Below are 57,671 nucleotides of genomic sequence, written 5' to 3' on the forward strand. Positions count from 1 at the left end.
CGTGCGTGGGTGCCGCCGTATGTCCTGACCTGCGGGCACAGGTGAGGAACAGGCGAAAAGAAAGTCCACCGGTTCGTGGTCGGACCGTGTCACCTGTGCCGTAGGCTTCCTCGGTCAGCCCAGGGGGCGCGAATTCTGTGAAGATCAAAGGAATGCCGTGATGGTGAAGCGGGACAACGCTGTGGACCTGGTAGGGCTGCTGTCGATCGAAGGCCAGGACCTGGCCGCGACGTGGGTGAGTGAGGTCCGGGGATCGCTGGGCGGCCGCGTCAGCGCGGCGGAGCTCGAGCGCGAACTGCGTGAGCTGTACGAAGCCCTGGTGGAGGCCTTGCGGCAGGGCGCCACCGGTGTCCACTCGGAGGAGATGTCCGAGGTCCGCGCCCTGCTGACGGAACTGTCGAGGAACAGGGCCCGTCAGGGGTTCTCACCGACCGAGACCGCGATCAGCGTGTTCGCCCTGAAGAGGGTCCTCGAGCCGGTGCTCCAGGACGGCTCCGCGGCGGACATCCGCGCCTATCTCCAGCTCGGCCGAATACTGGACGGGCTGGGCCTGTTCACCATCGAGGCCTTCACACAGACGCGTGAGGAGATCATCACCGCGCAGGCCGAGCAGCTCCTGGAGCTGTCCACGCCGGTGGTCCGGCTCTGGGACGGAGTCATCGCCGTACCGCTCGTCGGGACGCTGGACTCCGCGCGGACCCAGGTGGTGATGGAGAAGCTCCTCCAGGCCCTCGTCGACACGGGCTCGGAGCAGGCGATCATCGACATCACCGGCGTTCCGGCGGTGGACACCCAGGTCGCCCAGCACCTGCTCAAGACGATCGTCGCCGCCCGCCTGATGGGCGCCGAGTGCACCGTGTCCGGCATCAGCCCGCAGATCGCGCAGACCATCGTCGCCCTGGGCATCGAGTTCGGCGACATCGTGACCAAGGCCAGCCTGGCCGACGCCCTCAAGCTGGCCCTCAGCAGGTCCGGCGTGGACCTGGTCGCCCACCAGGGGGCGCAGCGATGAGCGATCGCCTGCCGGTCCTGCGCATCGGGGACATTCTGCTGGTGTCGGTCCAGTCCGATCTGGAGGACCAGACCGTCCTGTACCTCCAGGAGGATCTGGCCGAACACATCGTGGCCAAGCCGACCCACGGTGTGGTGATCGACATCAGTGCCCTGGAGATCGTCGACTCCTTCGTGGGGCGCATGCTGGCGACGGTTGCCTCCATCTCGCGCGTGCTCGACGCGCGCACCGTGGTCGTCGGGATGCGGCCCGCCGTGGCGATCACCCTGGTGGAGCTGGGTCTTTCGCTCGGCGGCGTCAGCACGGCCCTCGACCTGGAGAAGGGCATGGCCAAGTTGCGCCGGTCCGCCAGTTCGGCCATGAGGTGATCGCGCCCTGGGTGGCGGGTGACGAGCCCGAGGTCCGTTCCGTCGCGGTCAGCGCGGACGTGGTGCGGATCCGCCAGACCATCAGGGAACTGGCGCAGCAGTGTCGGCTGTCGTTGGTCGACCAGACGAAGATGATCACCGCGGCGAGCGAGCTGGCGCGCAACACGCTCATCTACGGCGGTGGCGGCACGGTCAGCGCCGCCGTCATCAGCAGAAGCGGCAAGCGCGGTGTGGCCGCCGTCTTCGAGGACCACGGTCCCGGCATCCCCGACGTGGAGCAGGCGATGACGGACGGCTGGACGTCGGGCGGGGGACTGGGACTGGGACTCAGCGGTGCCAAACGCCTCGTCGACGACTTCGACCTGCACACCGTGCCGGGCGAGGGCACGACCGTGAGCATCATCAAGTGGGTGCGGTGAACAGCGACAGCATCGTGCAGTGCGAGGACGTCGCGTGGTTCCGGGACGGAGCCTCGCTGGCGGCCTCCGCACGCGGAGCGGCCGCCACGCTGGCCCGACGCCTGGGCCTGAGCAGTCACCGGTCGGCCGAGGTGGCCCTCGCCGTCACCGAGGCGGCCACCAACGTGCAGCGGCACGCCGTGGACGGGGCGCTGCTGCTGCGGGCGGTGCGCTCCCGTGACACGGCGGGTGTGGAGTTCCTCACCGTCGACTCCGGTCCCGGCATGGCCGACGTGGCCGCGGCCCTCACCGACGGGACCTCCAGCGCCGGCACCCTGGGCATCGGCCTGGGTGCGGTCTCGCGCCTCGCCGACGACTTCGACCTGCATTCCATTCCCGGCCGCGGAACGGTGATGGCCGCCCGCTTCTGGCCCCGTGAGGCGGACGGTGACGCCGCTCTGTCGGTCAGGTCCCCGGCGGCCGGCGTGACCCGGCCCATCAGCGGTGAGACCGTGTGCGGGGACGCGTGGGCCGTGCGCACCGCCGCACCCGCCGACGGCGGATTCCGCCCCGCGCTCGTGCTCATGGTCTGCGACGGGCTGGGCCACGGCCCGCTCGCCGCCCGTGCGAGCCAGGCGGCGGTCAAGGCCTTCCACGCCGCGCGCGATCTCAGTCCGGAGGGCGTTCTGGAGGCCGTCCACCGTGCCTTGCAGGGCACGCGCGGCGGCGCTGTCGCCGTGGCACGGATCGAGCCCGGGACGAAGCGGCTGCTGTACTGCGGCATCGGCAACGTAAGCGGATTCCTCGTGTCGGACGACGGGCGCAAGGCCCTGCTGTCCGCCCCCGGGATCGTCGGCGCGCACATGCGGCGGCTGCGCACGTTCGACGAACCCCTCCCCGAGCACGGCGCCCTCGTCATGCACTCCGACGGGCTGACCGAACGCTGGGACCAGCGCACGCTGCCGGGTCTGCTGCACCACTCCTCCCTCGTCATGGCCGCACACCTGCTCCGCGAAGCGGGCGTGCGCCGGGACGACGCCGGAGTCGTCGTCCTCAAGGACGCATGGTGATCGACGATGAGCAGGGCGAACGTGTCGACCGGACCCTCTGAACCGGGCATGCCCGGCGGCGCGACACCGGCCGTCGACACGGTGGCGACCTTCTCCCTGACCTCGGCCCAGGACGTGTTCGGGCTGCGGCGCCATGCCCAGCAGGCCGCGGCGGCGGTGGCCCTGGACCGGCAGGACCAGGTCCGCCTCGCCACCGCCCTGAGCGAAGTCGGACGCGACCGGATCAGGAGCGAGGAGCTGAAAGTCTCCTTCGCCCTCAGCCCCGGGCAGCCGGCTTCCCTGCTGGTCACGTTCTCCTGGCGCGGCGGTCCGCCGCCCTCCCGGGAGACCCTCGACCTGGCCGCCAAACTCGTCTCCGTCGCCTGCGAGACAGGGCCGCACGCCGGCCGCATCGTCATCACCCAGCCGCTTCCCGCGCCGGGGCCGCAGCCGGCCGACCGGCACGCCCGCCTGGCGCACGTGCTCAAGGGCGACACCCCCTCCACCGAGGCGGACGACCTGCGCGCGCAGACCCGCGACCTGATCGCCGCGTTGGAGGAGACACGCGCCCAGCGGGAGGAACTGCGCCGACTCAACGAGGAGTTGGAAGAGACCAACCGGGGCGTCCTCGCCCTGTACTCCGAACTGACGCGGGAACTGGAGACGACCAACAGCGGCGTACTGGCCCTGCACTCGGAACTGGACGACAAGCGCCAGCAGTTGCAGGACGCGAGCGAGGCCAAGACCCGGTTCTGGACCAACATCAGCCACGAACTGCGCACCCCGGTGAACGCCGTGGTCGCGCTGTCGGCGCTGATGCTGGCACCCAGTTCCCCGCCCCTCACCGAAGAACAGCGAGAGCAGGCCGAACTCATCGCCTCCTCCGGCGGCACCCTGCTCGCGCTCGTCACGGACCTCCTCGACGTCGCCAAGGCCGAGGCAGGGCACCTCGACATCCACCCGGTCCCGGTGGACCTGCGGCTGCTCGTCGCCCATCTCAGCAGCCTCCTGCGCAGCGGATACGGCCGCAGCGAGGTCGCCCTCGTCACCCCCGACCTGGAGCAACCGCCGCTGCTGGTGACCGACGAGACGCTGCTCATACGCATTCTGCGCAACCTGCTCTCCAACGCCATGAAGTTCACCGAGCGCGGCGAAGTGCGCCTGGACGTCACCGCCGACCCCGAACCGTCCGCGCCCGCGGTCCTGTTCACCGTCACCGACACCGGCGTGGGCATCCCGCCCGACGAGATCGACCGCGTCTTCGAGGCGTTCTACCAGGTACGAGGCCCGCACCAGGCAGGCCGGTCCGGCACCGGCCTCGGGCTGCCGTACGCCCGTACCCTCGCCGAACTCCTCGGCGGCTCCCTCACCCTGACCAGCGTAGAAGGCGTCGGCACGCGGGTGCTGGTACGCATCCCGGACCTGGGCCACGCCCACCCGAAGGAAACGGAAGTCGAAGGGACCCACCGTGACCGATAGACCCCACGACGTCCCGCCCGCGACCGTCCTCGTCATCGACGACAACGACTCCAACCGCTACGTCCTGACCAGTTGGCTCCAACGCGCCGGGCACCTCGTCAGTGCCGCAGCCACCGGCGCACAGGGCCTCACGCTCGTGGACGTTCCCCCCGCCGCGCTGCCCGACATCGCCATCATCGACGTCTGTCTGCCCGACATGAGCGGCTTCGAGGTCAGCGAACGCCTCAAGGACGACCCGCGCACCGCCCACATCCCCGTCATCCAGATCTCCGCCGCGGCCGTCAGCCCGGACGATCACGCCGAAGGGCTGAGGCGCGGCGCGGACGCCTACCTCGACCAGCCCGTGGACCCCGGCGAGCTCCTCGCCACCGTCACCGCCACCCTGCGCTATGCCCGGGCCCGCCAGCGCGCCGAGAAGCTCGCCCGCCGCCTCTTCGCGCTGAACAAGGGGACCCTGGACGTCTACAGCGCGGGCGACTTCCACTCCTTCGCCGCGGCGGCCACCCGGGGCGCCGCCGACCTCCTGTCCTGCCCGGCGAGCGCGGTCTTCCTCTCGCCCGAGGCTCAAGCGGTCCACACCATGGCCGACGGCCCCCGGGCGTCCTCACGCATCCACTCCGCGGACCCGGGGCTGCTGGAGCGGCTGGCCGCCGCCCCCGGCCTGCATCACGGCACCGGTGTCGCCGTCTCCCGTATCGGGCACCGGCGGTGGCGGAGCCTGCTGCCGGACGACCACCTCGACGGCGACGTCGCGATCGCGGTCTCCCGCACCAAGCGCGACCGTCCCCCGATCTGTCTGGCCGTCCCCGCTACCGCCCTGCACAGCGCCGACGACGAGCAGCTCTTCCAGCAACTCGCCAACGCCAGCGCCCTCGCCCTCGAAGCCCTGCGCACCTACAACGAGGAACACGCCCTGGGCCTGGCACTGCAACGCTCCTTCCTGCCGAAGGAGTTGCCCACCGTCCCCGGCGTCGACCTGGCCTTCCGCTATCTGCCGGCCTCCGAACACGCCGAGATCGGCGGGGACTTCTACGAAGCGGTGCAGACCGTCAACGGCCTGCTGCTCGCCATCGGCGACGTCGTCGGCCACTCGGTGACCGCCGCCACGGTCATGGGCGAGGTCCGCCACGCCCTGCGCGCCTACGCCATCGAAGGCCACCCCCCGCACCACATCCTGCAACGCCTGGAAACACTGCTGGCCCAGTCCCAGCCCGGCATCACCGTCACCCTCTGCCTGGTCCTGGTCACCCCCGGCGAACGCCGTCTGCACATCGCCAATGCCGGCCACATCCCCCCGCTCGTCGTCGACCCGCGGGACGGGCCGAGGTTCCACACCCCGCACGGTCCGCTGCTGGGCCTGGGGCTGCCGCACCCGCCGCCCACGATCCTCGACGTCGCCCAAGGCACCCGCCTGCTCATGGTGACCGACGGCCTCATCGAAGTGCGGAACGCCTCCCTCGACGCCACCCTCGACGACCTGCGCGACACCGTCGCCGAGGGCCCGGACGACCTCGAGGACCTGTGCGACCTGCTCCTCGCCCGCTTCGGACAGAACAAGAACGACGACATCGCCGTGATCACGGCCCTGTTCACCTGAGACATCGAAGCCCGGCGCGCCGCTCGCACACGGGGGATCCGCAGTCTTGCAGGAGGAGTCGGGCGGGGCGGGTCAGAGGGTGAGGAGCACCTTGGTGGCGCGGCGCTCGTCCATCGCCTTGTAGCCCTCCGCGGCCTGCTCCAGCGGCAGGGTCAGATCGAAGACCTTGCCGGGGTCGATCTTGCGGTCCCAGATGAGCTGGATCAGTTCGGGAAGGAAGCGGCGTACGGGGGCGGGTCCGCCGAGGGTGTGGATGCCGGCGAAGAACAGCTCGATGCCGGGGATGGACACGTCGTGGTTCACGCCCACATAGCCCAGATGCCCGCCGCCGCGAGTGGCGCCGACGGCCTGCATGAACGACTCCTGCGTGCCGACGGCCTCCACGACCGAGTGCGCCCCGAGCCCGCCGGTGAGCTCCTTGATCTTCGCGACACCCTCGGCACCGCGCTCCTCGACGATGTCGGTCGCCCCGTAGTAGCGGGCCAGCTTCTGACGCTCAGGGTGGCGGGACATGGCGATGATCCGATCCGCGCCCAGCCGCGCGGCGGCGAGCACCGCCATCAGACCGACCGCCCCGTCGCCGACGACCGCGACGGTCTTGCCCGGCCCCGCCTCGGCGGCGACCGCGGCGTACCACCCGGTGCCGAGCACGTCGGAGGCGGCCAGCAGGGCGGGGACCAGCTCCGGGTCGGGCTGCCCCGGGGTGGCGACCAGAGTGCCGTCGGCCAGCGGGATCCGGGCCTTCTCCGCCTGGGTGCCGATCCCCGCGTGGACGAAATCGGCGTGCACGCACTTGGACTGGAAGCCGCCCGGCAGATCTCGCAGGCACCTGCGCAAGCGCGGCATCCGAGCGGTGATCCCCGTCCCGGCCGACCAACAGGGTCACCGACTCCGTCGCGGCAGCCGAGGCGGCAGACCACCGGCCTTCGATCGTGACGCCTGCAAGCAGCGCAGGACCGTCGAGGGGTGCATCGACCGCTTGAAGCAGTGGCGGGGTATCGCCACCCGCTACGAGAAGACCGCCACCATCTACCTCGCCGGACTCCACATCGCAGGCATCTTCCTCTGGTCCGCCCGGTGATCCGATGGGCACTACGATCTGGCGATCTCTTGCCGGAGCTGTTGGGTAAAGCGACGCAGGAGGTCCACCGTCTCTCGGAATTCGGCCCGGCGGTCGTCCCTGCCGTCGGTGGGCCTGGTGCTCCAGACCCGATGCGCGAGAGCATCGGCGAGATCGACCGTGTCGCTGGCACAGAGCAGGTAGAGAGCTGATCGTGCTTCCTGCATCTGGTTCGCCAACTCGTTGGCTCCGGGGCCATCGTCACTCAGCTGTGTTTCCTTCAGGCAGTCCAGTAGCTGAACTACGGCCGTGTTGAAGCCGACCCCGGCTTTGAGCTTCTGCTCGCGGAGCCACATGCGGTCCTGTCGGCGCGCGCTGAACCACGAACCGAACACCGCCCCTATGAGGCCGATAGCGGCCCCGATGGCCACGGACAGGATGTTCTCCACGGTCAGCTCCCCCCCCCCGACATACAGCGCCGCCAGGCTACAGAAGCCGCCCGAGGCGCCGCACTCGACGAGTGCCCTCACATGCCAAGGGTTCGGTGATCCGAACGAAACGGCCTAGGTCTCCCCACCGGTGGCACACCGCATCGCCTGACGCTGCCGGGTTGAGCGCGAGTACCCCCGCGCAGTTGAGTACGCGTACTCACGAAGCGGCGACCGCCTGCTCGCAGACTTGCGGCATGACAGCAACCCCCGCCCTGACCAGCACGGACACCCGCACCCCGCGCCGCCCGCGGCCGCAGTCCGTGCTCGCGATGACAGTCCTCGCCGCGCTGGCGCTCGCCGCCTGCGGCACCGAGGAGACGAGCGCCGGCGGGGCGCAGGGCAGCCCCGCCGACATGGCCGGGCTGCGGTCCGACGCGGCCTTCGTGAAGATGCTGGGTGACGTCGCGCGGGAGTGTCCCGCGAGTGCCGCGCCCGAGGGGCCGCCGAGCGGTCCGGCGCAGCCGTTGCCGCCCGGCGAGACGGCGCCGAGCGACGCGATGGAGCCGGTCGCTCCCACGGCGGGGCCGGAGGTGGAGCTGAACGCCCGTGACCGGTGTGCGAGCAACCTCCACGAAGAGCGCATAACCCAGGCGCTGCGGGACCTGGCCGATCCCACCCCCGCCGAGGTCAGGACGGTCCTGAACGGCCTCGGGTACATCGACGGGCGCATCCACGGCCTCGAACGGTCCGGTACGACCACGCGCTTCTTCCTCGACCTGCGGGACCGGGGCGGACGGCTCTGCCTGGACGGCTCGGCGGCCGGCGAGGACACCGTCGTCGACAAGTGCGTGGCTCCCGCGACCGGCCCGTTCGAGGCCCAGGGGCGCGAGGGGTGACGACCGGCGTGACCTCGCCGTACGCGACTTTGTCCTGAGAGTGGAAAAAGAGAGGACACTTAGCTCATAAGTTCTTCTCAGTTCAGCGAATCGCTGCTACGTTCCTTCCCAGAAGCCGGACGACCCCGCCGACGAAGGCGGGGGCCCGGATCCCCAGCGATGGGAGAGGGAGGGTTTCATGAGACGCATGACTGCTCGACCTGAGAACGCGCACCAGGCGCGGCTGCTCCGTCTGCTGCGTGCCAGCGGCGCCAACTCCCGGGCCCAGCTGGGCGATCTGGTGGACCTGTCGCGTTCGAAGCTGGCTGTCGAGGTGGACCGGCTCCTGGAGACGGGGCTGGTCGTCGCGGACGGACTCGCCCCCTCGCGGGGCGGCCGGCGCTCGCACAACATCCGGCTGTCGCCGACGCTGCGTTTCCTCGGTGTCGACATCGGCGCCACGTCGATCGACGTCGCCGTGACGAACGCGGAGCTCGAGGTGCTGGGGCAGCTGAACCAGCCGATGGACGTCCGCGAGGGACCGGTCGCGGTCTTCGAGCAGGTGCTGTCGCTGGCCGCCAAACTCAAGGCGTCCGGTGTCGCGGAGGGTTTCGACGGCGCCGGGATCGGCGTCCCGGGGCCGGTCCGCTTCCCCGAGGGCGTACCGGTCGCGCCGCCGATCATGCCGGGCTGGGACGGCTTCCCGGTACGGGAGGCGCTCAGTCAGGAACTGGGCTGTCCGGTCATGGTCGACAACGACGTGAACCTGATGGCCGTGGGGGAGCAGCACGCGGGGGTGGCGCGTTCCGTACGTGACTTCCTGTGCGTCAAGATCGGCACCGGCATCGGCTGCGGGATCGTGGTCGGCGGTGAGGTCTACCGAGGGACCACCGGCAGCGCCGGCGACATCGGTCACATCCCGGTCGAACCGGGCGGCCGCGCGTGCGCGTGCGGCAACCGGGGTTGTCTGGAAGCGCACTTCAGCGGTGCGGCGCTGGCCGCCGACGCGGAGGAGGCTGCGCGCTCGGGCCGGTCGGCCGAGCTGGCCGACCGGCTGGAGAAGGCCGGGCGTCTGACGGCCGAGGACGTGTCCGCGGCCGCGGCGGCGGGGGACAGGGTGGCTCTGGAACTGATCAGGGAAGGCGGTACACGTCTGGGGCAGGTCATCGCCGGACTCGTCAGCTTCTTCAATCCGGGACTGGTGGTGATCGGCGGTGGAGTGACCGGGCTCGGGCACACGCTGCTGGCCAGTGTCCGCACCCAGGTCTACCGGCAGTCCCTGCCGCTGGCCACCCGCAACCTGCCGATCGTGCTGGGGGAGTTGGGGCCGACCGCCGGCGTCATCGGCGCGGCACGCCTCATCAGCGACCACATCTTCTCACCGGCCTGACCCGTTCCCGATCCACATCGGACGCACACCACCCCGGATGCCCTCGCGACCCGACGGCATCGCGGCACTCCCTGGGCACGGCCGCGGCCAGCCCCGGGCGGATACCTCACGCCCCGAAGCGCCCTGAAGCGTGCCCCGACACCTCGTAACGCCGAGTAGCACGTCGATCGCCTTGACCGGCCCCGCACCGATCGTACGGCCGTCATACCGGCCCCGCGTCGCTCCCACGCCCCGGGGCGCACCTCGCAAGGGGCCTCCCAGAGCTGCCCCGTACCCGAACCACCCCGCACCCGAAGCACCCCGTCCACCCCTGCCCACTCACGGCCCGCATCCGCGGAGGGGATTCCTCATGGCACCACAACCACCCCTGCTCACCATGTCCGGCATCACCAAGTCGTTTCCCGGCGTGCGCGCCCTGGACGGTGTGGACCTCGACGTCCAGGCCGGCGAAGTCCACTGCCTGCTCGGCCAGAACGGCGCCGGCAAGTCCACCTTGATCAAAGTGCTCGCCGGAGCCCACCAGCCCGACGGCGGCGAGATCACCTGGCGGGGCGAGACCGTCACCCTCGGCTCACCGATCGCGGCCATGCGCCTCGGAATAGCCACCATCTACCAGGAACTCGACCTGATAGAGGGGCTGTCCGTCGCGGAGAACGTCTTCCTCGGACACGAACCCACGGCGGCCGGGTTCGTCGTACGCGGCTCCACCGCCCGGACGGCGACCGCGGAGTTGCTGAAGCGTCTCGGCCACCAGGAGATCGATCCCGCGCGGCTCGTCGGCGACCTGTCCGCGGCGCAGCAGCAGATCGTCTCGATGGCCCGCGCCCTGTCCCACGAGGTCCGGTTGATCGTGATGGACGAGCCGTCGGCGGCGCTCGACCCCGAGGAGGTGGACAACCTCTTCAGGACGGTGGGCGATCTGACGGCCGACGGTGTCGCCGTCATCTACATCTCCCACCGCCTCGAGGAGATCCGGCGCATCGGGGACCGGGTCACGGTCCTGAAGGAGGGCCGGTCGGTCGCCGGAGGTCTGCCCGCCAAGTCGACGCCCACCCATGAGGTCGTGTCCCTGATGACCGGGCGCAACGTGGAGTACGTCTTCCCCGAGCGCCCCGAGGCGGGGTTCACCGAGGGCCGGGAGCCCGTGCTCAAGGTGGAAGGGCTCAGCAGGCGAGGGGAGTTCGCGCCCGTCGACCTCGAACTGCGGCCCGGTGAGATCGTCGGCCTGGCCGGGCTCGTCGGGTCCGGGCGCAGCGAGATCCTGGAGACGATCTACGGGGCGCGCAAACCCGACGGCGGCCGTGTCCTCGTCGACGGCGCCCCCCTGCGTCCCGGGAGCGTCCGAGCCGCCGTCGCCGCCGGCATCGGTCTCGCGCCCGAGGAACGCAAGGCGCAGGGCCTGCTGATGCTGGAGTCCGTCAGCAGCAACGTCTCGGTCTCCACCCTCTCCCGGTTCGCCCGGCTGGGCTGGCTCGACCGGCGTGCGGAGCGGGCCGCGGCCCACCAGGCGGTCCGCGAGCTGTCCTTGCGGCCCGACAACCCCGACGCCGCCATCAGGACGCTGTCCGGCGGCAACCAGCAGAAGGCGGTCCTCGCCCGCTGGCTGCTGCGCGGCTGCAAGGTACTGCTGCTGGACGAGCCGACCAGGGGTGTCGACATCGGCGCCCGGGCGGAGCTCTACGCAGTCGTCCGCCGGCTGGCCGACGAAGGCCTGGCCGTACTCCTCGTGTCCAGTGAGGTGCCCGAGGTCCTGGGCCTCGCCGACCGGGTGCTGGTGCTCCGCGAAGGCGACGTCGTCCACACGGCGGACGCCCGGGAGCTCGACGAGCACCGCGTACTCGATCTCGTGATGGAAGGGAGCCCGACGCCATGACACAGCCGGCCACCGCGGCGCAGAACGAAGCGCCGACGCCCGCCGCCAAGTCCGCCGGGGAGCAGGAGAGTTCACGACGAGCCGGTCTGCGGTGGGACGTGCGCACGCTGTCCCTGCTCGCGGTCCTCGCCGTACTCGTCGCGGTCGGCGGCATCACCGCACCGAACGAGTTCCTGGCGACGAGCAACCTCCAGCTCATCCTCACCCAGGCGTCCGTGATCGGCGTCGTCACCGTCGGCATGACGTTCGTCATCACCAGCGGCGGGATCGACCTGTCGGTCGGCGCGATCGTGGCCCTGGCCTCGGTCTGGGCGACGACCGTGGCCACGCAGGAGTTCGGCTTCGCAGGCATCGCCTTCACCGCCGTGATCGTCGGCGTGGGCTGCGGTCTCGTGAACGGTCTGCTGATCGCCTACGGCAGGATGGTGCCGTTCATCGCGACGCTGGCCATGCTCGCCTCCGCCCGAGGGCTGGCCCTTCAGATCACCGACGGCAGCACCCAGATCGTGAGCGTCGCCTCCGTGCTCGACCTGGGCGCCAGGGACGCCTACATCCTCGGCATCCCGCCCCTCGTGCTGATCTTCGCCGCGGTCACCGTCGTCGGCTGGCTGGTGCTGAACCGCACCACCTTCGGCCGCCGTACCGTCGCGGTCGGCGGCAACGCGGAGGCGGCACGCCTGGCCGGCATCGACGTCCGCCGCCAGCGGCTGTACCTGTACCTGCTGTCCGGCCTGTGCTGCGGTATCGCCGCGTTCATGCTGATCGTGCTCGCCGGCTCGGGCCAGAACACCAACGGCAACCTCTACGAGTTGGACGCGATCGCCGCGGCGATCATCGGCGGCACCCTGCTCAGCGGCGGGCGCGGCACCATCGTCGGCTCCGTCCTCGGTGTCCTGGTCTTCACCACGATCACCAACATCTTCGCCCTGAACAACCTCGAGACCGCCGTCCAGCAGATCGCGAAGGGCGCCATCATCGTCGCCGCCGTCCTGGTCCAGCGCCGCTCACTGCACGGCGACGGCTGACGCAGTGCCGCACACCGCCGGACGGCGGCCCCTGACACCGCCGTCCGGCACCCCCACCACCTCCACCTCACGTACACCGCCCAGTCGAAGGGTCGATCCGCCATGGCAAGAACCCCCGCCACCAGCCGCAGAGCACTGCTGTTCGGCACCGCAGCCGTATCCGCGGGCGCGCTGCTGACGGCCTGTACCAGCAACGAGCCCAAGAACCAGGAACCGGCCGCGGACAGCGCCCCGGTCGCGGACGACAAGCCGGGCAAGGCCGTCACCATCGGCTTCGCAGGCCCGCAGGCCGACCACGGCTGGCTCAACGCCATCAACGACAACGCCAAGTCGCGGGCGAAGAAGTACTCCGACGTGACCCTGGAGATCACCGAGGGTTCGAACGACACGGCCCAGCAGATCGGCCAGATCCAGACGCTGATCAACAAGAAGGTCGACGTCCTCGTCATCCTGCCGGCCGACGGCAAGGCGCTCACGCAGGTCGGCCTTCAGGCCATGCGGGCCGGCATCCCCGTCGTCAACCTGGACCGCGTCTTCGCCTCCCCGCAGGCGTACCGCTGCTGGATCGGCGGCGACAACTACGGCATGGGCCTCAACGCCGGTCACTACATAGGCGAACAGCTCAAGGGCAAGAAGAACGCCAAGGTCGTCGAACTCGCCGGCCTCGACAACCTCGAACTGACCCAGCAGCGGACCAAGGGCTTCGACGACGCCCTGAAGAACTACCCGAACATCCGCAAGGTGGCCCGCCAGGCGGCCGACTTCACGGTCGAGTCCGGCCAGGCCAAGATGGCCCAGCTCCTTCAGGCCCAGTCGAGCTTCGACGCCCTGTGGAACCACGACGACGACCAGGGCGTGGGCGCGCTGCGCGCCATCGACCAGGCCGGACGCGACGACTTCCTGATGGTCGGCGGCGCGGGCGCCAAGTCCGCGATGGACGCCATCAAGGCCGGCAACAGCGTGCTCAAGGCGACCGTCCTGTACCCGCCGACGATGGCCGCCTCCGCCATCGACCTCGCCCGTGCGCTCGGTCAGGGCAAGGGCGTCGGCGGCCTCGCCGAGTTCGAGATCCCGTCGTCGCTGACGCTCTACTCGGCCGTGGTCACCAAGGACAACGTCGACCAGTACCTGCCGACCGGCTTCATCTGACCGGCCCGGGCCGCGTGCCCCGCGCACAACAGCGACGAGTCAGTTGACACTCCGACGAGGAGGAATCCGTATGGAACAGAGGGACAGCCGGACCGCACCGCCGGTGCTCGGCGTGGGAATGGTCGGCTATGCGTTCATGGGCGCCGCCCACTCACAGGGGTGGCGCACCGTAGGGCACGCGTTCGACCTGCCGATGCGGCCCGTCCTGGCCGCGATCGCCGGCCGCGACGCGCGCGGGGTACGGGCCGCGGCCGACAAGCACGGCTGGGCCGCGGCGGAGACCGACTGGCGCGCCCTCATCGCCCGCGACGACGTGCAGCTCGTCGACATCTGCACACCGGGCGACAGCCATGCGGAGATCGCCATCGCGGCGCTGGAGGCGGGCAAGCACGTGCTGTGCGAGAAGCCGCTGGCCAATTCGGTCGCCGAAGCCGAGGCCATGGTCTCCGCGGCCGAAGCGGCCCGCTCACGCGGGCAGTTGGCCATGGTCGGCTTCAACTACCGTCGCGTCCCGGCCCTCGCCTTCGCCCGTCGGCTCATCGCGGACGGAAGGCTCGGCACCCTGCGCCACATCCGGGTCACCTACCTCCAGGACTGGCTGGTCGACCCCGACTTTCCGCTGACATGGCGTCTCCAGCGGGAGCACGCGGGCTCGGGGGCGCTCGGTGACCTCGGCGCCCACATCGTCGACCTCGCCCAGTACCTGACGGGCGACCTGCTGGTCGGCGTCTCCGCCCAGATGGAGACCTTCGTCAGGGAACGACCCCGCCTCGACGGCGCCTCCTCCGGCCTGACCGCTGCCGGCGGCACCCGGCGCGGTCCGGTCACGGTCGACGACGCGGCCGTCTTCACCGGCCGGCTCGCCTCGGGGGCGCTCGCCTCGTTCGAGGCGACCCGGATGGCGTCGGGGCGCAAGAACTCCCTGCGGCTGGAGCTCAACGGCGAGGACGGTTCGCTCGCCTTCGACCTCGAGCGGCTCAACGAGCTGTCCTTCCACGACCACCGGGAGCCCGCTGCCACGGCTGGGTTCCGCAGGATCGTCGTCACCGAGCCCGAGCACCCGTACCTGGAGGGCTGGTGGCCGCCGGGCCACGCGCTCGGCTACGAGCACACCTTCGCCCACCAGGCCCGTGACCTGGTCGAGGCCATCGCCTCCGGGGCCGACCCGACGCCGTCGTTCGCCGACGGTCTCCAGGTGCAGCGGGTGCTCGCCGCGGTGGAGGAGAGCGCCCAGAAGAACTCCGTCTACACCCCCGTCCAGGCCGTCCAGGCCGAAGTCCGGTAGAGAGCCGGCAGGAATCCGCTCGGAGGCGCCATGCCACGCCCGTTCACCCTGTTCACCGGTCAGTGGGCCGATCTGCCGCTGGAGGAGGTCTGCCGGCTGGCGGCCGAGTTCGGCTTCGACGGTCTCGAACTCGCCTGCTGGGGTGACCACTTCGAGGTCGACAAGGCCCTGGCCGACCCGTCCTACCTGGCCGGCCGGCGGGCACTGCTGGAGAAGTACGGCCTGAAGTGCTGGGCGATCTCCAACCACCTCGTCGGCCAGGCCGTCTGCGACAACCCGATCGACGAACGGCACCAGGGCATCCTGCCCGCCCGGATCTGGGGCGACGGCGAGCCGGAGGGCGTCCGGCGGCGGGCCGCCGCCGAGATCGCCGACACGGCGCGCGCCGCGGCCGCCTTCGGCGTGGACACGGTCGTCGGCTTCACCGGATCGTCCATCTGGCACCTGGTGGCGATGTTCCCGCCCGTGCCGGAGCGGATGATCGAGCGCGGCTACGAGGACTTCGCCGAGCGCTGGAACCCGGTCCTGGACGTCTTCGACGCCGAAGGGGTCCGCTTCGCCCACGAGGTCCATCCGAGCGAGATCGCCTACGACTACTGGACCACCCGACGCGCGCTGGAAGCGCTGGACCACCGGCCGGCCTTCGGCCTCAACTTCGACCCCAGCCACTTCGTCTGGCAGGACCTGGACCCGGTGGGTTTCCTCTACGACTTCCGGGACCGGATCTACCACGTGGACTGCAAGGAGGCCCGCAAGCGGCTGGACGGCCGCAACGGGCGGCTCGGCTCCCATCTGCCGTGGGGCGACCCGCGGCGCGGCTGGGACTTCGTCGCCGCCGGACACGGCGACGTGCCCTGGGAGGACGTCTTCCGCATGCTGCGCTCCATCGACTACCGGGGCCCGGTCTCCGTGGAATGGGAGGACGCCGGAATGGACCGCCTCCAAGGCGCGCCCGAGGCACTCGCCCATCTGAAGCGCTTCGACTTCGACCCGCCCTCGGCGTCCTTCGACGCCGCCTTCGGAAGCGGCGACGACTAGGGCGTGTCCCCAGAGCCCCGACCCTCGAGGCCCGGCGGAGGCAAGGACCCGCCGGGCCGGTCCGGGCTGCGCCCACGCACCTTTGTCCTGACTCTGGAGAAAGTTCGACTTTCTTCTGCGCAAGGCCTTTCGGCCATGGACGAACCGGGCTACGGTCCCGTTCCATACACCAGCCGCACACGGTGGTCCGACAGTGGTGACGCACCCTCACCGGCCGCACGGCTCACCGCTCGTTCGACCCGGACGACATCCATGCACAGCAGACGGTCGACCGCCGCCCCACATTCCGCTCGCTCACCGACGGCTCTCTCACCGCAGATTCGTTCATGCACCGCCGGTTCGATGTCGTAGCCCTCGAACCCTCCCGTTGCGCGGCAGTCGTTGACGCCGCCCCACGAGCGTGACGAAGGTCCGCCCGTCCTGATCCCCACCCCCCGCGTCGCAGGTGGCCGCCGTGGAGCGGCCACCGAAGTGAAGTCCCCTCCCCTCAGGCTCGCCGATCCTCCCGAGGCGGCGGCCGACGGGCACCCGCAGCACCGTGACGACGAAAGAGAGATCCACTGTGACCGCGTTCAACGACGAAGCCGTCACCGGCGACGCCCTGCGCCGCGTCCTCGGCGTCAGCCGCCGCAGCTTCCTCAGCACCTGCACGGCCGCCACCGCGGCGGTGCTCGCGCCTCCGGTCTTCGGCGCCGCGCCCGCCCTCGCCCAGGGCTCGTCCGAGAAGGCCGGCTCCGGCAAGGGTCGTTCCGCCCTGGTCCCGCCGGACAAGCGCGGCATCATCCTCTACACCGTCCGCGACGCGGTCGCCCGCGACCCGCTGGCCTCCGACCTGCCCTCCGGTTTCCGCGAGGTGTTCCGCCAGCTCTCGCGCTTCGGCTACCGCCAGGTGGAGTTCGCCGGCTTCGGCCAGCACGCCAACGCGCCCGGCGGCGCCGACCTGGGCACCGTCCAGGGCGCGAAGCTGCTGCGCTCCTGGCTCGACGAGTACGGACTGCGGGCCCAGGGCAGTCACGGGTTCATCCCGGCGTCCTGGCCGTTGACCGCGTCCGACCTGGACACCTTCAAGCGCTACCTGGAGATCGCCAACATCCTCGGCATGAAGCACATGGGCACCGGCGCCGACCCCACCGGCACGCCCTACCGGGCCGACTGGGACGTCGCGGCCCAGAAGTGGAACACCCTGGGCGCCATAGCCCGCCGCGAGGGCATCAAGCTCTACACGCACAACCACGACAGCGCCTACGACTTCCTGCTCGACGGCGGCCCGCTCGACGCCCAGGGGCGGCCGACCCGCAGCTCCGGCATCCGCAAGCTGGAGTACTTCCTGAAGGTGACGGACCGCAAGAACGTCTATCTGGAGCTGGACGTCTTCTGGGCCCACGTGGCCCAGTACAAGTTCCACACGTACACCGCCCACGACGGCTCGCAGCGGGAGAAGGTCTTCGACCCGGCAGCGCTCGTGGTCCGCAACACCGACCGCTTCCCGCTCTTCCACGCGAAGGACGGCGTCGTCAACCTCCAGAGCGGCCTGGGCTACGACATGGTGCCGTTCGGCACGGGCGACATCGACTACCGCAGGTTCTTCACCCGGGTGGGAGCGAAGAACTACCACAACCCCATGGTCGAGCAGGACAACGCACCGAGCACGACCGTCGCGGGCCAGTCCCTGGACTTCGCCCGGATCGGCTACGACAACCTCGCCGCCCTGCGCGCCTGCGACTGACGGAACATCAACCACCGCGCCCGCCAGACGCCTCGGCGCCGGGCGGGGGCTCCCCGGCACACCCCGAAACGGCTACCAGGGCAAACTTTCCTCGAAACCTTCGAGACTTTGTCCTTGACGAGTCGAAAGTGGGCGTCCTAGCGTCCAACTCATGTGTTCCGCCTGACTTTTCACCCGCTGGCCAGACCAGAGGAGTTCTGAGTGCGCAACAGACGGATCGTCACCCTCGTGTGGGCGGCTGCGTTGACCGCAGCCGCCGGGCTCCTGCCGCTCTCCGCAGCCCGAGCGGCACCGTCGTCGGATTCCGTACCGCCGGCCCCGTCGGCCTTCCAGAAGGTCACCCTCAACGACCGCCCGGGCGAACCCATGGCCCTGGCCGTCCTCCCCGACCGGCGGGTCCTGCACACGGCGCGCACGGGCGAGGTCCGCATCCACGACCCCAAGAGCGGCGTGAACTTCCTCGCCGCCGACATGAAGAAGAGCCCCGCCGGGCTCTACCAGCACGACGAAGAAGGCGTGCAGGGCATCGCCATCGACCCCGGCTTCGCCAAGAACCACTGGGTCTACCTCTACTACTCGCCCCGCCTCGACACCCCGATGGACGACCCCGCCACCCCGGGCGTCAACGAAGGCGACGCACCGCAGTTCGGCACACCCGCGGACTTCGCGAAGTACAAGGGGGTCACACGGCTCTCGCGCCTGCAACTCGTCGGCAACAAGCTCGACTTCGCCACGGAGCAGAAGATCATCGACGTGCCGGCCGACCGGGGCATCTGCTGCCACGTCGGCGGCAAGATCGACTTCGACCACAAGGGCAACCTCTTCCTGTCGACCGGTGACGACTCCAACCCGTTCTCCTCCGACGGCTACGCCCCCCTCGACGACCGCCCCGACCGCAACCCGGCCTACGACGCGCGGCGCACCGCGGGCAACACGGCCGACCTGCGCGGCAAGGTCCTGCGCATCAAGACCAAGCCCCACGGCGGCTACGCGATACCGGACGGCAACCTGTTCGCCCCGGGAACTCCCAAGACACGTCCCGAGATCTACGCCATGGGGCTGCGCAACCCGTTCCGCTTCGGCGTGGACGAGAAGACCGGCGAGGTCTACGTCGGCGACTACTCTCCCGACGCCAACCAGGCCAACCCCCAACGCGGTCCCGCCGGGCAGGGACGCTGGATGGTCATCGACCGTCCCGCCAACTACGGCTGGCCGTTCTGCGTGACCCAGGACATGCCCTACCAGGACTACGACTTCGCCACCCAGACCTCGACCGGCGCGTTCGACTGCGCGAAGCCGGTCAACGACTCGCGCCACAACACCGGCCGCAGCGTGCTGCCACCGGTCACGGACGCCGAGATCGTCTACGGCTACGGGGCCTCCGAGGCGTTCCCCGAGCTCGGCACGGGTGGCATCGGCCCCATGGGCGGCCCGGCCTACCGCTACGACAAGCGCAACACGGCCGAGAACCGGTGGCCCCGGTACTTCGACGGCAAGCCGCTCTTCTACGAGTGGACCCGCGACCAGATGAAGGCCATCACCCTCGGAAAGAAGAACGAGGTCCTGAAGATCGAGGACGCGATCCCCTCGATCACGACCGACGGTCCGATCGACGCCGAGTTCGGCCCGGACGGCGCGCTCTACGTCCTCGAGTACGGCACCGGATACTTCGCCGAACTGCCCGAGGCCCAGCTCTCCCGCATCGACTTCACCCGGGGGAACCGCACCCCCGAGCCCAAGGTCGCCGCGGACGTGGTCAACGGCACCAGCCCGCTGACGGTCCGGTTCTCCAGCACCGGCACCAAGGACGCCGACGGTGACGCCCTGCGCTACGCCTGGGACTTCGATGCCGACGGCACCGTCGACTCCAGGGAGGCGAACCCGACGCACACCTTCGACAAGAACGGCGTCAACGACGCCACGCTGAAGGTCACCGACAGCACGGGCCGCTCGGCCTCCGCCTCGGTCCCGGTCGTGGTCGGCAACAAGGCGCCGGTCGTCTCGCTCACCACCGACCCGGCTCCGCACGGCAGCACGCCGTTCCACTGGGGCGACCGGGTCACCTGGCAGGTCACCGTCACCGACGACCAGCCGGTGGACTGCTCCAAGGTCACCGTCTCGTTCATCCTCGGCCACGACTCGCACGGCCACCCGCTCTCGTCGAGCAACGGCTGCTCCGGATCGTTCGAGACCTTCGTGGACGGCGGTCACTCCGGCTCGGACAACCTCAAGGCGGTCTTCAACGCCACCTACACGGACTCGCCCCCGGCCGGCCTGCCGGCCCTGTCGGGCAGTGCCGAGGTCGCGCTGACACCGGCCGACTGACCCGGCGGTGACACCCAGGCGGGGCGCCCACCCGAGAACGGGGGGCGCCCCGTCGCCGCGCGGATGCGCGCACGACCTGCCGTCGGGCACGACGCTGCCTCGCCGAGCCGCACCGAACTCACGGTCTGCGGGTGGCCCGGTGCACGAACGCGGGCGGCAGGTTCGCCCACACCGCCTTCGAGCACTCCAACCGGTCGAAGCGGCAGGCGAGTTCGGCCGTGAAAGCCCGGGCGGGCGGGGTCCAGGCCGCGTGCAGGTAGGCGAAGGTGCTGAACCGGCCACCGGGCGCGAGGACTTCGGTCACGGCGTCCAGGATCCGCCGGCGCCGGTCCTGCGGCATGACCGTCCACGGCAGTCCGGAGACCACCGCGTCGACGGGCCCGTCCACGGCGGCGGCCAGCTCGGCGGCCGAACCCCGGACCACGGTCAGCCGGGTGTCGCGCCGGGTGGCCGAAAGCCGGGCGGCGAGCACGGGGTTGAGCTCGACGGCGACGAGCCGTGCGTCGGGGCCGAGCCGCGCGAGGATCGCATCGGTGAACACCCCGGTCCCCGGGCCGAGCTCGGCGACGAGCCGGGCCCGCTCCAGTCCCGCGCCCTCGGTCATCGCGTACGCCAGTCGCCGTGAACTGGGCGCTACGGCACCGGTCATGAGGGGCCGTCTGAGGAACTCCGTGGTGATCGACATGGCGGCCATGCTGGAAGCGTCCGGGGTGGCCGCACGTCGTATCCCCGGCCGGTGTGCGTACGACCGCGGGAGGACCCGGTGACACCCGCCAGGACGATGCCGGGGAGCGGACCCCGGCCGTAGCGTGAGGCGGTGCACCGGCTGATCGAGACCCTGCCCCGCCTGCGCCGCGGACATCCGTGGCTGGCGGACGTCCTGCTGGTCGTGCTGGTCGCCGTGCCCCCGGTGATCCGTCCGGAGCCGGGCTGGCGACCGGTCCAGGTGCAGGCGGTCGTGTACGCCGCCCTCGTGCTTCCCCTGCTGTGGCGCCGCCGCCGGCCGGTCCTCGTCGCGGCCCTGGTGACGGCCGCGTTCTGGGCGCAGTACCTCGGACACGTGTGGGGACAGGAACCGGGACGCGGCGCCGTGGCCCTGGCCGCGGTCCTCGCCACCCTCACGGTGCGCGGGCTGCGTCGCGCCGCCGCGCTGACCGTGCTCGGCGCCGCCGGGTGCGTCGTGCTGTGGATCCCCGCCTGGCAGCGCGACCACGGGGGTCCGGGAGCCCGCGGCGCCTGGCTCACCCCGCTCGCCGTGGGGCTTCTGCTGGCCGGGGCCTGGCTGTTCGGCGCGTACGTCCGCGCCCGGCGCGCCTACATCGCCGAGTTCGAGCACCGGGCCGCCCTCGCCGAATCACAGCGTCTCGCGCTGGCCCGCGTCGCCGTGGCCGAGGAGCGGGTACGCATCGCCCGCGAGATCCACGACGTCCTCGCTCACGGCGTGAGCGTGATGGTGCTCAACGCCGAGGGCGGCAGGCTGATGCGGCACACCGACCCCACGGTCGTCGACCGCACCTTCGACGTCATCAGCGCCACCGGCCGGGAAGCCCTCGACGAACTGCGCCGCCTGCTGGAGGTACTGCGCACCCCCGACACGGACGCCCCGGTCGGCGGCCCCGCTTCGGAACAGGGCGGGACGGGTGAGTCCCTCGCGGCGGATCTGCGGCGGCTGCTCGCACGCCTCGACACCACCGCCACGCGCACCCGGCTGGATCTCCACGGAGATCGTGACGGCCTTCCGGCGGACCTCACCGCGCAGATCTACCGGATCGTGCAGGAGGCCCTCACCAACGTCGTCAAGCACGCACCCCCGGACACCACGATCCACGTGCGGGTCGACACCGGCACCGAGGGCCGGGGACGGCTGGTACGCATCCAGGTGGAGAACTCGCCCGGAGCCGGAGCCGGAGCCGGAGGCGGAGCCTGCGCGGAAGCCGTCCCCGAGCAACCCGCACCGCTTCTGTCCCGCGGTCACGGACTCACCGGCATGCGCGAACGCGCCGCCCTGTACGGCGGGAGCGTCGACGCCGGCCCCGCACCCGGCGGGGGCTACCGGGTCACCGCCGTCCTGCGCCCCGAGGCCGAGCCCGCCGCGGTGACCCCGTGACCGGCCCGTCCACCCCGGCTCCCGCCCCGCCGCCGTCGCGGGTGCTGATCTGCGACGACCAGGAGCTGATCCGGATGGGACTGCGCATGGTCGTCGACAGCCAGCCCGACCTCACGGTGGTGGGCGAGGCCGCCGACGGGAACGCGGCGATCAGGGGCGTGGCCGACCTGGAGCCGGACCTCGTCCTGATGGACGTACGCATGCCCGGCCGGGACGGGCTCGCCGCGACCGAACACCTCTGCGCCCGGCCGCGGGCACCCCGCATCCTCGTCGTCACCACCTTCGACCTGGACGAGTACGCCTACGCGGCCCTGCGCGCCGGCGCGAACGGCTTCCTCGTCAAGGACGCCCCCGCCGAGGAGATCCTGGTGACCGTCCGCGCGGTCCTCCGGGGCGAGGTCATGGTCGCCCCCTCCCTCACCCGGCGCCTGGTCGAACGCTTCGTCCGGCAGGCCCCCGCCGTCGCCGGCGCCCAGCGAAGCCGGCTGGCCGCGCTCACCGACCGGGAACGGGACGTCCTCGCCCTGGTCGCCCGGGGGCTGGCCAACGGCGAGGTGGCCGAGCGGCTCTTCGTGGGCGAGACGACCGTCAAGACCCACCTCGGCCGCATCCTGGCCAAACTGGGCCTGCGCGACCGTGTCCACGCGGTGATCTTCGCCTACGAGAGCGGGCTGATCCGGGTCGGCGACTGAACGACGACGGCCACGGCACCTGGAGGCGCCACCCCTGAAACCCCGTGATGTTCTCCGCTGCGAGTTCCTCGTCGGACAGCCCTCCGCGCGGAAGGAACCCGGCACTGCGCACGAGGACGTAGTCGTCGACGACGCCGTCGTAGCCCGATGGCCGCCACAGCACTGCGCCGAGGGGGCTGTAGCGCTCTGCGCCCGAACCCGCACATACCGTTGAACCCTTCCGTCGAGCCTCGGAAGATGGTGGCGAGCGGATGGCGCGCGGGTCGGTCGTCCGGGGGCCCGGGGGAACGGGGGAGTGCGGTGCCGGCAATCAGTGACGCGGTCGTGAGTGGTGTGCGGTGAGGAACCGTCTACAGGTCGTGCTCCAGATCATGTTGGCGCTGGTCGCCTGCTTGCTGGGGATCGCCACCAACTACGCGACCAGCACGGACCACGCTCCCTGGGTGCTGGAGGAGATTCAGCGGTTCTCCGTTCCTGCCATCGGGCTGCTGGTCGTGGCCCTGGTGGCGGGACAGGTCGTCGTCTATCGGCTGGAGAATCCCGCTCCGCCCCGTAGCGTGTGGCCGCGTGAGCGGATTCCTTACCCGGGACTCGACGCGTTCGACGAGGACGCGGCCCCGGTCTACTTCGGCCGGGAGACCCAGGTCGCCGAGCTGACACGCAGGCTGCACGCCACAGCCACCTGCCCCGCGGATCGGTTCCTGTTGCTGGTCGGAGCGTCGGGGAGCGGGAAGTCCTCACTGGTCAGGGCTGGGGTGATGCCCCGGCTCCGGCAAGGCCGCTGGACCGTCGTCCCGGCCTTCGCCCCAGGGCCCAACCCCCTGGCCGCCCTCGCCGGCGCGCTGGCCGCCGTCGGCGACGGACAGGAACCGGCAAGCGCCGTGCTGCGCAGGCTGCGCCTCGGGCCCGCTGCGCTGAAAGCCGAGCTTTCGCGGCTGCGGGGCGGCCGGTTCCGGCGGATACTCCTCGTGGTGGACCAGTTCGAAGAGGTTGTCACCCTGGCCGGTGAGCGCGAACGCGCTCAGTTCCTCGCAGCGCTGCGTACCTGTGTGGAACAGGATCCCGCGGTCCGAGTGCTGGTCACTCTCCGGGTGGATCTGCTCGGTCGGCTCCTCGGCACCGGACAGGCGGAACTCTTCCAGCACCCGGTCGCCATCGGCACGTTGGACAGAACGCAGCTCGCCCGAGTCGTGGAGCGGCCCGGAGCCCTCGTCGACCTCCGCTTCGCGTCGGGGGTGGTCGAATCGATCGTGAGCGAGACCGGGACCGACGACGCCCTGCCGCTGCTCGCCTACCTGCTCCAGGAGTTGTACTTCGCCTCCGGACCTGGTGGCACGGTGACCGAAGAGCTGTACCGGGGGCTCGGCGGCGTACCTGGCGCCCTCGCGCGGCAGGTGGACAACACCGTGGCCGCGCTGGGCACGCACGTGGGCATCGACTTCGTCCTTCGTGCCCTGCTCAGGTTCGTCACCGTCGAGGGCCAGGAGGTGGCCCGTCGCCGTGTGCCGCTGTCGGAGCTCGGGGAACGGGACCGCGTTGTCGTCGATGCCTTCGTCGAGGCGCGACTGCTGCGCACCGATGCCGCGGGAGGGAGCCCGGTAGGCGGCGAGCCCTATGTGCAGGTCACGCACGAGGCACTCTTCCGCCAATGGGCCCCGCTCAGGCAGGAGGTCGAGGCACGGGCCGAGCGACTTCGCGAACGCGCCGAACTGGAGCGGTGGGCGGCCGACTGGGAGCGGGCCGGATGCAGCGACGACTACCTCCTTGCCGGAGAACGCCTCGCTGCTGCTCGGCGCTGGCTGGAAGCCCTGGAGGAATCCGGGCAGGCGTCCGCACCCGCCCGCGCGCTCGTCGAGTCCTCGCTGCGTCACGACCTGACCTTTCTGAGCCGGGTGTCCGACAGCATCGGACGTCATGTTCTGCTGAGCCCGGAGAGCGAACCGGAGCGCTCCCTGCTGCTCGCCCTCGCCGCGCTCGACGAATGCACCCCCACGCCCTCGGCCCGGCGTGGACTGATGGCAGCGCTGGCGGCGAGCCACCTGCGGGCCCGTCTCGACGGACACACGGACACGGTTCGGCGCATCGCCTGGTCCCCCGACGGCAGATTCCTGGCCACGGCGTCCAGGGACGGTACTGCCCGCATCTATGACGCCCGATCCGGGCGCACCGTGCTGGTGCTCTCGTGTGACGAGGTCGTGGTCGAGTGCGTCGCCTGGTCGCCCGACTCGGGCAAGGTGGCAACGGTCGGCCGCGACCGTGTCGTACGGATCTGGGATGCCGTGTCCGGGGAACCGACCCGGCTGCTCACCGGCGCGGGGGACCTCACCAGGCATGTCGCCTGGTCGCCGGACGGTCGGCACGTCGCGGCGAGCTCCAAGGACCGGACCGTACGGGTCTGGGAGACCGGTACAGGGCTGCTGGTGCGCGAGCTGCACGGGCACCGTGACGATGTCTGGGGCGTGGCCTGGTCGCCGGACGGCAACCGCCTTGCTTCCGCGTCCCACGATCAGACCGCGATGGTGTGGGAACTGGCCACCGGGACGGCGGTCACCACGCTCACCGGACACTCGGACTTCGTCGAGTGCGTCACGTGGTCACCGGACGGACGGCAGGTGGCCACCGGCTCCGGCGACCACACGGTCCGGATCTGGGACGCGGCGAGCGGCGACCTGCGCCTGTTGTTGCGAGGACATACCGACTATGTGTGGAACGTCGCCTGGTCGCCGGACGGGCGGATGCTGGCCAGCGTCTCCTCCGACCGCACCGTGCGTATCGTCGGCGTCGAGGACGCCGAGGTTCTGGCCGTGCTGCGCGGTCACGCCGACACCGTCTGGGGTGTGACCTGGTCACCCTGCGGCACCATGCTCGCCACCAGTTCCACCGACCGCACCGGCATGGTGTGGGACCTGCGACCACGGGGCGCCGAGCTGGTCATGGCCGCCGGACACCAGGGTTCGGTGAACCAGGCCGTGTGGTCCGGGGACGGAACCCGCTTCGCCACCGCTTCGGACGACGGCACCGTACGGATGTGGGACGCGGCCACCGGAGTACCGGCAGGACAGGTGATCGAGGTGGAGGACCGGGTCTGGGCCGTCGCCTGGACCCCGCGCGGGGAACGACTCGCGTTCGGCACGAACGACGGCCTGTTCCGCATCACCGACGGTCATGGTGGCACGCTCTTCGAACGACAGGGCGAGGTCGTCAAAGGCTGCGCCTGGTCCCCGAACGGCACACGGATCGCCACCGGCGGTCACGACTGGGCCGTGAGCATCCGATCCACGGCGGACGGGGCGGGGCTGCTGAAACTGACGGGACACCAGGACTGGGTGGGCCGTGTGGCCTGGTCACCGAGCGGACACCTGCTCGCGAGCTGTTCCGACGACCGCACGTGCACACTCTGGGACGTCGGGGAGGGGCAGCAATACACCGTGCTGCGGGGCCACGACAACTACGTGGCGGACACGGCCTGGTCCCCGGACGGGGCAAGGATCGCCACCGCCTCCGGCGACTGGACCGCCGCCGTCTGGGACGTCACGACAGGACGGCGCATCGAGGTCCTGAAGGGGCACGAGGGACGACTCCGCGCCGTCGCATGGTCACCGGACGGCCTGCACATCGCCACAGGTGCCGACGACCGCACCGTACGGGTCTGGTCCGCCGCCACCTTCGAGGAGATCGCCGTCATCGGGGTGCATCAGGAAAAGGTGACCTCTGTCGCCTGGTCCCCCGACGGCACACGGCTGCTCACCGGATCGGCCGACGGGACGGCGCGCGTGTGGCGGGCGGACCCCGACCACGACCGGATGGAGGCGATCGCCCGAGGAAGGGTCTTCCGCACCCTCACCCAGGAAGAACGACGACAGCACCTCCTGCCACTCGATCCCGCGTGATCGTGGGATCGGTCGAGACCTTCGCGCCCTTGGCTGTTCCATGGCCCGTGGTTGTACCGGTCGTCGCCCAGATTTTGCACGGGATCACATGGGTCACTCGCGTCTCGCCGTGTGACGATGAAGGGACACAAGGGCTCCCGTGAAAGGGGGCTGGCCCACGATGCGCCTCTTCACACTGCGGATCGACGGCGCGGCCGCTCACATCGTCGTGCACGGAGAGATCGACTTCGACACACTGCCCATGCTGCGTGCCGCTGCCGCCGACCTGCCGCCGGATGTGACAGAGCTGGTCTGGGACCTGCACGACGCCCGCTTCATGGACGTCGCAGGCCTCCACCTGCTCTTCGAGCAGCCGCCGCGACCGGGCCCGGCCCGCAAGACGACGGTGATCAACCTCGCGCCCCAGCCGCTGCGACTGCTTCTCCTCGCCACCGAGGTCAACCCCGACCTCGAACTCGCCTGCCTGCTGTCCGATGTCCTCCCGGCCACCCTGGCCGACGACTGACAGCCGTCCGACGGCACGCCGACCGGCCCGCTGCACAGCCCACAGACCACAGATCACAGCCCACCATGCCGTCCCCCCGTCGGGGAGTCGGAGCGCGGGCAGGTCGACGGTTCGGACGACGCCGGTGTGCGGGTCGACCCGTTGGTCGCCCCCTGTCAGGCGCCGCCGGTCCGGTCCGGCAACGTGCCGGTGCGTGCCAGGTCCGCGTACCACCGTGCGCTGGACTTGGGGATGCGCTTGCCGGTCGGGTAGTCCACGTAGACGGCGCCGAAGCGCTTGCTGTAGCCGTAGCCCCATTCGAAGTTGTCCAGCAGGGACCACAGGAAGTAGCCCCGCACGTCGGCGCCGGCGACGATCGCCCGCTGCACGGCCGAGAGGTGGCCGTGGAGGTACGCGATGCGTTCGGGGTCGGCCACCTCGCCTTCCGGGTTGACGTAGTCGTCGAACGCGGCCCCGTTCTCGGTGATCATCAAAGGCATCGCGGGGAAGTCCTTGGTGAGCCGCATCAGCAGGTCGTACAGACCACTGGGGTCCACCGCCCAGCCCATAGCGGTGGTGGTGCCCGGCGGACGGTGGAAGGTGACCCGATCGGCGCCCGGCCAGGGGCTGTGATCGCTCATCCCGTGGCCGTCGGAACCGTGGCCGGCCTCGCCGATGGCGGCGGAGACGAGTGTGGGTGTGTAGTAGTTGACCCCCAGGAAGTCCAGCGGCTGGTGGATCGTCGCGGTGTCACCGCTGTGCACGAAGGACCAGTCGGTCAGACCTGCCGTGTCCTGGAAGAGATCCTGCGGGTATTCGCCCTCCAGCACAGGGCCGGTGAAGACGCGGTTGGCCAGCGCGTCGATCCGGCGAGCCGCTTCCAGGTCCTCGGGAGTCTCGGACAGTGCTCGGATGTGGTGGAGGTTGAGCGTGATGGACGTCCGTGCGTGCGAGGGCAGTTCGGCGCGCAGCGCCTGAACGGCCTTGCCATGGGCGAGGTTGAGGTGGTGCGCCGCGCGCAGGGCCGCGACCGGGTCGGTGCGCCCGGGAGCGTGGACCCCCGATCCGTATCCGAGGAAGGCACTGCACCAGGGCTCGTTGAGGGTGGTCCAGGTCTTGACCCGGTCTCCCAGCGCACGGGCCGCGAGAGTCGCGTAGTCGGCGAACCGGTCGGTGGTGATGCGCTCCGGCCAGCCGCCGGCGTTCTCCAGCTCCTGCGGCAGGTCCCAGTGGTAGAGCGTGACGACCGGTTCGATGCCCTCTTCCAGCAGTGCGTCGGTCAACGCCCGGTAGAAGTCGAGCCCCTTCTGCACGGCCGGGCCGCGGCCGGTGGGCTGCACCCGCGGCCAGGACAGGGAGAACCGGTAGGCGCTCACGCCGAGGGCGGCCATGATCGAGACGTCCTCGCGCCAGCGGTGGTAATGGTCGGTGGCCACGTCACCGGTGTCGCCGTTGCGCACCCTGCCGGGCGTGTGCGAGTAGACGTCCCAGATGGAGGGGGTGCGTCCGTCGACGGAGGCGGCGCCTTCGATCTGGTAAGCGGCGGTTGCCGTGCCCCAAGTGAACCCCTGAGGGAAGCTGAGGGCGTCGGTGGTCTTCGGGGCGGGCGCGACACGTCGGGTACCGGTGGTCACGTGAGTCCTTCCAGATGCGGTTCGGGGTGCGAGGGGTCGGAGCGGGTGGCGGCCGTCGGCGGGGCACGGCACGCAGGGCACGGCGGGGCACTCATCCCTTGACCGCTCCCTGCATGATTCCGCCGACGATCTGACGGCCGAAGACGATGAACATGACGAGCAGGGGGAGCGTGCCGAGCAGGGCGCCCGCCATGATCAGCGACTGGTCGCGTACGTATCCCGCGCTCAGCTGGGTGAGCGCGACGGGCACCGTCGGGTTGGACATGTCGAGGACGATGAACGGCCAGAAGAAGTCGTTCCAGGCGTGCACGAACGTGATCATGAACAGGACGGCCATGGGCGGCCGCGCGATCGGCAGCACGATGCTCCAGAAGATGCGCAGGGAGTGCGCACCGTCCACCCGTCCGGCCTCGACGAGTTCGTCGGGCAGCGCCTCGCTCAGGTACTGCCGCATGAAGAACACCCCGACGGCGCTGACGAGCGTGGGGAAGATGACAGCGGGCAGCTGCTGTCCCCAGCCCAGTTCCGTCATCATCATGAACAGCGGAACGACGCCCAGTTGAGGCGGCACCAGCATCGTGCCGATCACGAGCATGAGCAGGATGTTGCGGCCCTTGAAGCGGAGTTTCGCGAAGGCGAAGCCGGCGAGGGTGGCGAACAGCACCGTGGACAGGGCGATCACGCCGGCGACGATCAGGCTGTTGAGCATGGCCTTGCCCAGTGCGGCGTCCTGCCAGGCCTTGCCGAGGTTCTCCAGGAGATGAGGCCCCGGCAGGAACGGGGGAGGTGTCTGGGTGACGCGCGTGTTGTCGGTCGAAGCCGCCACCATCGTCCAGTACAGCGGGAAGAGCGAGAACAGGGCCGCGATCCCCAGCAGGATGTAGGCGACGGGACCCGCGTGGTGCTGGCGTCCGGCGCCCGGGTGCCGGAACAGCTGACGGCCGCGGCCGCCTGGGGTCGCGCTCTTCCGGCTCTTCTTCTGTACGCTCCCGGGGCGCGCGTCCGTCGCCCGGACCGGGATGCTGTCTGTGGTCATGGGGATCTCCCGGTCAGGCCCTGCGCGCCAGGACGCGCTTGACGACTTGCTGGACGGCGAACACGACGATGAGCAGCAGGAACATCGCCCAGGCGACCGTGGCGGCCCGGCCCATCTGGTAGTTCTTCCAGCCCTCCTCGTACAGCAGCAGTCCCAGCGTCTGGTACTGGTTGTCCGCCCCTCCGGTGACGCCGTTGGGGCCCTGGCCGAAGATCAGGGGCTCACCGAAGAGCTGCGTGGCACCGATCGTGGACAGGACGATGGTGAACACGATGGTCGCGCGGATGCCGGGCACGGTGACCATGAGGAACTGCTGCCATCGCGAAGCGCCGTCGAGGGCCGCGGCCTCGTAGCGGTCGCGCGGGACGGCCTGCATCGCCGCCAGGTAGAGCAGGGCGTTGTAGCCGGTCCAGCGCCAGATGACGATCGTGGAAATGGCGGTCTGCGCGGCCCACTTGCTGTTGTCCCAGTCGATGTTGTCGACGCCGACCAGGCTCAGCATCCAGTTGATCATGCCGAAGTCGCGCTCGAAGAGCATCGTGAACACCAGGGCCGCGGCGCCCACCGATGTGGCGTACGGCGTCAGGACGGCGACGCGGAAGAAGGTCGAGCCCCGCAGGCGGTAGTTGAGCAGGTGCGCCAGCCCGAGCGCCATCAACAGCTGCGGCACGGTCGACAGGACGCCGATCGTGAACGTGTTGAGCAGCGCGTTCCAGAAACGGTCGTCGTCCCACAGGGCCGTGTAGTTGTCGAAGCCCACCCACTCCATGAGGTTCAGGGTCGACAGCTCGACGCGGTGCAGGGAGATCCACGAGGTGTAGATGAGCGGGTAGAAGCTGAAGGCGGCGAAGACGACGAAGAACGGGGCGACGAACGCGTACGGCGCGACGCGTACGTCGAGGCGGTGCAGCAGCGTACTGCGCCGCTGATCTTCTGTGCCGCTGCCCGACCCGGCCGGGTGAGCGGCGCCGGGCGCACCGTCTGGGGGTGTCGAGGTGGAGATGGCCACCGGAAGGCGTCCTTCCTGGAGGGTGACGGGGTGGGCAGCCGCCCGGCGGCCCGCCGGGGGCCGTGCGGGGAACGCCGGGCGGCTGCGGAGGTGGGCGAAGGGGCCCGAGGTCAGCCGACGGCCTTCTCGATGCGCTTGTCCGTGGTCTCCCATGCCTCGTTCGGGCTCTTGTTCTGCGCCTCGATCAAGGTCAGGCCCTGCGAGAAGATGTCCTTGATGGTGCCGTCCTTGCGGCCGAGCACCTGCTCGTCGGGGATCTCCTGGGCCGCGGCGCTGAAGATCTTCCCGATGGGCGCGCCGCTGAAGTAGTCCGACGTGGCATCGACCACTTCGGGCATCCCCAGAGCGGTCTTGGACGAGGGGAAGTTGCCGATCTTCTCGAAGAGGTAGGCCTGCTGCTCAGGGGCGGTGAGCCAGGCGACGAGCTCCTGCGCCTCCTTGCTGACGGGGCTCTTCTCCATCACGCCGAGGAACGATCCGCCCCAGTTGGCGCCCTTCGGCGCCTTGGCGACGTCCCACTTGCCCTTGTTCGCGGGGCCCGCCTTCTCGCTGATGTGCGCGAGCATCCACGCCGGGCAGACGGTGCTGGCGAAGGTGCTGTTGGCCAGGCCGGGGTCCCAGCCGGGCTGGAACTGGCGGAGCTTGGCGGTCAGACCCGACGTGGCCGCCTCCGAGGCCAGCTTCCACGCGCCCTTCACCACCGGGTTGGTGGCGTAGATCAGCTCGCCCTGCTTGTCGTAGAACTGCTGGGAGTTTCCGTAGATCATGGCGTTGAACAGCCCGCTGGAGCTGTCCATGAAGGCGACCTTGTCGTCCTTCGAGTTCTGCTTGAACCGCTTGCCCGCGGCGACGTACTTCGACCAGTCGCCCTCCCACAGCTTCGCGACCTCGCCGCGTTCGGTGGGCAGGCCGGCCTGCTCGAACAGGTCCTTGCGGTAGCAGACCGCCATCGGGCCGATGTCGGTCCCCAGGCCGATGACCTTCTTGTCCTTGGTGGTGACCTGGCTCTGCTTCCACGGCAGGAAGTGGTCCGTCCCGGCCAGGCCGGCCAGATCCACGAACTTGTCCTGCTGGGTGTCCGACAGTTCCTTGGCCCGACCAATTTCTATGCCCTGGATGTCTTTCAGTCCGCTCCCGGCGGCCAGATGAGTCTGAAGGGCGGTGTAGTAGGTCTGTTCGTCACCGGCGACGTCCGCCTTGATGACGATGTTCGGGTGTTCCTTCATGTACTTGTCGAGGAGGCCGGTCTCCTTGAAGCCCATGACGCCGAACAGCCCCATGGTGATGGTGACCTTGCCGTCCTTCTTCCCGCCGCCGGTCCCTCCGCTGTCGCTGCCCCCACAGCCCGCGACCAGACCGAAAGCCGACACAGCTGCTACCGCGGCCATGGCTCGTGTAGGTAACTTCCTTCGGTCCTTGCCCATTTCGTCCTCCTAGCGGCGGCGCTGACGCACCGGAGTTCGAGCCCCACGGTCCGCTCCGTAGGTGCCGATTTGTCCTAGTGGGCACGTTCCCAAACAGCGATGGGAACGTGCCCATTCAGAGGCCCGAAGCGTGGCCGCCGCGAAAGACTCCTGTCAAGAAGTTGAGCAACTTCGGTGCCGGAGAATGTCGCACCCCCGACCCGGACCCCGGCGGGCGTTCTCGGGCGGTCTGGCACAATGCGCTGGTGGAAGCCGTTCGGGCACCGCGCGAGCGAGGAGGCGACATGGGGGGCACGCAACGCCCGACCATCAAGACCGTGGCCGCGCGCGCCGGTGTCGGACGCACCACGGTTTCACGAGTCGTCAACGGCTCGGACCTCGTCAGCGACAAGGCCAAGGCCGCCGTGCTCGCCGCCATCGCCGAGCTGAACTACGTCCCGAACTCGGTTGCCCGGGGGCTCGTGACGAACCGGACGAACTCCGTGGCCCTGGTGATTCCCGAGTCCGAGAGCAGACTCGGTTCCGAGCCCTACTTCTCGGCGGTCATCCGCGGGGTCAGCACCGCCCTCGCCACCACCCGGACACAGCTCCAACTGGTGCTCGTGCGCGACCAGGCCGAGCGGGACCAGCTCACCGAGTCGGTGGCGGAGCGGCGTGTCGACGGAGTACTCCTGGTCTCGGTGCACGAGCACGACCCGCTGCCCGGCCTGTTGGAGGACATGGGCCTGCCCACGGTGCTCGCCGGGCGCCGCTCCCGCGCCGAGTCGCTCAGCCACGTGCACTCCGACAACGCCGGTGGCGCCGCAGCGGCCGTCACGCATCTGCTCGCACGAGGGCGGCGGACGATCGCCACGATCACCGGCCCCCTCGACATGGACGTGTCGCGCAGCCGGTTGCAGGGGTGGCGCGCGGCACTGGAGGAGGCGGGCCACGAAATCCCCGAGCACCTCGTTGCGTCGGGCGACTTCACCGAGGAGGGCGGACAGGCCGCGATTCGTTCACTCCTTGGACGAGTCCCCGCGCTCGACGCCGTGTTCGTCGCCTCGGACGTCATGGCGGCGGGGGCGCTGGCGGAGCTGCGCCGGCAGGGGCGCCGTGTCCCCGACGACGTGGCGGTGGTCGGATTCGACGACTCCATCATCGCCCGGCACACGAATCCGTCGCTGACCAGCGTGCGTCAGCCCGTCGAGGAGATCGGCACCACGATCGCCCGCATCCTCCTGGAGGAGATCGCCGATCCCCAGGGGCCGCGTCAGCACGTCGTCCTTCCCACCGAACTCGTGGTGCGCGAATCGTCATGAGCCCGCCGGGCAGGGGCCGGACCGAGCGCGGCGCGGTCACCCGGCGGGCAGGCTGACCACGAAGCGTGCCCCGGGAGTGTGCACGGGGTCGTACGTCACCTCGCCGCCGGCGGAGCGGGCCAGGCGTCGCGCCAGCGGCAGTCCCAGGCCCGCGCCACCGTGTCCGTCCCCGGGATCCGCGCGCCGCCCGGGCTCGAAGAGCTGCCCGGCGAACGGCCGAGGTACGCCGGGGCCGTCGTCGAGGACGTCGATGCGCACGCCGTCGGGCGCACGGTAGGCGCGGACGGCCACCTGGGAGCGGGCGTAGCGGCAGGCGTTGGCCAGGAGCGGGCTGACGATCCGCTCGAGGAGGGCGGGCGGGACTCCGGCCTCCAGAGGCGGGCCGTCGGCGGCGACCGTCAAGTGATCCGGCGCGTCGAGGACTTCGGTGAGGCGACGCAGGGTCGGGAGGATCTCGGCGGTGCCGGGAGCGGTGAGGGCGCCGCCGCGGGCGTCGTCGAGGAGGGTGTCGCAGATGGTCCGCATGGACTGGGCGGCCTCCGCGACGGCCCGGTGGACGGCGCGGATCTCGTCGGCGGTGCGCGGGCGGGTCTGCCACCAGTCGAGTTCGGCGACGATCCGGCTCAGGGGCGTCCGCAGCTCGTGCGAGAGTTCGCCGGTGAGCTGCCGCTCGTGGCGCAGGAGGGTGCGGATGCGGTCCAGCAGGGCGTCCAACGAGGTACCGAGCCGCGCGAGTTCGGCGGGGTGCCGCGTACGGCCGAAGCGTTCTACGGAGGCGACGGCGCTCCAGTGGGTCGCCTGGTCGGTCATCGTACGGACCGGGCGCAGCGCGCGGCCCACCGCGAGCCGCGTGAGGGCGTACGTGCAGGCGAGCATCACGACGTCCAGCGCGACCGAGCCCAGGAGCAGGGTGTCGGCCGAACTCCGGTACGGCGAGAGGTCGAGGGCGGTGACCACCGTGGCCTCGCTCCTGCCCCCGGGCACCGGCTGCGAGCACGGCCGGAGGGGACCGTCCACGTCGGCGGTGACGCACCGCCGCCCTCCCCGGCCGGCCAGTGCGTCGGCGACCCGGGTGAGGCGGCCGGCGCTCGGCGGTGCTTCCAGCAGGTGTCCGCCGGCGTAGATCCACACGTCGGCGTCGAGGAGGGCGTCGTGGGAGGTCTCCAGCACCCGTACGGTCGCGCCCGAGGTGTCGATGGTCGTCGCGACGGCGGCGGCGCGGGTGCGCAGTTCGTCGTCCGCCTGGTGGTGCAGACGGTGCCGGGCGACCGTGTTGAAGGCGACGGTGAGGACCAGCATGAGCAGCGCCGCCGTGGTGAGGGCCACGAGGGACAGCCGGCCGCGCAGGGTGGGGGGCGCCGCACGGCGGAGAAGGGCGGGGACGGTCGGCCGGGGCCGGTGGCGGATGCCGCTCATGACAGCCGGTGGCCGATCCCGCGGGCCGTGCCGATCGTCCGGTCGCTGCCGGCCTCGCGCAGCTTGCGGCGCAGCCGGCTCAGGTACTGGTCGAGCGTGTTGTCATGGACGAGGGCGCCCTCGGGCCAGGCCGCCCGGACCAGATCGCGGCGGCGCACGAGGCCGCCGGAAGCCGTCATGAGCGCCGCCAGGAGACGGAACTCGGTCGGTGTCAGGTCGACCCGGGTGCCTCGGACGCCGGCCGTGTGCCGGACCGCGTCCAGGGCCAGGTCTCCCGTCGTGCGAGCGGGCGGCGGCGCGGCCCGTTTGAGGGCTGCCCGCAGGCGGGCCGCGAGTTCGCTGAGATGGAACGGCTTGGGCAGGTAGTCGTCGCCTCCGGCCGAGAACCCGGACAGCCGGTCGCTCAGCCGGTGGTGGGCGGTGAGGAAGACGACGGGGGAGTGGAATCCGTTAGCGCGCAGCGCCGTGCACACGTCCCGGCCGTCGGCGTCGGGCAGTCCTATGTCGAGCACGGCCGCGCAGATCTCGGGGGTGGCCAGCCGGAGTGCGGTGGCGCCGTCCGGTGCGGGCACGGGGTCGAAGTCCTCGTCGCGCAGCCCGCGCATCAGCACGTCACGCAGGGCGTGATCGTCCTCGACGACCAGGATCGTCCGGCGCATGGTCCTCCCTCCGCTGTCGTGCCGCGTCCGTCTGTTTCGGTACGGTGGCCGATCGGCCACCTGCAATGCCGCCCCCAGTGCCGCCCGGCGGTTCTGCCGTTCTGCGGGCCGAGGTCGTGTCGGTGCCCGCGCCCGCGGCCATGTCCGTGCCCGCGGCCGGGGCCGTCTCCGAGTCCGTCGCGCCGGGGGTCATTCGCTCGGGGAGCCAGCGCGCCACGGCCCACAGGCACAGCCCCAGCCAGCCGGCGGCGAACAGCCAGCCGCCGACCACGTCGGTGAACCAGTGCACGCCGAGATAGACACGGGTCAGGCCGACCAGTGCGCCCCAGCAGCCGATGACCACCGTGAGCGGGGTTCCGGCTCGCGGGCCGCGTACGCGGACGGCGATGATCAGCAGTCCTGCGGTGAGGGCCGCGGTGGTGGTGTGACCGGACGGGAACGCCCAGCCCGAGGCATGCGTCGCCCAGTCCGGCAGGGGCGGCCGCGGCCGGCCGACGAGGGCCATCACCGTGTACCGCAGCGCCTGGCCCGCCCCGACGCAGCCCAGGCAGAGCGCGGCGGCGAGCGCTCGCTGCCGTGAGGTGCGCCCCGCCATGAGCGCGGCCAGAACCACCAGCGCGTACGGGACCACACCGGTCCCGGTGGCGGTCACCCAGCGCGCGACCGCCACGACCGTACCGGGCCGATGGCCGACGGACCACGAGAGGAGATCGGCGTCGGCGAACAGGGGTATGCCCTCGTGCCCCACCACGACCATGGTCAGGACGCTCAGGCCCGTCCACGCGCCGAGGCCGCAGCTGCCGGCCAGTTCGGCGATCTCACCACGCTTCATGCCACGCTCCACGCCCTGACGCGTGTCCCGGCTCATGACGTGACCAGGAGCGGACGCAGTCGCGTGGCAGAGAGGCGCAGTGCCGCGGCCTCCAGCCGCCCGCGCAGAGCCGACATGAAGAGCAGGGCGGCCACGGCGCCCACCACGATCCCCGCGAGGACGTCATGGGGGTAGTGCGCGCCCACCCACACGCGCGAGAGGGCCATCGCGACCGCGGCCAGGCCGGCGACGGCGGCCGCGGCGGCGACAGCGGCGTGGTTGCTGGGGAAGGACCAGTCGCCCGGCGCCGGACAGGCCTCCAGCGTGGTCACCCGCAGGCTCCGGCAGGGCCGGTCCTCGCGCACCAGCAGCTTCAGCGCGGCGTCCACCCCGAAGGCCGCGACGACGGCGAACGGCACGGCGAGCGCCGCGACCGAGGCGGCGGCGCCCCGCCGCCGGGCGTGCCACCAGCCGACGGCCATGAGCACGGCGAACAGAGCGAGCCCGTACGTCGAGTAGGCCGAGAGGGTGTCGTCCAGCCACGCGGGAGCGTGCCGGGCGAGGTCCACCACGTCGGTGTAGGCCGGGCCGTCCACGGACGTGGCGCCGAAGGCGACGATCATCCGCGCGCCTCCTGTGCCTTCTGCGCCTCCTGTGCCTCGTCCGCCGTCGCCTTGGCGGCCCGGCGTGAGCGGAACACCTCGGAGGCGACCGGAATCAGCGACACGGCCACGATCACCGCGACGATCGGCAGCAGATAGCGGTCCACGTTCGGCACGGAGGATCCCAGCGCGTATCCCGCCAGCGTGAGGCCGAGGCTCCACACCAGCCCGCCGGTCACCTGCCAGACGGTGAACGTCCGCACGGGCACCCGCAGGGCACCCGCCATCGGGTTCAGGACCGTCCGCACGACCGGGACGAAGCGGGCCAGGACGATCGCCTTCGCGTGGCCGTAGCGCTCCAGCAGTTCCTCCGCGCGTTCCGCCCCCTCGTGCAGGCGGGCCGACCGGCTGCGGGCGAGCAGGGTTCCGCCTGCTCTACGGCCCAGGAGGTACCCGCACTGCGAGCCGGCCAGGGCTCCGACCGCCGCCGCGACCAGAAGCGGGCCGAGCGACAGCTTCAGGCCGCTCCCGGCGGTGCCGGTGCACAGCAGACCGGCCGTGAACAGCAGGGAGTCGCCCGGGAGGAAGAAGCCGATCAGCAGCCCGGTCTCGGCGAACAGGATCACACCCACGCCCAGCACGCCGAACGCGGACAGCAGCGACCGTGCGTCCAGCACATTGACGGCGAGCTGGGACGACAGGTGTACGGCTGTGGTCATCGTCGGAGGCCCCTTCATCGTTCGTCCGCACGGTCGGATGCGGCTGAACGATGGCGTGGCGGCACCCGGCAATCGACTACACATCTGTAGACGGTCTACTGAACTGTAGACGATGGGGGATCGGGGATCGTTCCCGGGCGGGGATCCTGCGATCGCCATCGGCGTCCGGCCCGCAATGTCCTACGGCGTGGGCGCCCGGTCCGCCGCCCACGGGACGGCCGGTTCGCCACCCCAGGACGGCGAGCGCCTCGCCCCCCGGGTCACGGGCGTTACGCCGGTCGGCTCTGCCCCGCGGGCCCCTGCCGACCAGGTCTGAAACGTTCAGCGCGTAGGGCGCGCGGTCCGGAAGGCATCCGCGGGCCCACGCTCTGTGGTGTCCGTCCGGCCCCACAGGTCGCCGGAGCGAGGGATGAGCGATGAGAGAGGGCCTCCAGGCCACGGCCGGCACGTCCGCCCCGTCGACCGGCCCGCGCAGGCCCGAAGCGCTCCCGGCCGTTCGCCTCGCGGCACGATCCCGCGGCGCGTGGGCACTGGCGGTCGTGGCCGGCGCCTTCACCCTGGCCCAGCTCCTTCTCGTACGGCCCGGGATGGGCCTCGGCTGGGACGAGTCGGTCTACGTCAGCCAGGTCTCCTCCCACGCGCCGCCCGCGTTCTTCAGCGCCCCGCGCGCCCGTGGAGTCCCGCTGCTGGTGGCACCGGTCGCCGCCTGGACGTCGTCCACCGTGCTGCTGCGGATCTACCTGGCCGCCCTGTCCGGCCTCGCGCTCTTCCTCGCGCTCCGCGCCTGGCGGGGCCTCTTCCCCACGCGCGTGCTCGCGACCGCGGGCGCCCTGCTCGCCTCCTTGTGGGTGACGCTGTTCTACGGGCCGCAGGCCATGCCCAACTACTGGGTCGCCGTCGGCGCCCTGGCCGGCACGGGCTGCTTCCTGCGCGCCCTGGCGAACCGCTCCGACCGCGCGGCCCTGTGGGGCGTGGGCCTGAGCGCGGCCCTGACGGCCTGCATGCGCCCCATGGACGCGGTCTGGACGACGCTGCCCCTGCTCGTCCTCCTGCTCGCCGTACGACGGTGGCGGCGTCCCGCGCTGCTGGGGGCGCTGGTCGGCGGCCTGGTCGCCGGGGCGGCCCAGTGGGTGATCGAGGCGTACGTCTCCTACGGTGGACTGGCCCACCGTCTCTCGGAGGCGTCCCGAATCCAGGGCGGCCTGGGCTGGAACATCGCTGTCGGAGACCAGCTGCGCGCGCTGGGCGGCCGTAAGCTGTGCCGCCCCTGCACCGGTGCGGCGCCCCCCGTCCTGGAGACTTTGTGGTGGTACGCCCTGCCTCTGGCAGCCGTCCTCGCGGCCGTGGTCGCGATCCGTGCCCGGCGGCGCCTCGCCACCCTCGTACCGCTGGCCTGCGCCGTCTCGGCGGCCTTCCCGTACCTCTTCATGATCGGCTACGCGGCGCCCCGCTTCCTGCTGCCCGCCTACGCGCTGCTAGCCGTGCCCCTCGCGGATCTCCTGGTGCACCTGCTGCGGGCGCGCGGACGGATCCGGCGGCCCCTGACCGTGACGCTGCTCCCGCTCCTCCTGGCCGGGCATCTGGCCGCGCAGCTCGTGGTCCTGGAGGACACCGTGGGCCGTACCACCGCGGCCCACCGCGAGTGGGCCTCCGTCGCCGCCGGGCTGCACCGGCTGGGCGTTCGCCCGCCCTGTCTGGTCACGGGAGCGAACGACGTCCCGATCGCCGTGTACGCGGGCTGCTCCTCCGCCGCGACCGTCGGCCACAACGCCAACACCACGTCCGCCGGCATCCGGCGAACCGCCGGCCGTGTGCCCACCGCCACGCTCGTGGCACCGGACGCCGTCCCGCCCGGCTACGCCAGCAGCTGGACCGAGCACCGGGTGGCCGGCCTGCGCGTCTACGTCGCCCCCGCACCGTCGGCGGGAGGGTGAGCCATTTCCCGTCCCGGGCCGGCCACGCACCTGATGCCGTCCTGAACGGGCCGGATCAGGCGGCCCGGGAAGGACGCGCGGCAGTCAGGATGCGTTCAGGCAACCGCTGGCAACGTCCTGCCCATGACCTACGAACTCTTCGAGACTCCCGGGGCCGGACCGGGCACGAGTGCCTCCGGCCACCCCTCCCGCCGTCCGCGCCGGAACAAGGTCCCCGAGGTCACCGCTTACTTCTGGATCATCAAGGTGCTGTGCACGACCGTGGGCGAGACGGCCGCCGACCTGCTGAACGAAAAGGCCGGCCTGGGGCTGACCGGTGTGTCCGTGCTGATGAGCGCGCTGCTCGCGGTGGTCCTCGTCGTCCAGTTCCGCACCACGGCGTACCGCGCGGGCGTGTACTGGCTCGCCGTCGCCCTCATCAGCGTCGTCGGCACACTGATCAGCGACAACCTCACCGACAACATGGGCGTGCCGCTCGAGACGACCACGTCCGTGTTCGCCGTCCTCCTCGCCGTCACGTTCGTCGTCTGGTACCGGCGCGAGCGCACCCTCTCCATCCACAGCATCGACACCACCGGCCGCGAGGCGTACTACTGGCTGGCCGTGCTGTTCACCTTCGCCCTGGGAACGGCGGGCGGCGATCTGGTCTCGGAACGCATGGACCTGGGCTACCCGCTCGCGGCGGTCCTCTTCGCGCTGGCCATCGCCGCCGTGGCGATCGCGCACTTCGCGCTGGGCCTGGACGCGGTGTGGAGCTTCTGGATCGCCTACGTCCTCACCCGCCCGCTCGGCGCCTCGATCGGCGACTACCTGTCCCAGCCCGGCGGCGACGGCGGCCTCGGGCTCGGCACCGTCGTCACGAGCGGGCTCTTCCTGGCCGTCATCCTCGGCCTGGTGGTGTACCTGGCGGTGACCCGCAAGGACGTCACGGATCCCGCCCGCGTGACGCGGCGAGCGGCCTGAACGGCACCCGGAGACGCACGGAGGACCGCTGCGGGCGGGGCGCCGCCCGCAGCGGATCCCGCCGGGACCGGTGGGCGGCGCCACCGTTGCAGCAGAAGGATCCGAACCGGTCCCGGGATCAGGCCGCGACGAGCTCCTGCTCCCGGTCCGGCGTCCGGACCTTCGTCTTCTTGTTCGGCAGCGAGAGCCGGACGACCTTGTGCCAGGCCGAGAACACCTGTTTCGGCAGCGGTCCGGTGACGTACTCCAGCTCGTACTTCTCGAACAGCGCGCGCACCTTGACCGCGACCTCGGCGTACCGGTTGCTCGGCAGGTCCGGGAACAGGTGGTGCTCGATCTGGTGCGACAGGTTGCCGGTCATGAAGTGCATGGCCTTGCTGCCGCTGATGTTCGCCGAGCCCATCATCTGGCGCAGGTACCACTGGCCGCGCGTCTCGCCCCTGATCGACCGGCGTTCGAAGACCTGCACGCCCTCGGGGAAGTGCCCGCACATGATCACCGAGTGGGACCAGATGTTGCGGACCAGGTTCGCGGTGAACGTGGCGGCCAGCGTGGGCAGGAACGACGGACCCGACAGCAGTGGGTGGATCACGTAGTCCTTGAGCACCTGCTTGCGGATCTTGCGGCCCACGGCCTTGGCCCGCTCGCGGAACTCCGGGTTCTTGCGGCGGCGCTTGTGCAGGTTCTTGCCGAGCTCCAGGTCGTACGCCGCGATGCCGTACTCGAAGAAGCAGGCGTTGATGAAGTTCCACAGCGGCTGGCCCAGGTGGAACGGGTGCCACTTCTGGTCCTCGTCGACGCGCATGATGCCGTAGCCGAGGTCGTTGTCCTTGCCGATCACGTTCGTGTACGTGTGGTGCAGCTCGTTGTGCGAGTGCTTCCACTGGTCCGCCGGCGAGACGTGATCCCATTCCCAGGTGGTGGAGTGGATCTTCGGGTCCCGCATCCAGTCCCACTGGCCGTGCAGGATGTTGTGGCCGATCTCCATGTTGTCCATGATCTTCGCCACGGACAGGCCGGCGGTACCGATCACCCACGCCGGCGGGAAGAGCGAGAACAGCAGCACGCCCCTGCTGGCCAGCTCCAGCTTGCGCTGCGCCGAGATGACCTTGCGGATGTAGGCCGCGTCCTTCTCGCCGCGGTCGGCGATCACCGCGTCGCGGATCGCGTCCAGCTCGCGTCCGAGCTCCTCGATCTGCTCCGCGGTCAGGTGGGCGGTGGGGTCGATGGCGGTCAAGGTGTTCCTACCGTTCGATGTCGCAGGGGCCCGCAGCGGCGGACACACAGGTCTGGATGAGGACGCCCGGTTCGGCCTCGGTGATCTCACCGGTGCGCAGGTCGCGGACGGCGCCCGCCTTGAGCGGCGTGATGCAGCCGAAGCAGATGCCCATGCGGCACCCGGAGGGCATGAGCACGCCGGCCTCCTCGCCGACGTCCAGCAGAGGCGTCGCGCCGTCCGCGTCGACTCTCTTGCCGGTGGCGCTGAAGGTGACCTCGCCGCCATCGCCGGCGACCACGATGCTCGGGCGGAAGCGCTCGATGTGCAGGCGCTCCTCGACGCCGTGCTCGGCCCAGTGCTTCTCGGCGGCGTCGAGCAGGCCCGCGGGCCCGCAGGCCCAGGTCTCGCGCTCGGCCCAGTCGGGCACGAGCTCGTCGAGACGGGCGATGTCGAGCTTGCCGTCCGTGTCGGTGTGCACCTCGGTGAGCCGCAGCTTCCTGTCCGCGACGAGCTCGTGCAGTTCCCTGCGGAAGATCACGTCCTGCGGCTGTGGCGCGCAGTGGACCATGACGGCGTCGTCGAACGCGGTGTCGCGCAGCATGCCCATCACGGGCGTGATGCCGCTGCCGGCCGTGAGGTAGAGCACCTTGGCGGGCTTGGCCTGCGGCAGCACGAAGTCACCGGTCGCCTGGTCGAGGTGGACCAGCGTGCCGGGTCTCGCCCTGCGGACCAGGTGGTTGCTGACCTTGCCGTCCGGGATGGCCTTCACGGTGATCGTGACGCGGCCGTCCCGCCGGTTCGTCGGCGAGGTGAGGGAGTAGGCGCGCCACAGACGCACCCCGTCGACGTCGACCCCGATCCGCACGTACTGGCCGGGCGTGTGGCCGCGCCAGCCCCGGCCCGGTCTGATCACGATGGTCGCCGCGTCACCCGTCTCGGGCTGCACGGCCTCGATGCGCCCGCGCAGATCCGCACCGGCCCGCAGCGGGCTGACCAGGTCGAGGTAGTCCGACGGCAGCAGCGGCGTCGTGACCATCTCCAGCAGTTTCCACGCCCCACTGCGGAGGGTTGCACTCGTCATGGCTCCAGCTTGCTGCGCCGCAAGGCGTAAAGTCCTGACCGCAGGACGTAAATCTGGTCGGCAGAATTGTTCGCAGGGAACAAAAACGTGAGTCATGCAATCCGGAGGGCCAGCGAACTGGCACTCGATGAGACGACGGTCACCGCACTACGGGCCGCGCTGAAGAGCACCGCCGACGAGATCGTCCAGGCGATCATCGACGAGGTCCCTTCCTACGCCAACGCCCTTTCGGGCACCATGGGCGGCACCATCCGCCGGGCTGTCCGCACCGCCCTGGGTCACTACCTGGACCTCGCGAGCGGGAACGCCACGGGCGGCGACGGCGGCGACGCGGCCTACGAGCTGGGCCGCGGCGAGGTGCGCGACGGCCGTTCGATGGACGCCCTCCTCAGTGCCTACCGGGTCGGCGCCCGCGTGGCCTGGCGGTGTCTGGCTGCGGGCGCCGTACCCGCGGGTCTGCCCGCCGCCGAGGTCGCCAAGTTCGCCGAGCTGACCTTCGCCTACATCGACGAGCTCTCCGCCGCGAGCGCCGCGGGCCACGCCGACGAACTGGCCGCCCGCGGCCGGGCCCATGAACGCCACCTCGAACAACTGGCCCGCGACCTCCTCGCCGACGCGAGCCCGGACCTGCTGCTGGCCGCCGCGCAACGGGCAGGGTGGCAGCCCCCGGTATCGCTGACCGCGGTGCTGCTGCCCGCGGCCCAGGCCCGGCCCGCCTACCGCACGCTGGACCCGAGCACCCTCGTCCTCGACGACCTGCCGGACGCGTTCGGTGTACTGCTCGTCCCGGACGCGGACCGGCCGCATCTCCTCAGGCTGCTGACCGACCGCACCGCCGTGGTCGGCCCGGCCCGGCCCTGGACCCGCGCGTCCGACTCCTACGCACGAGCCGTCCGCGCCCGCTCTCTCTCCGCCGACATCCGCGACACCGAGGACCACCTGCCCGAACTGGTGCTGAGTGCCGACGCGGACGCGTTCGCCGACCTGCGGGCCCGGGCCCTCGCCCCGTTGCGGACCCTGCCTGCCGCGACCGCGCGACGCCTGGAGGAGACGTTGCGGGCCTGGCTGCTGCACCACGGCCGACGCGACGAGGTGGCCGCGGCGCTGTTCGTCCACCCCCAGACCGTCCGGTACCGCATGTCCCAACTCCGGGAGCTGTTCCCCGACCTCGGATCACCGAACCGGGTCCTCGAGCTGACCCTGGCGGTCGGCCTCCGGGACAGCTGACGAGTGACTGGTGGAGGCGGCTCCCGTCGAGAGCGCGCGGGTCAGTCGAATATCGCGCAGTTGATCGCGTCCATCAGCGCCGCTCCGGTCCGGTGGGCCGCTCTGGTGAGGGTGGACGTGGCGAAGGAGAAGGCGGCCGTGCGGTGGCCCGTGGAGTCGGTGACGTTGTAGGTCGCGTAGCCCGGGACGACGCCGACGTGGTCCCAGACCGTGCCACAGGCGGTCTTCGCCCGCTCGATGCCCAATCCGTAGCCGAGTTCCTCCGGGTCGTCGGACCCGCCCTCCGGCACGGTGGTGCGCATCTCGGCCAGTTGGGCTGCGGGCAGCAGACGGCCCGACATCAACGCGCCGTAGAAGCGCGACCAGTCGCCGGCGGTCGACACGATCGCGGCGTCCGCTCCGTCGGCCGTGACGTAGTCGCCGGTGACGTCCACATGGTCGTCGTGCCGCGGTCCGGCGTAGTTCCTGAACTCCTCGGGGACGTTCGGTGGCATGTGGGCGGCGTCGGGTTCGTACCCGTGCGCGTGCCGGCCGCGCCAGGCGGAACCGGTGGCGTAGAACGTGTGCCGCAGCCCCAAGGGCCGGGCGATCCGCTCCCGCACCAGCGCCGCGAGGCTCCTACCGGTGACCCTCTCCAGGACGGCGCCGACCGCGATGTAGTTGGTGTTGCTGTACGACCACTCGGCACCGGGCTCGAACAGCGCCGGGTGTCCGCGCACCAGGCTCAGGATCTCCGTCGACGTCCAGACGTGCGGGTCCCAGCCCGTGAGGGCCGGTACGAGGGCGGGGTCCTCGGTGTAGTCGAACAACCCGCTGGTGTGGTTGAGCAGCATGCGCAGGGTGATCGCCCTGCCGTTGCGCACCTGCCCGGGCAGCCACTTGTCGACCGGGTCGGTGAGGGCGAGCCGGTGCTCGGCGACCAGTTGCAGGACGAGGGTGGCCATCACCGTCTTGGTGTTGGACGCCTCCCGCACCTCGTCGTCCGCCCTGAGCCGGTGGTCCTTCCTCGTCCAGGCGGCCTGCTCGGCTATCTCGATGGGCCTGCCGTGACCGTCGTCCACCCGCACGATGACCCCGGGCACGCCCTCCTCCACCAACTCCCTGGCCAGCGCCCGCAGATGAGCGCGGGTCTCCGCGCTGCCGTCCTGCCGGACCGCCGCACTACCATCGACGGCGTACGCGGTCGACGGGGTCGTGGCGAGCGGCCCGACGAGGGCCGCGGCCAGCGCGACCGCCGCCATGGCGCGAAACCCCGTCAGCCGCGGGATCCGTCGGACACGCACATGCACACGCACTTCATGCTCCTTCGACAATCCGGGAAGGTCGTCGCGCACGATCGAGGTACGAGGACGAGAACACGGTTCGCAGCTGGGCGAGTTGTCGCACGGTCCTGAGGCGGAGCCTGGCTCCGGCGGGCACCGCACAGTCGTAGGGAATCCCTCGGAGGATAGCCGAAGGCGGGGACAGAATCCGGGTGGAGTACGCGAAAACACCGTCCCCAGTGGGTCGTTGAGCCAGGCCCCATGTTCCGTGACGGCCCGTCGCCTGCCGCTGCGGCTGGGGACCAGCAACGGCACCGGTGTTCCCGTCACAGCACGATCAGCGGGCCAGCAGGTCCCGGATCGCCGCCGTGATCTCCTCGGGCGCCTCCTCGGCCATGAAGTGCCCCGCCCGGGTCAGCCGGTGGTCCAGGTCGGGCGCCCACGCCTTCCACACCCCGGCGGCGTCGTAGCCCAGGTGCGCGCCCCAGTCCTGCTGGACGACCGTCACCGGCATGGCCAGCTGCGATCCGGCGTCCAGGTCCGCCTGGTCGTGCACGACGTCGATGCCCGCCGAGGCCCGGAAGTCCGCGACGATCGACGTCACCGCCGCGGCACTCGCCCGCAGGTATGCGGCACGCACATCCTCCGGCATGGCGGCCGGATCGTCGGCCCAGGCGTCGAGGAACGAGCCGAAGAACGCGTCCGCGCTGCCCGCGATCATCGTCTCCGGCAGGCCCGGCGGCTGCGCCATGAGGAAGAGGTGGTAGCCCACCGCCGCCGAAGCGCCACGCAGGACGTTCCACATGTCGAGCGTCGGCACGATGTCGAGGATGCCCAGGTGCGTGATGGTCTCCGGGTGGTCCAACCCCGCGCGGAAGGCGACCAGGGCGCCCCGGTCGTGGCCGACGAGGGCGAACCGCTCGTGGCCGAGCGCCGCCGCCAGGGCCACGATGTCTGCGGCCATGGTGCGCTTGGCGTACACGTCGGGCCCGGTCGCCGCCGGCTTGTCGCTGGCGCCGTAACCCCGCAGGTCAGGACAGATCACCGTGTGCTCGGCGGCGAGCCGCTCCGCGACGTGCCGCCACATCAGATGGGTCTGGGGGAATCCGTGCAGCAGCACGACCGGAGTGCCGCGGCCTCCGACGGCGGCCGCCAGCTCCACACCGCCCGCGCCGGGCAGGCGGACGTGATCGAAGCCGGGAAGAGTGAGCGTCATGGGGTGACAACCTTTCGGGTACGGAACGTGACCGGGGTCAGCCTGGGCGACGGCGATCAGCAACCGATCAGTACGGTTGGGCACAGCCGGTCCCGGCACGGAGGATGGGCGCATGCGAATCGACGTGCTCGGCGTCGTGCGGGCCCTCCGCGACGACGGCAGCCCGGTCGACCTGGGCGGACCCCGCCACCGTGAGGTCCTCGCCCGGCTCGTCGCCGCCGAGGGGCGGATGGTCACCACCGACACCCTCGTCGACGACCTGTGGACCGATCCGCCGGTCCGCGCCGTGGGCGCACTGCGGACGTTCGTCGCCGCGCTGCGCCGCGCCCTCGAACCCGACCGGCCGCCCCGCGACCCGCCGCGCGTCATCGTCACCGAGGGCCCCGGCTACGCGCTGCGCCTGCCGCGCGAGGACGTGGACGTCCACCGGTTCGAGGACACCCTGGCCCGAGCCCGCCGCGACCCCGACGCGGTCACCGGCCTCGGTGCGGCACTCGCGACCTGGGGCGGGCCCGCCTACGCCGACGTGACCGGCTCCGCGTGGGCACAACGCGAGCGGACCCGGCTGGAGGAGCTGAGGCTGGACGCGGTGGAACTGCGCGCCCGCATCCTCCTCGACACCGGCGGAGGGGCCGACCTCGTCGCCGAACTGGGTGCCCATGCCGCCGAACAGCCCTGGCGCGAGCCGGGCTGGGAGCTGCTCGCCCGCGCGCTGTACCGCGCGGGCCGCCGGGCCGACGCGCTGGCCACCCTCCGGCGCGCCCGTACGATGCTCCGTGACCAACTCGGACTCGACCCCGGACCCGGCCTTCAGCGCCTGGAGACGGACATCCTCACCGGGGCCGAGCCCCCCGAAAGCGCACGAGCTCCATGGACCGGCCACGGCGTCCGGCTGGGCCCGCGCACCACCGTGGACCTGGCCCGCACTCTCGCCCTGGCGGGTGGTGACGCCCTCGTCCACTCGCGGCGCGACCGCCTCGCCGCCGTCCGGGCGGCGGAACGCACGGGCGACCTCTTCCTGACCGCCCGGATCATCGGCGCCTACGACGTGCCCGCCCTCTGGAGCCGGGCCGACGACCCCGAACAGTCCCGCGCCGTCGTCGCGGCCGCCGAGCGCGCACTCACCGCGCTCGGCCCGGACGGCCCCGCCGACCTGTCCGCCCGCCTCCTGGCCACGATCGCCACCGAGAGCCGGAGCGCCGATCTGTCCGGGACCGAGCTGAAGCGCGCGCGGCAGGCGGCGAGCCGGGCCGAGGAGCTGGCACGGGACCTGGCCGATCCGGCCCTGCTGGTCTTCGCCCTCAACGGGGTGTTCATGCAGTCCTTCACCCGCCCCGGCCTCGCGGCGGCACGCGGCAGGACCGGCGCCGAGATCCTCGACCTGGCCACCCGGCACCAGCTGCCGAACTTCGCCGTACTCGGCCGGCTCGTCCGCCTGCAATCCGCCTCCGCCCTCGGCGACCTCCACGCCGCGGCCTCGCACGCCCAGGCGGCCGACGAGCTCGCCGCCACCACCGAGGCGCCCCTCGTCCCCGTCCTCACCGGATGGTTCCGGGCACGGGCCACGGCCGCCCGCAGCACCGAACCGGGCGGCCCGACCGCCGCCACGGCAGCGGCGCACTATCGCGCCGCCGAAGACGCCCTCCGGACGGCCGGAATGCCAGGGCTGCACCGCGGCCTGTTTCCCCTCGCCCTTCTGGGCCTGCGCCTGCTGCACGACCGGCCCGCGCCCACGGACCCGCACCTCGACTGGGGCCCGTACCGGCCCTGGGCGCGGCCTCTCGTCCTCCTCGCCCAGGACCGGGGCGAGGAAGCCCGGACCGCCCTCGCCGCGGTGCCCGAACCACCGCGTGACCACATGCAGGAGGCCATGTGGTGCCTGACCGCCCGCGCCGCCGTACACCTCGGCGAGCGGAAGACCGCCGCGCAGGCGGCGGCCGCCCTGGGCGATGCCCGCGTCGAACACGCCGGTGCGGCCAGTGGAATGCTGACCCTGGGCCCGGTGTCCCGCTACCTGGCGGAGGCGGAGGCCTGCGCCGTCGGCGCGGGGTGAGCGACCCCCGGCACATCCGGCCCCAGTGCCGGCCCTGCTGAGGGCCGGCGAGGACCGAGGGCGGGCCGCACAAGGCGTGCATCAGGACATGACGGAACGCGCGACGCGGAATCCGACGTCGTCGACCTGGAAGGTCGGGTGGCTGCGGCGCCGCGCGGAGGCCCGGCAACTCCAGTGTTCGTCGAACCAGCCGCCGCCGCGGAGCACCCGGTAGGCGCCGTAGACCTCGGCGTCGTAGACGTCCCAGCACCAGTCCCAGACGTTGCCGAGCATGTCATGAAGTCCCCACGCGTTGGGGCGCTTGGCGCCCACCTCGTGGATACGCTCGTGCGAGTTCCCGCGGTACCAGCCGATCTCGTCGAGCTCCCCGTAGCGCGGCCCGGTCGTCCCGGCGCGGCAGGCGTGCTCCCACTCGGCTTCGGTCGGCAGCCGGTACCCGTCGGCGGACGTGTCCCACTCGACGACTTCGGCCCCGGCGCGGATGCGGTAGGCGGGCGTGAGGCCGGACCGCTCGGACAGGGCGTTGCAGAACCGCGTCGCGTCCCACCACGAGACGCCCTCGACGGGCAGCCGATCGCCGAGGACGGCACTCGGCCGCCCGCCCGTGATCTGCCGGTACAACTCCTGGGTGACCGGACATGCCGCGAGCTCGTAGGACGCGAGGTCGACCGACCAACTGCGCTGCGTCCGCCGGTCCGACAGCGTCACCCGCCCCGCCGGGACGGTGACCATCTCGCTCCCCGTCATCAGGTCCATGATCAGGAGATCCTAACGGCGCGTATGCCGAGACCGTCACGATCGGCCCTTATGCACGGCTGGACTCCGCCTGCCGGTGGCGACGGGCGCTCTGCTGCGGTGGCATGGTCAAGGTGATCTGGCGGACGAGTTGGTGGAAGCAGGCGAGGGACGAGAGGGCGGGCAGGGAGGCCCCGGCGATACCGGTGAGGGTCTTGTCCGCCTGCGCCACGCTCAGCGACACCGCGATGGAGGAGAAGAGCAGGACGACGAACCAGGAGTGCACGGCTCGGCGCCGGTGCAGGGCGGAACGGATGATGCAGAGTGACCCCACCGTCCAGGGCCCGTAGACGAGGAGCGGCCACCAGGGGACCGCCCCGACACCCGTTCCGGACGTGATGTTCTGCAACGGCCGGTAGGCGGCCATGCCGCCGAGGACGCTGACCATCGCCACGACGACAGCGACGACCGCGAGGAGTCCCAGGCTCCCGACCTGCAACCACTTGCGCCGGGCTCCGGGAGTCCGTGACCTCCGGTGCCCGGAAGAAGAGCCTGGGACGGACGGCGGTCGAGGGCTGACCCGGGGCGGGCTCTCCACCGGATCGGTCAGGACGACACCGGACGGTGGCTCGCTCCGCGAAGGCGCCACCGTGGCCGGCTCCTCCGCCGGAACGGGTTCCTGGAGGAGAAGGGCCAGTTCCTCGACCGGGTCCCAGCCGGCGTCCGGCGCGGTCAGAGGAACCCCCGCGTAGACCCTGTCGTCAGGCTCCGCGGCCCAGCCCTGCCCCGCGTCGGCGGAGTACGTGTCCGAGCGCCATTCGGGCTCCACGAAGGATGGATTCACATAGTCATGGCTCATGGCAGCGCGCCCCCGTCACGCACGTCTGGCGGGACCACCCCGTCCGACGGGCGGTTCCCCAGCGAATGAACTCGAACATCTGGTACATGACCATCCGGTACATGACCATCCGGTACACGACCGGAAATGGTGGTCGCCCACTGGCGGATCACGGGGTGCAGGCAGATCATCCGTCCTTGTGTCGCGTCGGGGCGGGCTCTGCGGCCCTGGCTCCTTCCTGCTGCTTTAACGTCACTTCCATCCGCCGGATGCGCGGCAAACGGGTGACCCCGGAGTGTGCGAAAACCCTGGCTTGTCGCCGGTCGATCGGCGGGAGACGGACGGCGACGTCAGGGGGCGCTCGATCAGCGGCCCAGCGCCGCGCCGTCGTTGAGACAGTCCGGCCCGAGGGCCGCAATGGTTCGGGCGACCGCCTTCATGGAGAACTTCGCGAGCGTGATGGCACCGAACCTGGAGCACGGGGAGATCGTGCTGAGGCTGCCGCTGCCGGAGGACGTCGCACTGAAGATGATCTCGGTCAGGGACATCGGCCGGGTCGCCGCCGCGCTCCTGCTCGGCACAGCGGAGGCACCCGGCGGAACCGTCGAGCTCGTCGGCGACGAGCTGACGGACCCCCAGATCGCCGCCGCGTCCGGCGCGCGCCGGGCTCCCGGCACGGTACGAGGCCCCCCGTTGAGCGTGCTTCCCAACGACCTCGACAGGGCGATGTTCCGCCAGATCGCGAAGGAGACGGAACACCCTTCGGGCCTCACGGTGGTGCGCGCGATCGAGCCGGCCACGCACTTGGTCCGGTCGCAGTGGCCCTCCGACGAGCAGGGGTGCGTGCTGCGGGCCGCGCGCGACCGACCGGAGGAGCGGCCCACCCGGGGCCTCCTTCGGGTGCAGCCCCGCAGAGCCCGTCGCGGCGCAGGCGACCGACCTTCGCCGTCACCTCATTCCGAGCGCCGGCCGTGAGCAGCGAGCGCCGGACGGGGGTGTGCCCGCGCCAAGGCGGTGCTCAGACCCGACCGGAGTCTGGTGTGCCGGCGATCGCCGCAGCTCGGGGGCGGACGATCACGCCTGCGTGCCGGACGTGGACTGCCACGCTTGCATGCCCGCTCGGGACGCCTCCCTGGCCCGCCGCAGCTTCTCGGCCGCCTGTTGGGCAGGGGGAACGTCCATTTCCCGGACCATGCGCCGGCCCGCCGCGAACACGGCCGAGGCCGTGATGGCCATACCGGCCCATGCCGTCACGGCACCGACCGCGGTGAGCACGACACCGGTCGTCACAAGGCGAGTGTTGATCTCGAGCGTCCCTGGGGACTGGTGGTGGTTCATGACTCCACCATCCAACGGGAGGAGCCACGTCGCACCCCGGGTCGGAAGTTCCGGCTGGGGCAGGCCGCCGCGCAGGATTCCTCCGCCCGGCGCCGACCGCACTCCAGGGACGCCGTGGGTACGCGCGGTCGCTGCCGGCTCGGCACCTTCGATGCGGCGGAGTGCGGAGCGCGGGAACCAGGCGGCGGTTGCTGAACGTATATCAGGTGAATACATCGAGTGCGTGTCGGTAGCTCGCTACGGTCTCGGACCGCCCGGCATGCGCCGTACGACGCCATGGGGGGACCGGAATGCTGGCTGAGGCGATGACGGTGTTGGCCGCGGCGGGGGGCAGCGCGGTGGTGCAGGCCGCAGGTACGGACGCGTGGGAAGGGCTGCGCAGCCGGCTGGCACGATGGTTCGGCCGCGGGGACGCGGCCCGCGAACAGGGGGAGCTGGAGCGGCTGGAGCGCAGCGCGGCCGAACTCGAAGCCGCCGATCCCGGCACCGTGGACCGCGTCAGGACACGGCAGGAGGCGGTGTGGACCACCCGCATCGAAACCCTGCTGGAAGATCTGGCCGATGACGACCAGCGTTCCCACGCCGCCGACCTGCTGCGGCAACTGCTGGCGGAGGCCGCCCCGGCAGCGGTCGCAGAGACGGGGCTGGTGTCCGGCAACACCTTCAGCGGGCCCACCGCCTTCCAGGCCGGCAACAACAACCACCAGGACGTCCGCTTCGGCCCCCAGCCGTGACCGCTCCCGGCACCGGCACCCCGGGCGACGGCGGGGTGCACGGCAGCACCTTCAACGGTCCCTCGGCCTTCCAGACCGGCGATCACGCGACCCAGTACGTTCAGTTCGTCTACCGGTGGAAGCCCGCGTACCGGATCGAGGGCTTTCCCGCCACTCCACGACCGGTGCCCGCCCGGATGACGGCCGAGCAGCCCTCCCGGCTGCTCCGGGCGGTACATCAGGTGGTGCCCTTCACCGGCCGTGGACGCGACTTGGACGCCCTGGCCCGCTGGCGCGACGATCCGACCCCGGGGGCGGCCGTCCGGCTGGTGCACGGCCCCGGCGGCCAGGGCAAGACCCGCCTGGCCTCCCGCTTCGCCGAACTGAGCCGCGAGGCGGGATGGACGGTGTGGCAGGCCGCCGTCAATGAAACCGACGCCGAGTCCATCGACACCAGCCCTGCCCCCGACACCGCAGCCGGCCTCCTGCTGGTGGTCGACTACGCCGAACGCTGGCCCACACCCGACCTGCACAGACTCCTGCAAGAGCCGCTCCTGCACCGCGCCGGCACCCCGGTGCGGATCCTGCTGCTGGCACGCCCGGCCGGAATCTGGTGGGAGAGCCTGGACACCTGGATCGGTGACACGCTCGACGCGCCCGCAGAGTCCCACCTCCTGCTCCCGGTGGCCGATGACCCCCAGGCACGCGCCGCCCTGTTCCGCCAGGCGCGCGACCGCTTCGCCGACCACCTCGGTCTGCCCCCAGGCCGGGCCGCCCGTATCGGCCCGCCGCTGGACCTGGACACCGACGACGACTACGCCCAGATCCTGACCCTCCACATCGCCGCTCTGGCCGCCGTCGACGCCCACCTGCACGACGAGAGCGCCCCGACCGACCCGGCCCGCGCCTCCGCCTACCTCCTCAAACGTGAACGCGCCCACTGGAGCGCCCTGCACCAGCGCCGGCCCCAGCCCTTGTCCACGACTCCGGAGGCCATGGGCCGCACAGTGCTGACCGCCACCCTCACCCGCCCCCTGGCCCGCGCCCACGGCCGGAGCGCCCTCGACCGGATCGGGCTCGCCGACTCCACCGCCGAGGCCAACACCCTCCTGGACGACCACCGCTACTGCTACCCCCCGCCCCACGCCGACCCAGCCCGCACCGTGACCGTGCTCGAACCTCTCTACCCCGATCGCCTGGGCGAGGACTTCCTCGGCCTGACCACCCCTGCCGGCCCCGACGCCCGCGACACTGCTCATCCAGTGCCCAAGGCCGTCACCGACGACTGGGCCCACCACGCCACCGCACGCCTGCTCCTCGACCCCAACGGCGCCGTCACAGCCGCGCCATGGACCCGCGACACCCTGACCGTACTGATCGAAACCGCTCGCCGCTGGCCCCACGTCGCCACCGGCGAGCTCTATCCCCTGCTCAAGAACCACCCGGAACTCGCCCTGCACGCAGGCGGCACCGCCCTCGCGGCGCTGGCCGGCCTCGACAGCCTCGACCTCACCGTCCTGGAGGCCATCGAGCCCCACTTCCCCGAAGACCGGCACACCGACCTCGACGTCGGCATCGCCGCCGTCACCGCCCGTCTGGCACACCACCGCCTGGCCACCACCCACGACCCCGCCACACGCGCCCGGACCCACGCGACCCTCGCCGCGCGCCAGTCCTACGCCGGGCTTCGCGGCGAAGCCCTCACTGCCGGCGAGAACGCCGTGTGCGCCTGGCGCGACCTCTGCCGCACCAACCCCGCACACCAGCCCGGCCTCGCGCTCGCACTCTCCAACCTGGGGGCCTTCCTGGCGGCGGTGGGGCGGTGGGAGGAAGCCCTGGCCGCCGGCGAGGAGGCGGCGGAGATCTGCCGTCAACTGGCCTCCGGCAACCCTGCCCACGCATCCGACCTCGCGCGCTCGCTGTCCAACCTGGGGGAGGCCCTGTCGGCGGTGGGGCGGCGGGAGGAAGCCCTGATCGTGGGGGAGGAGGCGGTGGAGATCTACCGCCTGCCGGCCTCCGGCAACCCTGCCGCCCACGCATCCGACCTCGCGCGCTCGCTGTCCAACCTCGGCAACCGGCTGTCGGCGGTAGGGCGGTGGGGAGAAGCTCTGACCGCCGGGGAGGAGGCGGTGGAGATCTACCGCCTGCTGGCCTCCGGCAACCCGGCCGCCTACAGCCCTGAACTCGCCGGCTCGCTGACCAATCTCGGGACCTGGCTGTCGGCGGTGGGGCGGCGGGAGGAGGCTCTGACGGGTGCCGAAGAGGCCGTGGAGATCCACCGGCGGCTGGTGTCCGGCAATCCGGCGGCCTACACCCCCGACCTTGCGGGCTCGCTCTCGAACGTCGCCATCCGGCTGTCGGCGGTGGGGCGGCGGCGGGAAGCTCTGACCGCCGGGGAGGAGGCGGTGGACATCTACCGCCGACTGGCGTCCGACAACTCCGCCGCGTACGAACCCGACCTCGCGCGTTCGCTGTCCAACCTGGGGGAGGACCTGGCTGAGGTGGGGCGGAGACAGGAAGCCCTCGCCGCCGGCGAGGAGGCGGTGCAGATCTACCGCAGACTGGCGCTCGGCAGCCCCGCCGCCTATGAACCCGACCTCGCGCGCTCGCTGTCCAACTTCGGCATCCGGCTGTCGGGGGTGGGGCGGCGGGAGGAAGCCCTGATCGCCGCCGAGGAAGCGGTGGACATCTACGGTCGGCTGGCGTCCGTCAGCCCCGCCGCGTACGAACCGGATTTTGCGCGGTCGCTGTCCAACCTCGGGGCCTGGCTGTCGGGGCTGGGGCGGCGGGAGGAAGCCCTGACCGCCGCCGAGGAAGCGGTGGAGATCAACCAACGGCTGGTGTCCGCCAACCCTGCCGCCCACGAACCCGACCTCGCCGCCTCCCTGTCCAACCTCGGTATCCGTCTGTCGGGGGTCGGGCGGCGGGAGGAAGCCCTGGCAGCCGAACAGAAGGCGGTGAAGATACGGCGTCGGCTGGCGGCGGACAATCCGGCCGCCCACGAACCGGATTTTGCGCGGTCGCTGTCCAACCTCGGGGCCTGGCTGTCGGGGGTGGGGCGGCGGGAGGAAGCCCTGACCGCCGGTGAGGAGGCGGTGAAGATACGGCGTCGGCTGGCGGCGGACAGTCCGGCTGGCTACGAACCCGATCTCGCGCGGTCGCTGTCCAACCTCGGGGCCTGGCTGTCGGCGGTGGGGCGGCGGGATGAAGCCGTGACCGCCGGCGAGGAGGCGGTGGCGATCTGCCGTCGGCTGGCGGCGGGCAACCCGGCTGCCTACGAACCCGACCTCGCGCGGTCGCTGTCCAACCTCGGAGAGGACTTGTCGGCGGTGGGGCGGCGGAGCGAAGCCTTGACCGCCAGCCAGGAAGCGGTGCAGCTCTACCGTCGGCTGGCGTCCGCCAACCCCGCCGCCCACGAACCCGACCTCGCCGCCTCGCTGACCAACTGGGCATGCGTGCGCCATGAAGCACGGCAGGACCCCTCCGGAGCGCTGCGAGCCACCGGGGAAGCGGTGGAGATCTACCGACGACTCATGACGGTCGCGCCCGCCCGGTTCCTTTCGCCGCTCCGCTTCGTGCTGCGCTTGCAGGCTGACCTGCTCGTCAGACTCGGGCGTGTGCGCGAGGCGAGAGACATCCGGACATGGCTCGCGGCGAACACCCCGGGAGTGGGTCGCAGAACTGAGTAGTGCGGGCCTCGTCGGGCAGAGAGGGGGCTCGTCCCGCCTTTCTAAATCCGACCCGCATGGTTCATAGAATGGCTTGGTGAAAGACATCGACGCGATCGCGGTGCTGCATGATCCGGTGCGGCGTCGCCTGTACGAGTACGTGGCGGCGCAGGGCCGTGAGGTCGGCCGCAACGAGGCCGCAGAGGCGGTCGGGGTCGCGCGTACGCTCGCCGCGCACCACCTGGACAGGCTGACCGAGGCCGGGCTGCTGGAGAGCGGCAGTCGCCGCCTGACGGGTCGCTCGGGGCCGGGAGCCGGCCGTCCCGCCAAGGTGTATGTGCGCGCGCAGGGCGAGCGGTCGATATCGCTGCCCGCCCGCGACTACCGCACCGCTGCCGAGCTGTTGGCCGAGGCCGCCGAGGAGGCCGGCCTGGACGACGGGCTCCGGGCGGCTGCCCGTCGCCGTGGTGAGGCCCTGCGCGGTTCGACGGCGCCCTGCGGCGGTCTGGAGGAGGTCATGGAGATGCTGACGGCCCGCGGATACGAACCGCATCTGGAAGGCGTCGAGGGGGAGGCCGGGGCGGCCGAACCCGTCGTCCGCATGCGCAACTGCCCGTTCCATGCCGTCGCCGAACGGTTCCCGCCGCTCGTCTGCGGCATGAATCTCGCCCTGCTGGAAGGTCTGCTCGGTGCGCACGGTCCCGTCCGTGCTCGCATGTACGCCCGACCGGGGGAGTGTTGCGTAGTGGTGGAACCCTCTAAAAACGATGAACATTGACATAGAAATTGACGCCATGCTGAGATGGAGGCCATGACCGCATCCGCACAGGCCAGCCATCTCGCTCAGCTCAACGTCGCCACACTCCGGCACCCGCTCGACGATCCGCGCGTGGCGCCCTTCGTCGAGATGCTCGATCCGGTCAACGCCGCCGCAGACGGCGCGCCCGGCTTCGTATGGCGGCTTGTGGAGGAGGGAGCGGAAGACGCTACCGGTCTGCGCCCGGCGGGTGAGGACGTCATCGTCAACCTGACGGTGTGGCAGACACAGGAAGCCCTGTGGGACTTCACCTACCGCAGCGGGCACCTCGAGGTGATGCGGCGGCGACGCGAGTGGTTCGAGCGGCATGTCGAAGCGCACCTGGTGCTCTGGTGGATCCCCGCCGGGCACCTCCCGACCGTCGGCGAGGCGCTGGAGCGGCTGGCCGACCTGCGGGCGCACGGGCCGTCCCCGCGCGCGTTCACGTTCGCCTCCGCCTACACCGCCGCCGAGGCCGCCGCACCTTCGGGCAGTGCCGCCGGGGCAGACTGAGTACGCCGCCCCCAGGGCGCCCGGTCGGCGTCACCAGGCCTGACCCGGAGTGGCGTCACCAGCTCATGCTCACCTCTCCACCGCCGCACATCCGACCCTTCGTCCAGCTCCGCCGGTATCGGGGCAGGTGCCCTCTTCCAGCTCCGGCGGGGCCCCTCGCGCGGCGGCCTTGGCGATCAACTGGTCGCCCGTTCCGTGGTCGGATTCACCTCTGCCCGGCGACCGGGCGCAGGACCGGTTCGCGGCGGAGC

The 57,671-nt window shown here is 71.3% G+C and carries 47 protein-coding genes and 3 pseudogenes (1 of these 50 cut by a window edge); 30 read left to right on the forward strand and 20 right to left on the reverse strand.

Going from position 1 to position 57,671, the window contains the following annotated elements; all coding sequences use genetic code 11:
• Positions 1–160 precede the first annotated feature (160 nt).
• From Saso_RS12120 to Saso_RS12145, 6 genes are read left to right on the forward strand one after another with little or no spacing between them, the layout of a single operon-like run.
• The gene (locus tag Saso_RS12120; protein WP_189919293.1) at positions 161–1,012 is read left to right on the forward strand and encodes an STAS domain-containing protein; all 852 of its coding nucleotides are present in this window, start codon (positions 161–163) and stop codon (positions 1,010–1,012) included.
• Positions 1,009–1,380, forward strand: a complete 372-nt coding sequence (locus Saso_RS12125) for an STAS domain-containing protein (protein WP_189919295.1) — start codon at positions 1,009–1,011, stop codon at positions 1,378–1,380. The genes Saso_RS12120 and Saso_RS12125 overlap by 4 nt, the downstream gene beginning before the upstream one ends.
• Positions 1,377–1,799 (forward strand): anti-sigma regulatory factor, encoded by a 423-nt coding sequence (locus Saso_RS12130; protein ID WP_189919297.1) that lies wholly within the window; start codon positions 1,377–1,379, stop codon positions 1,797–1,799. Before Saso_RS12125 ends, Saso_RS12130 begins: the two co-directional genes overlap by 4 nt.
• On the forward strand, positions 1,787–2,848 hold the full coding sequence (locus tag Saso_RS12135; protein WP_189919299.1) for an ATP-binding SpoIIE family protein phosphatase: 1,062 nt from the start codon (positions 1,787–1,789) through the stop codon (positions 2,846–2,848). Before Saso_RS12130 ends, Saso_RS12135 begins: the two co-directional genes overlap by 13 nt.
• A 48-nt stretch (positions 2,849–2,896) precedes the next feature.
• Positions 2,897–4,306, forward strand: coding sequence for a sensor histidine kinase (locus Saso_RS12140; protein WP_189919561.1), 1,410 nt, complete (start codon positions 2,897–2,899; stop codon positions 4,304–4,306).
• A complete protein-coding gene (locus Saso_RS12145; protein WP_189919301.1) occupies positions 4,296–5,903 on the forward strand; it encodes a fused response regulator/phosphatase in 1,608 nt (535 codons plus the stop codon). The genes Saso_RS12140 and Saso_RS12145 overlap by 11 nt, the downstream gene beginning before the upstream one ends.
• Positions 5,904–5,975: 72 nt before the next feature.
• Here the strand turns inward: Saso_RS12145 and Saso_RS12150 are convergent.
• Positions 5,976–6,727, reverse strand: a pseudogene (locus Saso_RS12150) (zinc-binding dehydrogenase); the annotation flags it as partial.
• On the opposite strand from Saso_RS12150, the pseudogene Saso_RS38220 reads away from it, so the two are divergent.
• Positions 6,724–6,984 (forward strand): annotated as a pseudogene (locus Saso_RS38220) (IS5/IS1182 family transposase); the annotation flags it as partial. The pseudogenes Saso_RS12150 and Saso_RS38220 sit on opposite strands and share 4 nt — an antisense overlap.
• Positions 6,985–6,995: 11 nt before the next feature.
• On the opposite strand, the gene Saso_RS12155 reads toward Saso_RS38220, so the two are convergent.
• On the reverse strand, positions 6,996–7,412 hold the full coding sequence (locus Saso_RS12155; protein ID WP_189919303.1) for a hypothetical protein: 417 nt from the start codon (positions 7,410–7,412) through the stop codon (positions 6,996–6,998).
• A gap of 236 nt (positions 7,413–7,648) precedes the next feature.
• On the opposite strand from Saso_RS12155, the gene Saso_RS38225 reads away from it, so the two are divergent.
• The 9 genes from Saso_RS38225 to Saso_RS12200 all read left to right on the forward strand — a co-directional run bounded on the left by Saso_RS38225 (position 7,649) and on the right by Saso_RS12200 (position 20,080).
• The gene (locus tag Saso_RS38225; protein ID WP_229901142.1) at positions 7,649–8,290 is read left to right on the forward strand and encodes a hypothetical protein; all 642 of its coding nucleotides are present in this window, start codon (positions 7,649–7,651) and stop codon (positions 8,288–8,290) included.
• A 187-nt stretch (positions 8,291–8,477) separates the two neighbouring features.
• On the forward strand, positions 8,478–9,659 hold the full coding sequence (locus tag Saso_RS12165) for an ROK family transcriptional regulator (protein ID WP_189919305.1): 1,182 nt from the start codon (positions 8,478–8,480) through the stop codon (positions 9,657–9,659).
• A gap of 349 nt (positions 9,660–10,008) precedes the next feature.
• On the forward strand, positions 10,009–11,532 hold the full coding sequence (locus tag Saso_RS12170) for a sugar ABC transporter ATP-binding protein (protein ID WP_189919307.1): 1,524 nt from the start codon (positions 10,009–10,011) through the stop codon (positions 11,530–11,532).
• On the forward strand, positions 11,529–12,557 hold the full coding sequence (locus Saso_RS12175; protein WP_189919309.1) for an ABC transporter permease: 1,029 nt from the start codon (positions 11,529–11,531) through the stop codon (positions 12,555–12,557). Before Saso_RS12170 ends, Saso_RS12175 begins: the two co-directional genes overlap by 4 nt.
• Positions 12,558–12,659: 102 nt before the next feature.
• Positions 12,660–13,706, forward strand: a complete 1,047-nt coding sequence (locus Saso_RS12180) for a substrate-binding domain-containing protein (RefSeq protein ID WP_189919310.1) — start codon at positions 12,660–12,662, stop codon at positions 13,704–13,706.
• 70 nt (positions 13,707–13,776) lie between these two features.
• Positions 13,777–14,991: a Gfo/Idh/MocA family protein gene (locus tag Saso_RS12185; RefSeq protein WP_189919312.1), complete on the forward strand. Its 1,215-nt coding sequence runs from the start codon at positions 13,777–13,779 to the stop codon at positions 14,989–14,991.
• 30 nt (positions 14,992–15,021) lie between these two features.
• Positions 15,022–16,029 (forward strand): sugar phosphate isomerase/epimerase family protein, encoded by a 1,008-nt coding sequence (locus Saso_RS12190; protein WP_189919314.1) that lies wholly within the window; start codon positions 15,022–15,024, stop codon positions 16,027–16,029.
• Between the two features lie 562 nt (positions 16,030–16,591).
• Positions 16,592–17,755: a sugar phosphate isomerase/epimerase family protein gene (locus Saso_RS12195; protein ID WP_189919316.1), complete on the forward strand. Its 1,164-nt coding sequence runs from the start codon at positions 16,592–16,594 to the stop codon at positions 17,753–17,755.
• 201 nt (positions 17,756–17,956) lie between these two features.
• On the forward strand, positions 17,957–20,080 hold the full coding sequence (locus tag Saso_RS12200) for a PQQ-dependent sugar dehydrogenase (protein ID WP_189919318.1): 2,124 nt from the start codon (positions 17,957–17,959) through the stop codon (positions 20,078–20,080).
• A gap of 118 nt (positions 20,081–20,198) precedes the next feature.
• Here the strand turns inward: Saso_RS12200 and Saso_RS12205 are convergent, their stop codons facing one another.
• Entirely contained in the window at positions 20,199–20,765 is a 567-nt protein-coding gene (locus tag Saso_RS12205) for a class I SAM-dependent methyltransferase (protein ID WP_189919320.1), read from the reverse strand.
• A 132-nt stretch (positions 20,766–20,897) separates the two neighbouring features.
• Here Saso_RS12205 and Saso_RS12210 point away from each other — a divergent pair, with 132 nt between their 5' ends.
• From Saso_RS12210 to Saso_RS12225, 4 genes are all read left to right on the forward strand, one after another.
• Positions 20,898–22,187: a sensor histidine kinase gene (locus Saso_RS12210; RefSeq protein WP_189919323.1), complete on the forward strand. Its 1,290-nt coding sequence runs from the start codon at positions 20,898–20,900 to the stop codon at positions 22,185–22,187.
• Positions 22,184–22,879, forward strand: coding sequence for a response regulator (locus Saso_RS12215; RefSeq protein WP_203833521.1), 696 nt, complete (start codon positions 22,184–22,186; stop codon positions 22,877–22,879). Before Saso_RS12210 ends, Saso_RS12215 begins: the two co-directional genes overlap by 4 nt.
• Positions 22,880–23,238: 359 nt before the next feature.
• Complete coding sequence (locus tag Saso_RS12220) at positions 23,239–26,769, forward strand: nSTAND1 domain-containing NTPase (protein WP_229901143.1); 3,531 nt, start codon at positions 23,239–23,241, stop codon at positions 26,767–26,769.
• 160 nt (positions 26,770–26,929) lie between these two features.
• The gene (locus Saso_RS12225) at positions 26,930–27,274 is read left to right on the forward strand and encodes an STAS domain-containing protein (protein ID WP_189919325.1); all 345 of its coding nucleotides are present in this window, start codon (positions 26,930–26,932) and stop codon (positions 27,272–27,274) included.
• Positions 27,275–27,429: 155 nt separating this feature from the next.
• On the opposite strand, the gene Saso_RS12230 is transcribed toward Saso_RS12225, so the two are convergent.
• From Saso_RS12230 to Saso_RS12245, 4 genes are all read right to left on the reverse strand, one after another.
• Entirely contained in the window at positions 27,430–28,887 is a 1,458-nt protein-coding gene (locus Saso_RS12230; RefSeq protein WP_189919327.1) for a GH1 family beta-glucosidase, read from the reverse strand.
• 91 nt (positions 28,888–28,978) lie between these two features.
• Positions 28,979–29,923, reverse strand: coding sequence for a carbohydrate ABC transporter permease (locus Saso_RS12235; RefSeq protein ID WP_189919329.1), 945 nt, complete (start codon positions 29,921–29,923; stop codon positions 28,979–28,981).
• 13 nt (positions 29,924–29,936) lie between these two features.
• On the reverse strand, positions 29,937–30,932 hold the full coding sequence (locus tag Saso_RS12240; RefSeq protein ID WP_189919332.1) for a carbohydrate ABC transporter permease: 996 nt from the start codon (positions 30,930–30,932) through the stop codon (positions 29,937–29,939).
• A 110-nt stretch (positions 30,933–31,042) separates the two neighbouring features.
• On the reverse strand, positions 31,043–32,320 hold the full coding sequence (locus tag Saso_RS12245; RefSeq protein WP_372442424.1) for an ABC transporter substrate-binding protein: 1,278 nt from the start codon (positions 32,318–32,320) through the stop codon (positions 31,043–31,045).
• A 320-nt stretch (positions 32,321–32,640) separates the two neighbouring features.
• Between Saso_RS12245 and Saso_RS12250 the strand changes: the two genes are divergently transcribed.
• A complete protein-coding gene (locus Saso_RS12250) occupies positions 32,641–33,657 on the forward strand; it encodes a LacI family DNA-binding transcriptional regulator (RefSeq protein ID WP_189919336.1) in 1,017 nt (338 codons plus the stop codon).
• A gap of 36 nt (positions 33,658–33,693) precedes the next feature.
• Here Saso_RS12250 and Saso_RS12255 read toward each other — a convergent pair whose 3' ends face one another.
• The 5 genes from Saso_RS12255 to Saso_RS12275 are packed head-to-tail and all read right to left on the reverse strand — an operon-like array spanning position 33,694 to position 37,864.
• On the reverse strand, positions 33,694–35,073 hold the full coding sequence (locus Saso_RS12255) for a sensor histidine kinase (protein WP_189919338.1): 1,380 nt from the start codon (positions 35,071–35,073) through the stop codon (positions 33,694–33,696).
• Positions 35,070–35,732 carry a response regulator transcription factor gene (locus Saso_RS12260; RefSeq protein ID WP_189919340.1) on the reverse strand — a complete coding sequence of 221 codons (663 nt, stop codon included), beginning with the start codon at positions 35,730–35,732 and terminating at the stop codon, positions 35,070–35,072. Before Saso_RS12260 ends, Saso_RS12255 begins: the two co-directional genes overlap by 4 nt.
• Positions 35,686–36,564 carry a phosphatase PAP2 family protein gene (locus tag Saso_RS12265; RefSeq protein WP_189919342.1) on the reverse strand — a complete coding sequence of 293 codons (879 nt, stop codon included), beginning with the start codon at positions 36,562–36,564 and terminating at the stop codon, positions 35,686–35,688. Before Saso_RS12265 ends, Saso_RS12260 begins: the two co-directional genes overlap by 47 nt.
• A 32-nt stretch (positions 36,565–36,596) precedes the next feature.
• Positions 36,597–37,166: a phosphatase PAP2 family protein gene (locus Saso_RS12270; RefSeq protein WP_189919344.1), complete on the reverse strand. Its 570-nt coding sequence runs from the start codon at positions 37,164–37,166 to the stop codon at positions 36,597–36,599.
• Entirely contained in the window at positions 37,163–37,864 is a 702-nt protein-coding gene (locus Saso_RS12275; RefSeq protein WP_189919345.1) for a DedA family protein, read from the reverse strand. The genes Saso_RS12270 and Saso_RS12275 overlap by 4 nt, the downstream gene beginning before the upstream one ends.
• A 416-nt stretch (positions 37,865–38,280) precedes the next feature.
• On the opposite strand from Saso_RS12275, the gene Saso_RS12280 reads away from it, so the two are divergent.
• Positions 38,281–39,798 carry a hypothetical protein gene (locus tag Saso_RS12280; protein ID WP_189919346.1) on the forward strand — a complete coding sequence of 506 codons (1,518 nt, stop codon included), beginning with the start codon at positions 38,281–38,283 and terminating at the stop codon, positions 39,796–39,798.
• A gap of 123 nt (positions 39,799–39,921) precedes the next feature.
• Positions 39,922–40,761: a COG4705 family protein gene (locus Saso_RS12285; RefSeq protein WP_189919347.1), complete on the forward strand. Its 840-nt coding sequence runs from the start codon at positions 39,922–39,924 to the stop codon at positions 40,759–40,761.
• 118 nt (positions 40,762–40,879) lie between these two features.
• On the opposite strand, the gene Saso_RS12290 is transcribed toward Saso_RS12285, so the two are convergent.
• Both Saso_RS12290 and Saso_RS12295 read right to left on the reverse strand, forming a co-directional pair.
• On the reverse strand, positions 40,880–41,998 hold the full coding sequence (locus Saso_RS12290) for a fatty acid desaturase family protein (RefSeq protein WP_189919348.1): 1,119 nt from the start codon (positions 41,996–41,998) through the stop codon (positions 40,880–40,882).
• Between the two features lie 7 nt (positions 41,999–42,005).
• The gene (locus Saso_RS12295) at positions 42,006–43,061 is read right to left on the reverse strand and encodes a ferredoxin reductase (protein WP_189919349.1); all 1,056 of its coding nucleotides are present in this window, start codon (positions 43,059–43,061) and stop codon (positions 42,006–42,008) included.
• Between the two features lie 87 nt (positions 43,062–43,148).
• Here Saso_RS12295 and Saso_RS12300 point away from each other — a divergent pair, with 87 nt between their 5' ends.
• The gene (locus Saso_RS12300; RefSeq protein ID WP_189919350.1) at positions 43,149–44,288 is read left to right on the forward strand and encodes a PucR family transcriptional regulator; all 1,140 of its coding nucleotides are present in this window, start codon (positions 43,149–43,151) and stop codon (positions 44,286–44,288) included.
• 41 nt (positions 44,289–44,329) lie between these two features.
• Here Saso_RS12300 and Saso_RS12305 read toward each other — a convergent pair whose 3' ends face one another.
• Together Saso_RS12305 and Saso_RS12310 are read right to left on the reverse strand one after the other, a co-directional pair.
• Positions 44,330–45,529, reverse strand: coding sequence for a serine hydrolase domain-containing protein (locus Saso_RS12305; RefSeq protein ID WP_189919351.1), 1,200 nt, complete (start codon positions 45,527–45,529; stop codon positions 44,330–44,332).
• Between the two features lie 358 nt (positions 45,530–45,887).
• Positions 45,888–46,766 carry an alpha/beta fold hydrolase gene (locus tag Saso_RS12310; RefSeq protein WP_189919353.1) on the reverse strand — a complete coding sequence of 293 codons (879 nt, stop codon included), beginning with the start codon at positions 46,764–46,766 and terminating at the stop codon, positions 45,888–45,890.
• A gap of 112 nt (positions 46,767–46,878) precedes the next feature.
• On the opposite strand from Saso_RS12310, the gene Saso_RS12315 reads away from it, so the two are divergent.
• Entirely contained in the window at positions 46,879–48,819 is a 1,941-nt protein-coding gene (locus Saso_RS12315) for an AfsR/SARP family transcriptional regulator (RefSeq protein ID WP_189919355.1), read from the forward strand.
• An 81-nt stretch (positions 48,820–48,900) separates the two neighbouring features.
• Here the strand turns inward: Saso_RS12315 and Saso_RS12320 are convergent, their stop codons facing one another.
• On the reverse strand, positions 48,901–49,575 hold the full coding sequence (locus tag Saso_RS12320) for a formylglycine-generating enzyme family protein (RefSeq protein WP_189919357.1): 675 nt from the start codon (positions 49,573–49,575) through the stop codon (positions 48,901–48,903).
• A gap of 49 nt (positions 49,576–49,624) precedes the next feature.
• Positions 49,625–50,413 carry a DUF2637 domain-containing protein gene (locus tag Saso_RS12325; protein ID WP_189919359.1) on the reverse strand — a complete coding sequence of 263 codons (789 nt, stop codon included), beginning with the start codon at positions 50,411–50,413 and terminating at the stop codon, positions 49,625–49,627.
• 369 nt (positions 50,414–50,782) lie between these two features.
• Between Saso_RS12325 and Saso_RS12330 the strand changes: the two are divergent.
• Positions 50,783–51,214, forward strand: a pseudogene (locus tag Saso_RS12330) (NmrA family NAD(P)-binding protein); the annotation flags it as partial.
• A gap of 252 nt (positions 51,215–51,466) precedes the next feature.
• Here the strand turns inward: Saso_RS12330 and Saso_RS12335 are convergent.
• Complete coding sequence (locus Saso_RS12335; protein WP_189919362.1) at positions 51,467–51,730, reverse strand: hypothetical protein; 264 nt, start codon at positions 51,728–51,730, stop codon at positions 51,467–51,469.
• A 305-nt stretch (positions 51,731–52,035) separates the two neighbouring features.
• Here Saso_RS12335 and Saso_RS12340 point away from each other — a divergent pair, with 305 nt between their 5' ends.
• From Saso_RS12340 to Saso_RS12355, 4 genes are all read left to right on the forward strand, one after another.
• A complete protein-coding gene (locus Saso_RS12340) occupies positions 52,036–52,464 on the forward strand; it encodes a hypothetical protein (RefSeq protein WP_189919364.1) in 429 nt (142 codons plus the stop codon).
• Positions 52,461–56,132, forward strand: a complete 3,672-nt coding sequence (locus Saso_RS12345) for a tetratricopeptide repeat protein (protein ID WP_189919366.1) — start codon at positions 52,461–52,463, stop codon at positions 56,130–56,132. Before Saso_RS12340 ends, Saso_RS12345 begins: the two co-directional genes overlap by 4 nt.
• Before the next feature lie 76 nt (positions 56,133–56,208).
• Complete coding sequence (locus Saso_RS12350) at positions 56,209–56,889, forward strand: helix-turn-helix transcriptional regulator (RefSeq protein ID WP_189919368.1); 681 nt, start codon at positions 56,209–56,211, stop codon at positions 56,887–56,889.
• Between the two features lie 33 nt (positions 56,890–56,922).
• Complete coding sequence (locus Saso_RS12355) at positions 56,923–57,420, forward strand: DUF3291 domain-containing protein (protein WP_189919370.1); 498 nt, start codon at positions 56,923–56,925, stop codon at positions 57,418–57,420.
• A 205-nt stretch (positions 57,421–57,625) separates the two neighbouring features.
• Here Saso_RS12355 and Saso_RS12360 read toward each other — a convergent pair whose 3' ends face one another.
• Positions 57,626–57,671 carry the final stretch of an MFS transporter gene (locus Saso_RS12360; RefSeq protein WP_189919372.1) on the reverse strand. The gene runs 1,223 nt beyond the window's last position, so only the last 46 of its 1,269 coding nucleotides appear in the window; its start codon lies beyond the right edge, outside the window — the gene reads right to left on this strand; its stop codon occupies positions 57,626–57,628.

This window comes from Streptomyces asoensis (assembly GCF_016860545.1).
Taxonomy (GTDB): Bacteria; Actinomycetota; Actinomycetes; order Streptomycetales; family Streptomycetaceae; genus Streptomyces; species Streptomyces asoensis.

Bases quoted from the DNA above. Each gene is read 5' to 3' on its own strand.
- Saso_RS12310 (WP_189919353.1), bottom strand. From the start codon at position 46,766: ATGACGCTCACTCTTCCCGGCTTCGATCACGTCCGCCTGCCCGGCGCG.
- Saso_RS12260 (WP_189919340.1), bottom strand. From the start codon at position 35,732: ATGCGCCGGACGATCCTGGTCGTCGAGGACGATCACGCCCTGCGTGAC.
- Saso_RS12250 (WP_189919336.1), top strand. From the start codon at position 32,641: ATGGGGGGCACGCAACGCCCGACCATCAAGACCGTGGCCGCGCGCGCC.
- Saso_RS12175 (WP_189919309.1), top strand. From the start codon at position 11,529: ATGACACAGCCGGCCACCGCGGCGCAGAACGAAGCGCCGACGCCCGCC.
- Saso_RS12225 (WP_189919325.1), top strand. From the start codon at position 26,930: ATGCGCCTCTTCACACTGCGGATCGACGGCGCGGCCGCTCACATCGTC.
- Saso_RS12335 (WP_189919362.1), bottom strand. From the start codon at position 51,730: ATGAACCACCACCAGTCCCCAGGGACGCTCGAGATCAACACTCGCCTT.
- Saso_RS12285 (WP_189919347.1), top strand. From the start codon at position 39,922: ATGACCTACGAACTCTTCGAGACTCCCGGGGCCGGACCGGGCACGAGT.
- Saso_RS12170 (WP_189919307.1), top strand. From the start codon at position 10,009: ATGGCACCACAACCACCCCTGCTCACCATGTCCGGCATCACCAAGTCG.
- Saso_RS12140 (WP_189919561.1), top strand. From the start codon at position 2,897: ATGCCCGGCGGCGCGACACCGGCCGTCGACACGGTGGCGACCTTCTCC.
- Saso_RS12270 (WP_189919344.1), bottom strand. From the start codon at position 37,166: ATGATCGTCGCCTTCGGCGCCACGTCCGTGGACGGCCCGGCCTACACC.
- Saso_RS12275 (WP_189919345.1), bottom strand. From the start codon at position 37,864: ATGACCACAGCCGTACACCTGTCGTCCCAGCTCGCCGTCAATGTGCTG.
- Saso_RS12205 (WP_189919320.1), bottom strand. From the start codon at position 20,765: ATGTCGATCACCACGGAGTTCCTCAGACGGCCCCTCATGACCGGTGCC.
- Saso_RS12305 (WP_189919351.1), bottom strand. From the start codon at position 45,529: ATGGCGGCGGTCGCGCTGGCCGCGGCCCTCGTCGGGCCGCTCGCCACG.
- Saso_RS12340 (WP_189919364.1), top strand. From the start codon at position 52,036: ATGACGGTGTTGGCCGCGGCGGGGGGCAGCGCGGTGGTGCAGGCCGCA.
- Saso_RS12315 (WP_189919355.1), top strand. From the start codon at position 46,879: ATGCGAATCGACGTGCTCGGCGTCGTGCGGGCCCTCCGCGACGACGGC.
- Saso_RS12245 (WP_372442424.1), bottom strand. From the start codon at position 32,320: ATGGCCGCGGTAGCAGCTGTGTCGGCTTTCGGTCTGGTCGCGGGCTGT.
- Saso_RS12295 (WP_189919349.1), bottom strand. From the start codon at position 43,061: ATGACGAGTGCAACCCTCCGCAGTGGGGCGTGGAAACTGCTGGAGATG.
- Saso_RS12255 (WP_189919338.1), bottom strand. From the start codon at position 35,073: ATGAGCGGCATCCGCCACCGGCCCCGGCCGACCGTCCCCGCCCTTCTC.
- Saso_RS38225 (WP_229901142.1), top strand. From the start codon at position 7,649: ATGACAGCAACCCCCGCCCTGACCAGCACGGACACCCGCACCCCGCGC.
- Saso_RS12325 (WP_189919359.1), bottom strand. From the start codon at position 50,413: ATGAGCCATGACTATGTGAATCCATCCTTCGTGGAGCCCGAATGGCGC.
- Saso_RS12265 (WP_189919342.1), bottom strand. From the start codon at position 36,564: ATGAAGCGTGGTGAGATCGCCGAACTGGCCGGCAGCTGCGGCCTCGGC.
- Saso_RS12280 (WP_189919346.1), top strand. From the start codon at position 38,281: ATGAGAGAGGGCCTCCAGGCCACGGCCGGCACGTCCGCCCCGTCGACC.
- Saso_RS12190 (WP_189919314.1), top strand. From the start codon at position 15,022: ATGCCACGCCCGTTCACCCTGTTCACCGGTCAGTGGGCCGATCTGCCG.
- Saso_RS12165 (WP_189919305.1), top strand. From the start codon at position 8,478: ATGACTGCTCGACCTGAGAACGCGCACCAGGCGCGGCTGCTCCGTCTG.
- Saso_RS12320 (WP_189919357.1), bottom strand. From the start codon at position 49,575: ATGGACCTGATGACGGGGAGCGAGATGGTCACCGTCCCGGCGGGGCGG.
- Saso_RS12180 (WP_189919310.1), top strand. From the start codon at position 12,660: ATGGCAAGAACCCCCGCCACCAGCCGCAGAGCACTGCTGTTCGGCACC.
- Saso_RS12120 (WP_189919293.1), top strand. From the start codon at position 161: ATGGTGAAGCGGGACAACGCTGTGGACCTGGTAGGGCTGCTGTCGATC.
- Saso_RS12185 (WP_189919312.1), top strand. From the start codon at position 13,777: ATGGAACAGAGGGACAGCCGGACCGCACCGCCGGTGCTCGGCGTGGGA.
- Saso_RS12235 (WP_189919329.1), bottom strand. From the start codon at position 29,923: ATGACCACAGACAGCATCCCGGTCCGGGCGACGGACGCGCGCCCCGGG.
- Saso_RS12355 (WP_189919370.1), top strand. From the start codon at position 56,923: ATGACCGCATCCGCACAGGCCAGCCATCTCGCTCAGCTCAACGTCGCC.
- Saso_RS12125 (WP_189919295.1), top strand. From the start codon at position 1,009: ATGAGCGATCGCCTGCCGGTCCTGCGCATCGGGGACATTCTGCTGGTG.